Genomic DNA, 41,179 nt, shown 5'->3' with positions numbered 1-41,179 from the left:
TGCATGTATTAGGCACACCGCCGGCGTTCATCCTGAGCCAGGATCAAACTCTCATATAAAATACAAGAACTTGAATAGCTCTAATTCAAATTAATTAAGCGAATTGACTTCGCAAATGCTTTTGCTTCAAATCGTAATGATTGAAGACCCTACACATTTGATTCGTCGAAACTTTGTTCAGTTTTCAAAGGTCTACTTGCTTAGTCGAGTAACTAAGCAACATTAATTATTACATCACTTACTTATTTTGATGTCAATAATAAATTTTAATTAATTTCAAGTAATTAAAATTTATTATTCAAACAAGCAGCTTAAATAATATATCACGTATTCAATAGTTCGTCAATAGTTTTTTAAATTAAAAATAATATTAATTAACTATTCATTTTGTGACAACGGTAATTACTATACAAGCTATTCATCAATAAGTCAACATCTTTTTTATTTTTTCTAAATTTTAAATAAAAAAACATCCATCAACATAAAAGTCCTAACGCCCGCTTCATTTTGAATGTCAAATTCTCATCACAGCTATATAATTAATGTAATTTCTCCTTAAACACCTTTTCATTATTTTGATTGCCGTTCAGGCCAAATTAATACTAACAACACACGTCTTTATGCTGTAAATATTATTTGCTTCCTTACCTGTAGCATCTGAGTTACCCGATATTATGATTATCCCAGTTATGCTAGCAGCCCCAAAATGGAAGATACATTCGTGTAAGTTAAAGTAATAACCATATTAATTGTATCTTTAATAATTATCATCACCAATAACCGTAAAACAAGATAAGCCCCATCTCTCTTACAGTGAGATAGGGCTTATCTTGTTTTATGTTAGTTTACTTCTTCTTGTTCTTTTTCTTCGAACCGTCTTGCTTTTCCTTTTCTGGACGCATTGTTGGAAAGAGGATAACATCACGAATTGACTTTGCATCAGTTAAGAGCATTACTAATCGATCAATCCCAATTCCAAGACCACCTGTAGGAGGCATCCCGTATTCAAGAGCTTCAACATAGTCCAAGTCTACTGGTTCAGCTTCATCGTTACCATTTGCTTTTTCCTTGGCCTGCATTTCAAATCGTTCCTTTTGGTCGATTGGGTCGTTTAATTCACTAAAGGCGTTCGCCAATTCACTACCATCAACGTACAATTCGAACCGGTCAGTCATTTCTGGCTTTTCCTTGTTTCGCTTTGCTAGTGGGGAAACTTCGACTGGATATTCATAAACAAACGTTGGTTGAATTAACGTGTCTTCAACGAACTCTTCAAAGAAAGCGTTTAAAATGTGACCCTTTGTCCAGTAAGTTTTATATTCAACCTTGTGTTCGTCAGCTAGCTTCTTTGCGTCATCATCAGTCATTGATTGATCGCTGAAGTCAATCCCCGTCTTTTCCTTCACAGCATCTACCATAGTGATTCGCTTAAATTCTCCACCAAGATCAATCTCATGTCCCTGGTAGTTAACCTTACCATCATCAGAAACAACCTTTGCTGCTGCCTTAACAATTCCTTCGGTTTCATCCATAACATCATGAAAATCAAAGTAAGCAGCATAGGTTTCCATCGTCGTAAATTCAGGGTTGTGATGTGGATCCATCCCCTCGTTCCGGAAAATTCGACCAAGTTCATATACTCGTTCAAAACCGCCAACGATTAACCGTTTAAGGTACAATTCAGTTGCGATTCGCAAATACATATCAATATCCAAGGCATTGTGGTGGGTAATGAATGGCCGTGCATTAGCTCCACCAGCTTGGGTATTCAAGATTGGCGTTTCAACTTCAGTAAAACCGTGTTCATCCATGTAGTGACGAACTGCTTTGATAATTGCTGTCCGTTGGTGGAAACGTTTGAAGCTTTCTGGATTGGAAATCAAGTCAAGGTAACGCTGACGATAAATCGTCTCTGGATCAGTAACCCCTTCCCACTTGTTTGGTAATGGGCGAAGTGCCTTTGACAGGAAGGTAATCTTATGTGCGCGAACGGTCAATTCACCAGTATCAGTCTTAATAACATCCCCTTCAATCCCAAGGAAGTCACCAATATCAGCACGCTTAAAGACGTGGTATGGTTCGTCTCCAACCATATCTTTTCGAGCATACACTTGGATCTTACCGGTACGGTCAACAAAATCCGCAAAGCCAGCTTTACCACTGCTTCGCTTACGAGTCATCCGACCAGCGATAATCACCTTCTCGCCCTTTTCGTTTAATTCTTCCTTGCTGTATTGGTCATACTTATCATGTAGATCTTGTGCAAGGTGATCACGTTTGAAGCGGCGACCAAATGGTTCAATTCCGGCTTCTTTAAGTTCATTCATCTTTTCGCGACGAACGCGCATTTGATCTAATTCTTGTGACACTTACTTTTTCCTCCTCGTATTAAGCGTGCTGTTTTTGCGCCTTTTTTAATTCACGCTCAGCTGTTTGTTCAGCAAACTGATCAAAAATATCATTCATTTCTTGGCGAGTTTCTGCCTCTACCAAGGCAGCCTTAGTTCGTGCGGAACGTGGAATTCCTTTCAAGTAGTATGTAGAAAGCCCCCGAAATTCGCGAACACCAACATATTCCCCTTTCAAATCAATTAATTGGTTAAGGTGTTCTTTAGCCATCCTAATCTTTTGTTCAGGTGTTGCTTCTGGAAGCAATTCTCCAGTTGCAAGGTAGTGTTCGGTCCGCTTGAGCATCCATGGGTTTCCAAGAGCTGCTCGACCGATCATGGCAGCAGTTGCTCCAGTTTCCTCGATGATCCGTTTAGCATCTTCTGGAGTCCGCACATCACCATTAGCCATAAATGGAATCGATAGATGATCTGCCACTTCTTTTAGTATATTCCAATCAGCGTGTCCCGTATACATCTGTTTTCGAGTTCGTCCGTGCATTGCAATTGCAGCTGCCCCAGCTCGTTCAGCAGCCATGGCATTTTCTACCGCATAAATGTGCTTGTCGTCCCAACCAGTCCGCATTTTAACCGTTACTGGTTTTTTCACCGCATCGGTAACATAGGAAACCATTTCGTAAACTTTATTAGGATCAAGGAGCCAACGTGCACCAGCATCCGTCTTAACGACCTTATTTACCGGGCATCCCATATTAATGTCAATCACATCAGCTGCCGTATGCTCATCAACGTATTTTGCAGCTTGAACTAATGTTTCCTTAGTTCCACCAAAAATTTGGATTCCCATTGGGTGTTCACTTGGGTCAACGTCCATCATATTTAATGTCTTCTTGTTGCGGTACATAATTCCTCGATCAGAGATCATTTCACAAACAACATACCCTGCACCAAATTCCTTACTAATTACCCGGAAAGCAGAGTTGGTAACTCCAGCCATTGGTGCAACAACTACTTGGTTGGCAATTTCGACATCTCCAATATGCCACTTCATTCTTTCACCTCATTATTAAAATTAATGTGAACTGCACTGGCTAAATTCTTCGTTCAATAACCAAATCATGATAGCACATCATCGATTTTTAACCAAATCAATCATCTTTTTTAGTATCGTTTGAATTCATCTTGGTATAAATATCTTTCAATTCCTGTTCATTAAATTCATACTTCTTACCACAAAATTGGCAAACCGCTTCGGCATGATGATCTTCATTAATTATTTTTTCGAGATCCTTTTTAGCAATACTTGCCAAAGCGTTGGCAAACCGTTCTTTACTACAGTCACAACGATATGCAACTGGCATCCGGTCCAGAATCTTTAATTGATCACCAAAAATTCGTTTCAAAATATCTTCAGGTGTATCACCATCACGAAGCATTTCGGAAACTAGTGGTAAATTCTTTAATGTCTTTTCTAGTTTACTAATTTCTTCATCACTTGCGCCAGGAAGAACCTGAATCATAAAACCACCAGCAACCTCAATTGATTCATCAGGATTTACGAATACGGAAAGTCCCATAGCTGATGGGATTTGTTCCGACTGGGCAAGGTAGTAAGTAAAATCTTCACCTAATTCGCCAGAAACCAGGTTAACCTGCCCAGTATATGGTGTTTTGTCTCCCGGGGCCATCTTGGTAACAGAAAGAGTCCCGTGCTTCCCTACAGCCCCAGAAACATCAATTTTTCCCTTATCATTTGCAGGCAGACTAACATGGTTATTTCCCATGTATCCTTTAACCGTTCCTTGTGCTGTTCCGTCCGCAATAATAAAGCCAACTGGACCGTCACCTTGAATTTTCACGGTCATCCCCGCTTCACCTTGAAGACCCGCCGTGGCTAACAAGAGCGTTCCAATCAATGTTCTCCCAAGAGCCGCTGAAGAAGCACTCCAGGTATCATGAATTTCGTGAGCCTTTTCTACTAATTGAGTCGCGTTAACAGCATACGCCCGAAACTTACCATCTTTACTCATACTCTTTACAAGGTAATCTGTTGATTTCATTTTTGTCATCCTTTCATACTTATATGATACAAAAAACAGGTGGAATATGACCAACTTTTGGCTTATTCCCCCTGTTTTTCAATCTAATTATTTATCCTGTCTATCTGAATCATCGGAATGATCATGACTAGGATCGCTAGCCGATGTTGGAGTATCAGCAGCTGAGTCTTCATTTTCATCACTAGCAGAACTACTTGCCTTAAGTTGTTCATGCTTCTCGTCCTCTAACCGTTCCAAAGCACGCTTGGATTCTTCAAAGGTTTGCGCACGAGCTTCTTCATCAGCCGCAGCAATATCCTTATCAGGTAACTTTCCAGTCTTGTAAAGACTAAGAATCTGTTTCTCATCAAGCGTCTCATACTTCAGTAAGGCTTCAGCAATGATCTTATGTTGTTCACGATGAGTCTCAATAATGTGGAGAGCCCGTTCATGACCTTCACGAAGGATCCGCCGTACTTCTTCATCGACTAATGCTGCAGTCTTTTCAGAATAAGGTGATTGATCATAGCCTTGGCCAGTAAATACTTGACCTGAACTTTGCAGTTCAACAGGGCCAATCTTATCACTCATCCCGTACTGAGTAACCATCGCCCGCGCAATTTGGGTTGCTTGTTCAAAGTCATTTGAAGCACCTGAAGATTGAGACTTAAAGATTAACTCTTCGGCCGCACGACCACCCATTAATCCGGCAATCTGTTCTTCAGCATTCTTCTTGGACATCAGCATTTGATCTTCCCGTGGCAGCATAATTGCATAACCACCGGCACGACCACGAGGGACAATCGTAACCTTATGAACCACACGTGCATCATTCAAGACAAGACCAACTATTGTATGTCCAGCTTCGTGATATGCAACTGTTCGTCGTTCTTGCTTTGATTCAACTCGATCGTGCTTAGCTGGACCAGCGATTACCCGATCCTCAGCTTCATCAAGATCAGCCTCATCAATTTGTGTCTTGTTTCGCCGTGCTGCTAATAAGGCAGCTTCATTCAGTAAGTTTGCTAAGTCCGCCCCAACAAACCCTGGAGTTTGCTTAGCAATTTCCTTCAAGTCGACATTATCTGCCAATGGCTTATTCTTGGCGTGAACACGAAGAATGGCTTCACGACCCTTAACATCTGGGCGACCAACTAAAATTTTCCGGTCAAAGCGCCCTGGACGAAGCAATGCCGGATCCAGAACATCAGAACGGTTAGTAGCAGCCATAACAATGACCCCTTCATCGCCTTGGAACCCATCCATTTCAACCAGTAATTGGTTCAATGTCTGTTCACGTTCATCGTGGCCACCACCCATTCCGGCACCACGCCGACGACCAACGGCATCAATTTCATCGATGAAGATGATTGCTGGAGCGGCCTTCTTAGCCTGTTCGAACAAGTCACGAACACGACTAGCACCAACACCAACAAACATCTCAACGAAATCAGAACCAGAAATTGAGAAGAATGGGACTCCAGATTCACCGGCAACAGCCTTAGCAAGTAAGGTCTTCCCAGTGCCCGGAGGTCCCTCCAAAAGAACACCAGATGGGATCTTTGCACCAAGGCGGGTAAACTTCTTCGGATTCTTCAAGAATTCAACAACTTCAACCAGTTCTTGTTTTTCTTCCTCTTCACCAGCAACGTCAGAGAAACGAACTTTGTTTTTCTTGGCATCGGCAGGCTTTGCCTTTGTCTTTCCAAAACTCATTACTCCACGACCGCCACCACCTTGACCAGCTTGGCCCATCATCATGTAGAAGAAGAATATCATGATGACTAATGGTAAGACAGTCAACAGCAAGTTCATCCAAACACTATTAGATTCCTCTGCTCGTGTACTGATTTTAACGTTTTCCCGGTCAGCATATTTTTGTAATTGACTGACGGTTACATCGCTTTGCAATACAGAACTTTGGAAGTGGTTAACTTTACTGTTACGTTGCGTGGTAAGGCCGAAGTTATTAGCAGAGTTATTACCAGCAGATTGTGGCTTACGATAAGTACCTGTAATCTTGTAAACCCCACCATTTGGTTGTAGTTGGAAACTCTTAACCTTGTTACTCTTCAATTCAGAGATAAACTCTGTTTGTGAGACGTTCTTACTTTGTCCATTACTTTGACTTCCACCAAAGAAAAAGTAAGCAATCCCCATAATACATAAGAAAATCACTGCGTAGAAGAGAACGTTATGAGTAAAATTATTGTTTCTCCGATTGTTATTCATAACAACCTCCTATTCTACCAGCAACAATATTGTGGTTACAATTGTAGTGACTATCATAGCATAATTGACAAATATTGACCAGTCAATTAACACACTTAATAGACACCATCCAACAACGCCCAATTCTACATTTTTTAGGCTAATTTTTCCACTGATTTACCAACAATTCAAAAGGACGGAGTATAAGCTAAATATTTAAATCCATTCAAAAAGGCTTCAAAATCTGAAAATCCAAACTCTGAAGCCTTAAAAATAGCCCATTCTATTTAATTAGTCTTTTTCATAAACAGCTGGCTTTAAAATTCCAACATAAGGAAGGTTCCGATAATACCCCTTGTAATCTAGCCCATAACCAACTAAAAACTCATTTGGAACATTAAATCCGACATAATCAGCCTTTACTTCAACTTGACGCCCTTCAGGCTTATCTAATAAGGTGCAAACCTTAACGCTCTTTGCACCACGTTCTTTTAACAGTTCAATTAAGAACTTCAAAGTATGGCCAGTATCAACGATATCTTCCATAATCAGAATTGAACGTCCACGAATATCTGACTTCAAGTCTTGAACCAGTTTTACTTCACCAGTCGAAGAGGTCCCACCGTAGTAACTAGAAACATCGATAAAATCAAGTTTTGCCATAATGTCCATTCGCTTAATCATATCAACAGTAAATAAAACGGCTCCGGTCATTACAGAAATAATCAATGGTCGCTGTTCCCTATATTCAGCGGTTAACTGTTTTGCAAGTTCATCCATCCGACGGTTAATTTCTTCTTCACTGTATAATACTCGTTCAATATCGTTATTCATTCTTTTCTCCTCTTTAAATCACGTATACCAATAACTAGCCGTTGCCATTGGTCAAGGTAATCATCGGGCCGGGTAAACCATCCCCATTTCCGCCCAACGGCCCATACTATATTATTCTTAGCATCAGCAATCACCAACTGCTGATCACGCTCTGATAACGGTACTTTCTGATCAATTAGAACACGACTAATCTTTTGATGACCGCCATTTTTTAACGGTAACCGATCTTGAGACTGCCACCGGCGAATCCTTAATGGCAATTGCTCGGGAGCCAACCACATCTCCTGATAATCAACCGTTTTGCCAAAGAACTGCTTGGTTAGTGCTACTGCAATTTGATAATCGTTTCCAATTGGATACCAACGGCCCAATTTTACCACAGAATTTAGGGAAGTTTGAGCTTTTTGTGGTAATTGATTAACATTTTTCAAAAATAGTTCGGAATAGTTCTTAAATAAGATTAATTTAGGGGTGATTTGACGATTAAATTGGGGCAAATGACGATTATTAATATCTGCAAGCAGCTGTTCAATAAATCCCTGCTTCAAATTAGTCGCCCCAGACCACTCTAACCACTTCAACAGGATTAATCGTTCTTTCGCTAAAGAAAACTGTAATAACTGTTTTAAATTAACGTGTCCCTGTTTATCCTTTATTCTTTGCAATTGCTCTTTTGCAAACTGGTCTTCAAGTTCAACCGCTAATTCTAATTGCTCATGATAACTACTCAGTGAATCAAGAAGGTTAGGATTTTCTGCTTCCAATAGAGGAATGATTCGGTGACGAAAACGATTCCTACTAACAGTTAGTTCATAATTAGTTTCATCCTCATACCATTTTAAATGATTACTAATCGCATATTCACGTAATTGTTGTTTGGTAAAGTCAAGCAATGGCCGCACAAGCTTTCCGTCAACAAAATCCCGCTGTTCTTTCATTCCAATCAACTGGTGTAACTGACCGCCCCGCGTTAATTTCATCAACATTGTTTCAGCTAAATCATTTTTATGGTGAGCAGTGATTAAAACTGACGCTTGTTCTTGTTTCATTACCCGATTGAAAAAGTGATAACGTATTTTTCGAGCTGCTTCCTCAATTCCTGTCGTTGGATGTTCTGCTATTGCCCACTGGTAAACGACTAATCGAAGGTGATGTGTACTACAATAGTGCCGAATAAACTGTTCTTCTTCCTTACTTTGTTTTCTCAGTTGGTGATTTACGTGGGCAACAACTATTTGTGGCCGGACCGTTTCGGGAAGACGTTGTAATAAGGATAGCAACACCATTGAGTCAACTCCCGTTGAAACAGCTACAACCACTCTTTTACCTTTATCAAAAAAGCGACCCTGTTGTAGGTGTCGCTTGAATATATTGTTTAAATTCATCTTAACTCCGACGACCACCACGACCGCCACGCTTACCGTCCGTCTGACGTTTCAATGTTGAAAGCCGTGATTCACTTTCCTTTAAATAACCAGCTAACATCTCATCAAAGTTTTCATGACGCCGTGATTGGTGGTGGCCTGAATTGAATCCACCATGGTAACCATGTTGATTTTGTCGTTCAAAATTATTACTCCGCCGTTCATGACGAAAATTATTATGATGGCGTTCACCACGTCCTTCATCATGATGATGTTCTTCAGCATCTTTCATTGAAAGAGCAATCTTACCATCATCGCCGACCTTAGTAACCTTAACTGTTACCGTATCACCGACTGACAGTACATCATGAATGTCCTTTACATAGTTGTTTGAAATTTGACTAATATGTACTAAACCAGTTTGGTTATCATCCAAATCAACAAAGGCACCGAAATTAGTAATTCCTGAAACCTTACCCGAAACCTTTGCTCCAACTTCAACTGACATGAAATTAATTGATCCTCCTCAAGCCACAATGTTTGCGATAAATGTACGTTGAGTATACCATACTTCAAACCAGAAAAGGTGATAAAACATTAATATGTAAGAAAAAACAGGAACAAATTAATCATGACCCTGTTCCTGTTTTTTGTTACTAATTATCTAAATTATAAACCGTTTCGCCCTTCTTCGTATAATTATACTTTGAGCGGATTATTTGTTGCAGATAATCGGGATTATGTAGCTGCTTTTTCTCTTGTTTAAGATCTTTTCCAATTTCCTTTTGTCGGACTAATTGGGTCTTCGAAGTACGAATACTAGCATTAATCTTCGTCAAAGATCGCTTATTCTGAATAATTTGTAATCCAAGAATCAAGAAAACAATAGTAAAGAAGAGCAGAATCAGTTTACAACGCTTAATACGTGTTCGTCGTACCACCTGTTGATTAACAGTAATCTGTCTAGCATAAGGTGTGTTGATTTGTGAAACTTTGCCAGAACGACTCTTCATTTTTATTGCCTCCCTAATTTGACTTATCACGAGTTAAGTATAGCAGTCTTTGAGGGGAATTGTCTATAAACAATTGAAATTATTAAATATTTTATTAATAATTGTTCATTATTAGTATTAGCCCTAATCAAAATTTTCTGCATAGGTTTCATCAATAATTTTATACATACTTTCTGCTTCGCTCTTCTTGGTTGTTTCAACGATCTGATTAACCTTAACAGTTTCAGTTTTATTACCAAACTTAATCGTTAACGTATCCCCTGCAACAACCTGGCTTGAAGACTTAGCTGGCCGATCATTAATTAGGATTCTTCCTTGATCAGCAATCTCCTTTGCCACCGAACGCCGCTTAATAATTCTTGATACTTTGAGAAATTTATCTAATCGCATGTCATCCTCTTCTTTCTATTTTTTCTGTTCTTGCTTTAAATTACTTAATGCAGTAATGAACTTCAGAAGCTGGTGAAGCCAATCATCAACTGTCATCTTTGGTTGAATCACTAAGCGAACGCTTAGTTGATGATCTTCCTCACCGATCGTTGCCTTAAACTTTGTCTGTGCCAATTCCTTAATGATCTGCGGTGCTGTAATGTTCCGACTCCCTTTTTCAGTAAAGGTAATCATAATTTGGTCCCGTTGCCGCTTAATATTAGCAATCATTGCCAAGTCAGCATGGAGCTTCAATTGACTAATTAAGAGAAGGTTCCCAACTGCTTTCGGATAATCCCCAAACCGATCAATCAAGTCCCCCTGAATATCAAGAAGTTCATCATCATTGGCTGCTGTTCGAATCGTCTTATATAACTCGATCTTCTGTTGTTGATCATTAATATAATCATCAGGCAAGTAGGCTTCAACACCCAGTTCAACCTCAGCATCTGACTTAGCCACCTGCTTCTTCCCCTGCTTTTTGGCAACCGCATCACTCAACATTGAAGAATAGAGATCATACCCAACCGAATCAATAAAGCCGTGCTGTTGTTTTCCTAAAAGATTACCAGCGCCCCGAATAGATAGATCCCGCATCGCAATCTTAAAGCCAGATCCTAATTCAGTAAAATCACGAATTGCTGCTAGACGCTTTTCACCGAGTTCAGTTAGGACCTTATTAGGTTGGTACATAAAGTAAGCATAGGCAACCCGGTTACTCCGGCCGATCCGTCCCCGAATTTGATACAACTGAGCTAATCCCATCCGGTCAGCATTTTCAACAAATAAAGTATTTACGTTAGGAATATCAACCCCAGTTTCGATAATTGAGGTTGTTACCAAAACATCATAGCCGCCCTGAATAAATTCGTATAGAACCGATTCAAGTTCATTTTCACTCATTTGGCCATCTATATAGCCTATCCGTGCTTCAGGAACCAATTGTTGAAGACGGGCAACAGTCTCTTCAATATCCATTACCCGGTTATGAAGATAGTAGACTTGTCCACCACGTTGCATTTCCCTAAGGATCCCATCGCGGATTGCTCCTGCATTTTGTTCCATCACGTAGGTTTGAATTGGATAACGACCAGCAGGTGGTGTTTCGAGAACAGAAAGATCCCGAACCCCTAGCATTGACATATGGAGCGTTCGGGGAATTGGTGTAGCAGTCAAGGTCAACACATCGACATTATTCTTCATTTGTTTCAGTTTTTCCTTATGCTTAACTCCAAAGCGTTGTTCCTCATCAACAATTAACAAGCCGAGATCCTTGAAACGAACATCCTTTGAAAGGATCCGGTGAGTTCCAACAACAACATCTATTGAACCATCAGCTAATCCCTTTTCGGTCTCTTTAAGTTCCTTTCGCGTCTTGAACCGGGACATCAGGGCAATCTCAATTGGAAAGCCTTCAAAACGCTTCTTCATTGTGTCGTAATGTTGCTGAGCTAAAACAGTAGTCGGTACAAGAAAGGCCACTTGCTTACCACCAGTAACGGCCTTAAAGATTGCTCGCAAGGCTACTTCTGTTTTCCCGTAACCGACATCACCTACTAGTAGGCGATCCATTGGTTTAGGTTTCTCCATATCTTCCTTAATTTCAGTAATACTCCGGAGCTGATCCCGAGTTTCAGAATAAGGGAAGTTAGCATCAAACTGTTTTTGCAAATAGTCATCCTTAGGAAAGGCATAACCCTTTTCGGTCTCCCGCTTAGCATAAAGATCAACTAACTCATCAGCAATATCTTCAACCTTAGAGGCAACCCGACGCTTCGTTTTAGCCCATTCATTACCACCAAGTTTGTTAATATGTGGCGTCTTCGATTCAGCCGAAACGTACTTTTGAACCAAATTTAATTGGGTAACCGGAACAAAAATCTGCGCATTATTTCGGTAGTTAATCACCATGTAGTCTTGGTGCACGCCATCGACTTCCATCGTCCGAATACCGCTAAAGATCCCGATCCCGTGGTTAACATGGACAACATAATCTCCTGGCTTGAGGTCTAAGTAGTTCTTAATCCGCTCGGCATTAACTAACTTTTGCGGACTGATCCGTCGCTTCTTTACCTGCTTAAACATTTCCCCTTCAGTAATCACTACTAACCCCATCTGAGGAATTTCAAAGCCGTTTGCTAGGTTAGTGGGGACCAATTGAACAATATTTTGTTGAAGTTGGTTCAATTCGGTTGTGGTGACCTTAATGCCAAAATCATCCATTGTTCGTGCAATCTGGTCGCGACGCTCCTTACTGCTTGCCATTAAAATAACTGTTTGTCCTTGAGCAAGCCACCGTTGCATTTCTGTTTTTAGCAGGGGCATTTGGCCGAAGAACCGCTGCATTGTCCGACTTCCCAGGTCAGTCATTACCTTAAACCGTAATTGGCCCATTCCTTTACGGAAAAGCGCCCAGAAATCCTGAGCATGTTTATCCTGGCTCATGAGTTGACTAACATCATGACCAAGACTTGTCGCCTGGAGAAGTTGTTGGTGTTTAGCCTTATCCTCTAGCCATCCCAACTCCTCCTCACTAATCTCTTTGGCAGTCTGCTTAATTCGCGTCCAATCATCAAAATGAACCACACCGTCGGCAGAAAGGTAATCCAGCAAAGAATGCTTTTGTGGATAAATCAGATCAGTAAAGACCAGCAATTCGTTAGTCAATTGGTGTTGCTTTAAGGCTGTTAATAATGGTTCAAACCGGTTTGCAAGTTGCTCTTGTTCATCTTCACCATCTATCTGTTCTTTTAGTTGGTGATACTGCTTGGTTAATTCTTTTTCCACCCGTGAAAATTCAGTAACCGGAAGGATAAAGTCAGTTGCCGGAAGAATTTCGACTTCCTTCACGTTTTTGATACTTCGTTGCGTACTGGCATCAAAATATCTTAAAGAATCAATTTCAGTATCAAAAAGGTCAACCCGCACTGGCTCATCAGTGTTTAAGGCATAAATATCAATAATCGAGCCGCGGACGGCAAAGTCCCCTGGCCGGAGAACCATTTTTTGTCGCTGGTACCCCATTGAACTCAGTTGTTCCGCTGCTGTTTCAGGATCAATCTCCCCACCAACTTTGAGAGTTAACCGAGCTTGGTCAAATAACTCAGGAGAGACAATATTTCGTCGCAATCCAGCAGTTGAAGCAAGGATAATTGCTGGCTTTTTATTAATCAATGCGTCCAGTGCTTGGACCCGCTGCAAGCGATAATTTGGTGAACTTGTTGCTACTTCGGCAGCAAGGACTTCCTCTACCGGAAATTGGTAAACCTCTTCTTCAGGTAATAAATTTTCCAAATCAGCAGCCAATTCCTGCATATGGAAAAGACTATCGGTAATTACTAATTGTGGCTGGCCAAGTTTCCTTTTTAACGTTGCCAGTAATAAAGTTCGTGCTGAACCGGAAATCCCGGTAATTAGTTGACGGTGATGTTGTTCAATCGCTTTAGCAACTTGTTTGAATTCCTTTGTCCGTGTACAAAAGTCAGTTAATTCCAACTGGATTCCTCCTTTCTGCTTTTTTATGGTTGTATTCAATTACTATGTTCGACCAGCTGAATAGGCTTGCTTGGCTGCGATTTTCTCCATTTCTACCACAACATAGTCAAGAACTGCTCGCCCTAAGCTTCTTCAAGCTAACGACCCCACCTCCGACGACGAGTTCGGCGTTCAGTGGAGAAATCGTTAGTAATTCTAATGCGACATAGCTGAAACCTGCTCGCCCCGACCGCACGCTCGATCTACCACAACATAGTCAAAACGTGCTTCGCCCGAATTTCCTAGAGTTAGCGACCTCCTTCCTAGGCGCAAATCGCCTTCGTCAGGAGAAATCGCTAGCCTTTCGGAAATTCTCTGGTGCGAAAGCACTCTAGTTATATTCGTTCATCAAACTCGCAAAGTCTTTGCCTTTAACCCAGTCTTCAAGGGCGTGTTCAGCGGTGAGGACGGCTTGGTCAAAGTTTGGTCGTTCATCTTTAGTAAATTTGCCAAGAACATGGCTGACGACGGTTCCGTGTTGAGGATGATCAATTCCAACCTTAACCCGGTTAAACTTATTAGTGCCTAAAGCGTTGATAATACTCTTTAGTCCATTATGACCACCTGAAGCACCATGGGTTTTCAAGCGAACCTTACCAACTGGCATATCAAGGTCATCATTAACCACTACTAAATCATCAAGATCAATATCATAGTAGTCAACTAGTGGACCTACAGCTCTTCCTGAATCATTCATAAAGGTTGTGGGTTTAACTAGCATTACTTTTTCACCATCAATCATTCCAGTAACCGCCACTGCCTCTTGTTTAAGGTGAGTAAAGGCCCCTAAATGATAATCTCGTGCTAATTGATCAACTACCATAAAGCCAGTATTATGACGAGTTTCATCGTAGCGTGTTCCGATATTTCCTAAACCAACAATCATCTTCATTATTTATTCGTCCCCCTCTAAGTGAAATGCAAAAAGGCCGCCTTACTTGCAGCCCCGTGCTTATTTATTTCATCTAATTCTGATGTAAAATTATCTGCATGTTATTATACCGTAGCTATGACTAAAACTAAAACGATTCACGTTGATTATCATTCTCGATATTATTACATTAATTATTCTTGATTCTCTCATCTTGTTCTAATATAAGTAAAGATAATGTGTTATGATGTTTTATGCACTAAAACGTTTGTAGTAAAGGAAGAACATTATGATTTTCAGTTCGCTCATTAAAAAGAAAGAAGAACTTACAACACTCCCTGAAAATGCGACCTTACAGGAAGCATTAACAGTTCTTGAAAATACCGGTTACCGGTGTGTCCCTATTTTAGATAAATCAGGAAAAATTTTTCGGGGTAATATCTACAAGATGCATATTTACCGTCATAAGTCACGCAATGGTGATATGACTCTTCCCGTAACTTCGCTTCTTAAAAATTCCACTAAGTTTGTTTCAATTAACGCTGCTTTCTTCTCCGTATTCTTCGCAATTCGCGATTTGCCGTACATCGCTGTTTTAGACGAAAACAACCAATTTTATGGTATCCTCACTCATAATCGTTTACTCCGGATGCTCGCCGCGGGCTGGAATGTTAATAACGGAAGTTACGTCTTAACAGTTGTTGCCCATGACGAACGGGGGGCCTTAATGAATGCCGCTAAAGAAATTACGCGGTTCTGTCAAATTGTTAACGTCATCTCATTAGATCCTGACCATTCGTCAGTAAAACAGGTTCTTTTTACCTTACCAACCGATGTCGATCATGACCGGATGGAACGGATCGTTCGTCGATTAACAAAGAAAGGCTTTGAAGTAACTGAAATTGAAGACTTACATAAAGCATAAAAATACGCAGGAAATCAACCTTCAAAATGGCTAATTTCCTGCGTATTTTTTAATCTAGATTTACCCACGTTTCTGCTGGTTTAGTCTGAGCAAGAATTTTTCCGTGACGGACGTTAGCTAATACTTCAACATGCTTATTTAAGGCATTGTAGAAATCAGGAGCATTTAGCAAAATAAAGTTTGCTGGTTTGCCAACCTCAATTCCATATTTATCAGTAATATGAAGCGTTTTGGCTCCATTATAAGTAACAAACTTAAAGGCATCTTGAAGTTGATGGTAACCCATTAAATGCCCTGCATAAACACCCATCGTTACTGCATCAAGCATATTCCCATTACCAAGTGGGTTCCATGGATCTTGAACATCATCCTCACCAAAGGAAACATTCATCCCCGCCTCGTTTAATTCCTTTACCCGAGTTATTCCCCGCCGTTTTGGATAAGTATCAAATCGACCACCCAAATGGATGTTGACCAATGGATTAGCCACAAAGTTAATCTCACTCATCTTTAACAGACGGAATAACTTATAAGTATAAGCATCGTTGTACGAGCCCATCGCGGTAGTATGACTAGCAGTCACCCGATCCTTCATTCCTCGTTCATAGGCTTCAGTAGCCAAAACTTCAAGGTTACGTGAAGCCGGGTCATCGATTTCATCACAGTGAACATCAACCAGGCGGTCGTAGTGATCAGCCAGCTTCATCAGGAAGTGGACTGATTGCCAACCATACTCGGTGGTAAATTCAAAATGAGGAATCCCACCAACAACGTCGAGTCCTTCCTTAACTGCTTGCTCCATTAATTCACGACCATGAGGGAAGCTAAGAATTCCTTCTTGAGGAAAGGCAACTAATTGCAAATCAATTTGATCTTTTAATTCTTCTCGTAATTCGAGCAATGCCTGAGCAGCAATCAAATGGGGATCAGTTACGTCAACATGGCTCCGAATGTGCTGAATACCATGACCAACCATGTTTTTAATGGTTGCCTTTGCCCGTTTTTTAACATCCTCAATCGAGAGATCCTGCTTTCGTTCACTCCAAATACGGATTCCATCAAATAGTGTCCCCGTTTCGTTCCATTCGGGTTCACCGGCAGTCAAGGTCGCGTCAAGGTGAACGTGGGAATCAACAAATGGTGGTAACATTAATGCTTCATTACCTTCAATTACTTGTTCACCTTCACGTGGCATAATTTCTGTTGCAATTTCAGTAAACCGACCATCAGTAACCCGAACATCTTTTAGTCCTTCTTCGTTATCAACATGAACATCTTTAATTAGCATGACGTGCTCCTTTCCGGTCGTAAATGGCCATCAAAATGTAGTAAAGTAATCCGCTTAAAACCATATCAACAAAAGTTGCGCCGACTGTGTTCACAAAAATTGGCATCTGGTGAACTGCAATAAAGAATGCAACCCCTAAGGCAAAGACGAGGTATGCAATCCAATTAATTCCGTGGTGGTACCAGTACTTACCATTAATTAACCCGAGCTGCTTAACATCATAGTGACGGTGCGCGCGAATGTAGAAGTCAGTGCAAATAATGGCAATTGTTGGTCCCAGAACCATTCCAACGTAATCAAGGAAGGATTCAAAAGTATCCAAGAAACTACCAATAAACATTGGGATGAAAGTTACCACCGTTGCTAGGAGAACCACAATCCATAATGAATACTTCAAACGAAGGCGGATAAAAATATTGGATAAAGCTGAACCAGCAGCAAGGAGGTTAACCGCATTAGCAGTCATTGAAGTCAAGATAATTACCAAGAAGGCAACTACACCAAGACCAAGTTTGCTTGCAATCGTTGATGGATCTGAATTATTTGCATTGTAGACGCCACTTGAGATTGCAATACTAATCGTAGAAATCAAACCAATGAAGGCAAACCATACGACTCCAATCAAGGCTCCCCAAAATGGTGTATGAATTGCATTATTTTTAATTGAAGTAAACCGGGTAAAGTCGGCCCCAGCAGTCACCCAGGCTAAGTTAAAAGCAGCAACATAATCAATCGCTGCCCCTGTAGCCATTCTTGCATTAGCAGGAACGTGCCAATCAATAATTTGGTTCATCGAAACAGTCTTAAAAACAGCAACAGATTCCCAAATCACAAAGATAAAGACAAGGATAATCCCAATTCGTTCAATCAATTGAACTGAACGGGAACCACTTGAAACACTGAGAATGTGAAGGACGCTCATAATTAAGATCCCCACAACCAAGCCCTTATCACCACCGGGCTGTCCCCAAAGTGGCCAATGAAGTAGTTGGTGAAAAAGAAGGCTAACCGATTGAGCAGCAATAAAAGTATTAACTGCCGTCCAACCGATAAACTGGGTAATGTTAACTAATGAGGGCAGATAACTACCACGTTCCCCGAATGATGCTCGGCTAACTGCCATCGTTGAAACACCGGTTTTATAACCGATGTACCCAATCAAACTTAAGAAAACATACGATAAGGCTGATGAAAGAACTAGGACTTTCATCGCTACGACAAATCCACAGGCTGCCAGAACACCCCCAACAAACCACGTTCCGTTATTTGCGTTTGCTCCAACCCAGGTTGCAAACATATCCCACCGGGTTGTTCGCCGACTTTTCATCGGGATGCTTAAGATTGGCGTGTGTTGTTTATCTTCCACAATCGTTCCTCCTAATAAAAAATAGCCTTAAGTCCCGTAAAGAACTCAAGGCTAGCCAATTCGTGTGATCGACTATGGATCACTACTTACTTATTCGGTAGTCTTTCGTAGTCTCACGGGGCTACATTAAAGGACCTCTAGATTACATGAAATTATAGCAGATGGATTATTAATGTCAAGGGATTAATCAATATAAATCCGGTGAACCCGGTTACTAATGTTCGTCATGATTTCGTAATTAATTGTTCCTGCCTGGTCAGCCAGATCGTTGGCAGTAATTTCATTATTTCCCGAACGCCCTAGCAAAACTACCTTTGTGCCTACAGGGTAATGCTTAGGCAGCCGAACCATCATCTGATCCATGCAGACCCGACCAGCAATATCACAAAATTCACCGTCAATTAAGACCTTGTATCCCGTCATGCACCGTGGATAACCATCAGCATAACCAATTGGCAAGGTCGCTAACCACTCATCTTCTTTTGCAGTGTAGGTTGCACCATAACTCACTGATTCACCTGCACGAAGTTTTTTTACAAAACTAATACTAGTAACTAATTGTTCAACCGGTTTCAAATCTAATGTTGGAGTTAATTCTCGACCGGATGGATTTTGCCCATACATAGAAATGCCCATTCTTACGGTATTTGCCGTAATCTTATCGCGGTGCCACATCCCGGTTGCAGAGTTAGCCATGTGAACAAATGGTGGTAATACACCTAAACTATTTACAAACTGTTCCCACTTATTAACCTGCTTATTAAAATAACCATCATCAGCGCTATCCGCCGTTGCAAAGTGAGTGAACATCCCTTCAAATTCGAATTCAGGATACTTACGAAGAAAAGCAACCGCCTCATTAAAGTCATCGACAGTCGTAAAACCAATTCGGCCCATTCCAGAATCGATTCCTAAGTGAACCTTCAATGGTTTTGTCCAATGCTGGATCTGCGCCATTTGGTGGTATGCTTTTAGCCAATCTAAAGAACCAACCGTTAACGACACACCAGCTTCTGCAGCAATATGGGCATTTTTAATTGGCGTTATCCCAAGAACTAAAATCATTGCCGTAATTCCATTATCTCGTAGTTCAAGCGCTTCATCAAGAATCGCAACACAAGCACCAGTTACACCAGCAGCAATTGCTGTTTTTGCTACCGGAACAAGACCATTACCATAAGCATTTGCTTTTACAACCGCTAAAATCCTACTATCTGGGGCTAACCACTTTTTCTGTTCATTAATATTATGTTTAATTGCTCCTAAATCAACGATTAAGTTTGTATCACGTAAACGTCCACTAATCATCTTTTTCCTCCAAAATAATCTCTGTCATGACATTTACCGCAGTATGACTAACCGAAGCATGCACCCTCCCATTAAACGGGGCATGCGTAACAATCGGGGCACCCAGCTGATTATCTACTATTTCAATATCTTGAAAGCCGACTGCGCTACCAATTCCGGTCCCATATGCCTTAGAAAAAGACTCTTTTAATGACCACCGACCGGCTAAATATTCAACAGCTCGTTGACCTCCCATTTTTCCATACTGAGCTCTTTCCGCTGGCGTCAGTATTTTAATAACAAATTGGGGGTGTTTTTGAATCATCTCTTGAATTCGCTCGATCTCAGTAATATCGATCCCAATCCCTTTAATCACTGTCATGACCCCTTATAACTTAAAATTTTGTTTCTTATATTATATTGAATTACCATTTTCGCACAAACAAATAATAATTCGCAAGATTACATTATTTTACTTTGAACCTTAACGCAAATTATCTATAATAAGTAGGTGTGAAAATTTAATTATAAATATCTTAAATTTTTGCGTTAATAATTAACTAATCTACCATAGCGAGCTAAAATCACTATGTTACAATTGCTTTTTATAAGCGAAAGGAGCGATTCGTAATCTTTAGTAAAAGTATTAAGAATCATCCCGCACTAACATTCATCTTAAAAACGGTATTCTACTTTATCGTTATTCTCCTGTTAATCTATTTATATGGTTATTATGGAGCAGGTCAAGAACCGTTCATTTACAATGAATTCTAATGTGGAGGAAATAGAATTGAATACAAATATCGTTACTGTCTTTGACCAAGTCGCCAAGGATAATTCAACGCGGGTTGCTTATGATGAAATGGGGAAACAAACAAGCTACGGTGAGTTAAAAGTTAATACCGATAGTTTGGCTGCTTGGCTTACTAACCAAGGCCTAACCCCAAAGAGTCCAGTTCTTGTTTTTGGTGACCACCAAGTTGAAATGGTCACCAGTTTCTTAGCTGCACTGAAGATGGGACACCCTTACATTCCAGTTTCAGCTGATTCCGCTATTCCGCGGATCCAATCGATTTTAGATACAGCTAAGCCAGAATTAATTATCGCTGTTGATGATTTTCCAAGTGATAAACTTAACTTCGATGCTCAAGTAGTTTCTAAAGAACAACTCGCCAGCATATTGGCAGAAAAACAAGAATTTAGCCTAAAGAATCCAGTTTCCGAAAATGAATTGGCTTACGTCCTCTTCACGTCGGGGACAACTGGCTCTCCTAAAGGAGTGGAAGTTAGCCATGATAATTTCAAGACCTTTGTTGACTGGGTTCTTGATACGGACTTTGATATTCCAGAACATGCCAACTTCCTTGGCCAACCACCGTACTCATTTGACTTATCTAATATGTACTGGTTGCCGGCCCTATTGAATGGCGGAACCATCAAAGCGCTTCCCCACTCAGTAGTCGAAAACTTTGGGCAGATGTTTACTGCACTACCAGCTTTAGATTTAAATGTTTTCGTTGGGACACCTTCATTTGCGGATATGTTAATGTTAAGTCCTGCATTTAATGAAGATAAAATGCCAAACTTGAGTATTTTTATGTTTTGTGGTGAGGAGCTAACTGTTAAAACTGCTAAGGCACTTCAACAACGATTCCCTCACGCACGGATTTTCAACACTTATGGTCCGACTGAAACAACAGTGGCAATTTCTGGAATTGAAATTACACCAGAAATCATTGCTAATAACGATCGACTTCCGGTTGGTTACGCTAAACCAGGAGTAGAACTTTCTATCTGGAATGGTGATAAGCAATTAACTGAACCAGGTCAAGAAGGTGAAATCATTATTAGTGGAAATAGTGTAGCTCGTGGTTACATGAACAATCCCGAAAAAACTGCTAAATCCTTCTTTAAGCTTGATGGCGTTCCTGCTTACCGAACTGGGGATGCCGGAACACTTGATGCAGATGGTCTTCTTCACCATAAGGGGCGGATGGATTTTCAAATTAAACTACACGGATTTCGGGTTGAACTTGATGAAGTCCGGGCAAGTCTTGAGAAGAGCCCACTAATCAAACAAGCGGTTGCTGCACCAAAATACAATAAGAATGGTCAAGTTGCTCACCTGATTGCTTACGTAATCCCTAAAGAAGAAGTTAAAGATCAGGAACAACTAACCAAAGAAATTCGGGCAAGTCTTAAGGGATTGATCATGCCTTACATGATGCCCACCCAGTTTATTTACCGGGATTCATTCCCTATGTCTGCAAATGGCAAGATTGCAGTTAAACAATTAATCAAAGAGGCTAACCAATGATTAATTGGCTTTCAAGTTTACCTAATTTCACTGCTTACGGGACACCTAATTACTTTATTTACTTATTGCTTGCCTTACTCCCGTTAGGCATTGGTCTTTATTTTGGCAAACGATTCCAGTGGTACGAAGCACTAATTAGTTTTATCTTTATCTTTCTAATGTTTGATGGGGCCAGTTGGCAACAGTTATTCTCACTAATTGCGTATGTAATATATCAAACGTGTTTAGTGATGTACTACCACCATTACAGAAAGACAAAGAATTCAGCAGGTATCTTTTACCTGTTCTCATTTCTTTCTCTGATTCCAATTATTGTTGTTAAATTATCTCCAGCAATGGTTGGTCATAACTCACTTCTGGGTTTTCTTGGGATCAGTTATCTTACATTCAGGGCTGTCGGAACAATTATCGAAACCCGGGATGGGATGGTAAAGGAGATTACTCCTTGGCACTTTATCCGCTTTATGCTTTTCATGCCAACAATTACTTCTGGGCCAATTGATCGTTACCGGCGTTTTTCTAAGGATTATCAAGAAGTACCTGAACGATCTGATTACCTAAAACTAGTTGAAAAAGGTGTCTTTTACCTATTTCTCGGTTTTCTTTATAAATTTGTAATTGCCTACTTCTTCGGTCAACGATTCTACCCACACTTTGAACAAGCAGCAATGGGCGATGGTTTTCTTTCCTGGAATATGCTTGGTGTGATGTACACTTATGGTTTTTACCTCTTCTTTGACTTTGCGGGATACTCCCTCTTTGCGGTTGCCATCAGTTACTTTATGGGTGTTAAGACGCCAATGAACTTTAAGCAACCATTTAAGTCGAAGAACATCAAGGAATTTTGGAATCGGTGGCACATTAGTTTATCGTTTTGGTTTCGTGATTACATCTTTATGCGGTTTGTCTTTATGGCAACAAAAAAGCGATGGTTCAAGAACCGGAATACGTTGTCAGCTACCGCCTACATGCTTAATATGTTAACAATGGGGTTCTGGCACGGAATTACATGGTATTATATTCTATATGGTTTCCTTCATGGACTTGCGCTTGTCATTAATGACTGGTGGTTACGCTATAAACGAAAACACCTTAAAAAGATGCCGCATAACAAGTTCACAGAATGCGTTGCCATTTTCGTAACATTTAACTTTGTAATGTTTACGTTCTTACTTTTTAGTGGTTACCTTAATACTTACTTCTTTGGGTAACCCTCATTTATTTAGGAGGATTTTAACAATGAAAGACGATATTATTAACATTTTAGCTGACGCAACTGGTCGAGACACAAGTGACTTTAGCGACACTAGCGAAGATCTTTTTGCTGATGGTTTATTAGACTCAATGGCTACAGTTAGCGTTCTTTTGGCACTTCAAGATCAATTTAATATCCAAGTACCAGTTTCTGAATTTGACCGGGGCCAGTGGAGCTCTGTTGATAAGATGGCTGATCGTGTAAAGGAGCTACAAAATGACTAATCGCAAGCGGCTGTGGTATATCTTTGGCCCAGTTATTCTTGCCTTTGTTCTGATTTTAATTCTTTTTACAATGCCGCTTGGTAGTCACTATTCAGCTAAAACTGAACAACGAGCTGCCGCATCACTTAGTCCCGTAATTTTTAAAAACCAGAAAATTAAGCAACAAGCACTTTCCAATAAAAATACTCGTTACGTTCCCTTCTTTGGTTCAAGTGAATTACGACGTTTTGATAATTTTCATCCGTCAATTATGGCGGCCCGTTATCATAATTACACCCCTTTCCTTCTAGGGCAACGTGGGGCACAATCACTCCCGCAATTTTTTAACATCACCACTATGGAGGACCAATTAAGAGACAAAAAAGCTGTCTATATTATTTCGCCTCAATGGTTTGTTAAGAGTGGGATTTTACCTCCCGCATTTAAATACTATAATGGTGAATTAGCTGATCTTACTTGGTTAAAAAAGGCTAATCCAAAATCACCTTACGATCGCTATGTTGCAAAGCGATTACTCCAAATGATTGGGAATAATGGTACGGTGGCTGATAATGCTGCTAAAATTGCTCAAGGAAAGCCATTAAGTGGTTGGGATAGAACAGTTCTTAACTTTCGTTTAACCTTACTTCAACATCAGGATGTACTCTTCTCTGGTTTACAGTTGGATAATAACTATGACCGTTTTATTAAGCCAAAAGTAAATAAACTTCCGGCAAAATACAATGAAGGTCAGCTTCACAAGATGGCGATTGATCAGGCTGCTAAGGATACTGATAATAACAGGTTCCACGTTAAGAATTCTTTCTATACAAAAAACGTTAAACCTCACTTAAAGAAATTAGAGAACTCTCAGCGTCACTTTAACTACAACCAATCACCGGAATATGGTGATTTACAAGTTGTGTTAAACCAATTCAAGAATAACAATACAAGCGTAATGTTTGTTATTCCACCCGTTAACGGTCGTTGGGAAGCATATACCGGCATGGACATGCAGATGTATTACCGTACTGTTAATAAAATTAAGTTCCAACTTCAACAACAAGGTTTTAATAACATCCTTGATCTTTCCCATGATGGGAATAACCCATATTTCATGGAAGATACTATCCACATTGGTTATGCTGGTTGGGTTAAATTCGATAGTGCAACAAGTAAGTTTATTGAACATCAGCAACCACAACCACGCTACCGGTTGAGTAACAAATTCTTAACCCAAAAATGGGCTAACTTAATTCCAACTCAACAAAATCTTAACCAATTTAAGGTTCAAGAATTAGGTAAATAAGGTATAAATAAAAAGACGTTAACGTCCAATTTCTGGACGTTAACGTCTTTTTATTATGCCCCCTATTCTTCCTTCCGATGACGAATATTGAAAGAATGGCGACTAGAATGACTTTTGCCGTGGTTGTCGTTACGGTGTGAACGTCGACCACTATTATTTCTTTTTCGATGATTGTAATTATTATGGCGACGATCACGTGGACCACGGTAACCATGTCCAGAGCGACCATTACGATGGCTTCGTCGTGGTAATGGTCGCTCTGGGGTAATCTTAACTGGAACATCATTTGCTGGTTCTTTTGTCATTTCATTCAAAAGAGCAGCAACAAGATCGGTTGCATTATGGGTAGATAATAACTTATCAGCCGCTTCCTGGTAACGTTCCGTAGAGTCCTGAGCAATTAATTTATCGATATCATTAAAGGCACTTGCTACCTGCCCCTTAAAGGCCTCTTCAGCAGTTGGTGGCTTCAAAGGAAGCATCCGTACGCGAGTTAATTTCTCAATCTCACGCAAGTAATCCATTTCGTTTGGTGTTACAAAAGTTAAAGAAACACCATGATGTCCGGCACGCCCTGTCCGACCAATCCGGTGGACATAACTATCAGGATCAGAAGGAATATCATAGTTATAAACATGAGTAACTCCTGAAATATCTAGTCCCCGCGCCGCAACATCTGTAGCAACTAAAATATCAAGGTCACCACGCTTAAATTGCTTCATAATCTTAGTCCGGCGTTCTTGGCTTAGGTCACCATGAATTCCCGCAGCATTGTAACCACGGGCAACCAGTCCACGGGATAATTCATCAACTCGCCGCTTTGTCCGACCAAAAACAATTGTTAAGTCAGGGTCTTGAACATCAATCAAACGAGTCATAATATTAAACTTCTCGTAATCACGGGCCCGAACATAATATTGATCAACAAGATCGGTAGTTAATTCCTTGGCCTTAATCCGTACCGTTGTTGGATTGGTCATAAACTTAACACCAATCTTCTTAATTTCTGGTGGCATTGTTGCAGAAAAGAGCAGTGTTTGACGGTTAGCAGGCGTTTGACTAATAATTGCTTCAATATCATCCAGGAATCCCATGTTAAGCATTTCGTCAGCTTCATCCAGAACTAATGTCTTAATATGATCTAACTTAACCGTATGTCGATTTAAGTGATCGCGAAGTCGACCTGGGGTCCCAACCAGGATTTGTGGATGTTGCTTTAAACTACGAATTTGTCGACGAATATCTGCTCCACCGTAAACTACCTGAACGCGAACATGCTTATCCTTTCCTAAGCGGAATAATTCTTCTTGCGTTTGAATTGCTAATTCACGAGTTGGTGAAATAATAATCGCTTGGATATTTGGATTATCCGTATCAACATGCTCGATAATTGGTAACCCAAACGCCGCGGTTTTTCCTGTTCCAGTTTGCGCCTGACCAATTACATCTTGGCCCTTCAATACCATTGGAATGGTTTGTTCCTGAATCGGTGTCGCTTCTTCGTAACCACTACGTTTGATTGCCTTTAATAAACTATCTGACAATCCTAATTCACTAAACTTCAAATACGTTCCTCCTAAAAATTACCAGCCGACTAAACAAGCTCTGTCTGTCGGCTGGTCTTGCAATTTATTTTGCTGTTAATTTTGCTAAAACTTTTTCTAAATGGATTCCGTGGCTAGCCTTCAATAACACAAGGTCTTCAGTATTAATGGTTGCTTGTAAATCTGTAACTAATCGATCAAGTTCATCCGTCGAATAATGATGAATCGCTGAAGCAGGATAACCATCATTCTCCAGTTCATTTTGAAGGTTCTTCATTTCGGGCCCAACAAGGTAAAGCTCTTCAATCTTGTTAGCATCAATGTTTTCAGCCAAACTAGCGTGAAGTCGTACCGAAGCATCTCCTAATTCAAGCATATCACCTAATACAGCGATCCGCTTCCCGCTCGTTGGTAATTCCTCAACTGTCTTTAAAACTTGCTTAGCAGCAGTTGGATTTGAGTTATAAACATCACTTAAAATATGCTCACCCTGAGCACCTTCAACCCATTCTGCACGGTTCTCAGTTAATTCAACATTCTTCAATGCCTTTTTAATATGAACCGGTGTAATATGAAGTTGTTTGCCGACGGCGATTGCCGCTAATGCGTTATTAACATTATATTCACCAACCATGGGAATCGTAAATTCTTCGTCTGGCCATTCATTAACCTTAAAATCAATTGACGCTTCATGCTGCTTAACACTAGTTGCGTAGAAATCATCTGTTAGTTGACGACCAAACGTAACCTTATGTTGTTCAACATCAGCTGCTCGTTCTTGAAGAAGTGGTTCATCACCATTAAAAATAAAGGTGCCGTCTTCTTTCAAGCCGTGCGTAATTTCCATCTTAGCATCAGCAATCTTACCACGCGTTCTGAAGAATTCAATATGAGCCTCACCAATCATTGTAATAACTGCAAAGTCCGGTGAAACTAGCTTACTCAGGAAATCAAGTTGTCCAGGACGATCCATCCCCATTTCAACAACGACAACTTCAGTGCTAGATTCCATATTCAATAAGGTTACTGGCACACCAATTTCATTATTAAAGTTAGCGTGAGTTTTAGTAACGTTTAACTGCGTACTAAGGATGGAAGCTGTCATATCCTTAGTCGTTGTCTTACCATTACTTCCAGTAATCGCAACAACGATTGGATTAATTTTGTGCAAGTAGTATTTGCTTAGTTCTTGTAACGCTTCAAGCGGATCATCAACAACTAGAATTGGTTGATCATCTGCTACTGTTACATCATGATCACTCGCCCATAGAGTGGCAACTGCGCCGTTGGCAAAAGCACTTTTAACATATTGGTGACCATCTTGGGTCCCTTGAAGTGGAATAAATAATGCTCCGGAATTGAGTTGTCGACTGTCAAAAGCCACACTCGTAATTTCAACATCTTTCCATTGTTCAATATTGTTTTCTGCGCCGATTGCCTTCGCAATTTCGGCCAATTTCATTTTCATGGAAAAGCTCCCTCTATCTCCTATATCTAAGTCTAGCTTTTTAATTATATCACGTCACGAATAGATTAAAAAGCAGCACGATAATAAAGTCACCAGATGCTGAATCATGGTAAACAGATTAGCTTCTGGTGACTATTAGATTTAATCTATTAAGTTAACAGTTACATTTCTTCCAACCGCTTAATCCGGTCCTCAAGCGGCGGGTGGGTATCAAAGAGGTGGGCAATCCGTTTATGATGCCTGTTAAGCTCAGGATCGCTAATATATAATGATGAACTACTTGGCGCTACATCTTTCATCGGCTGTGCATTTTGTAATTTCTCTAATGCACTGATAAGGCCCTGAGGATTTCGCGTTAATTCTACAGAACCAGCATCTGCTAAATATTCACGATTTCGCGATAATGCCATTTGAGCAATCGAAGCTGCTAAAGGCGCCAAGATAATCAGGAAGATTGAACCCATTATGGTCAAAATACCTACTGTACCATTATCATCGTCATTAGAGCGTCTCCCTCCAAACCACCAAAAGTTACCCGCAAAGTTAACCAGGGCTGTAATTGCAGAGGCTAATGCTAAGGCAATAGTCTGAAGACGAATATCATAGTTCCGAACGTGGCTTATTTCATGCCCTATAACTCCTTCAAGTTCTTCCCGATTCATAATTTGAAGTAGTCCAGTAGTTGCAGCAACGGCTGAATGCTGGGGATCGTTACCAGTTGCAAAGGCATTGGGACTTGGATCATTAATAATGAACACTCGTGGCATTGGCACTTGAGCAACCATCGCCATATCCTCGACCACATGCCATAATTCTGGAGCTTCATGGGCCGAATGAATCTCATGTGCATTGTTCATACTCATCACTACTTCAGTCGATTGGCTAATCATTACTGACATGTAGATAGCTACCAAGACTCCTGCAATAATAATTCCACCAACAGTAGTTCCAGCAAAAAGGTAGCCAATTGCTGCACCGATTAACGCAACAAGGATAAAGAATCCGGTTAATACTAAGATCGTTTTCCGCTTATTTCTTGCGATTTGTTGATACAACATTCTTTATCACCTAATCATCAAATGAAACCTTAGGAACTACCTTTGTTTCTTTAGGGACTTGAAGGTAGTCCATTTGCTTAAAGTGGTGAATCTTAGCAATGATGTTACTAGGAAATGATTGAATCTTAGCATCCAAGTTGGCAACGGTTGAATTATATAATTGCCGAGAATAAGCAATCTTATTTTCAGTATTACTTAATTCTTCCATCAATGATTGATACTGGGTACTAGCCTTTAAATTAGGGTAGTTTTCCGCAACTGCAAATAGTGACCGTAATGTTCCCGTTAATTCATTCGAAACTGCCATTTTTTGTGCTCGATCACTATAAGGAATAGTTTCCAACTGACTCCGAAGTTGAGTAACCTTTTCTAAAGTACTTGCTTCATATTTACTGTACCCCTTAACCGTTGATACAAGGTTAGGAATTAAGTCATTCCGTCGTTGAAGCTGAACATCAATTTGGCTCCAAGATTCTTGAGCGTGAGTTCGTAATTGGACCAAGCCATTATATAAACCAGCATACAGTGCAATTAACAATATAATAATTACAATCACAATCATCATCACCATCATATTCTTTTCCTCCTCTTTTAACTTATTATTTCAGTATCAACTATAATACCAAATCAATGGCTACTGGGCGATAACTAAGTCACTAATTTAGCAAAATATTAGCAAATTCGGTATGATAGAGAAAATTATCAATGAGGTGGTTAAAATGAAGATTCTCTTTGTTTGTCTCGGTAATATTTGTCGTTCTCCAATGGCAGAAGCAATGTTTCGCCAAATGGTTGAAGAAAAGAATTTAGGTAATCAAATTGAAATTGACTCTGCAGCAACCAGTAATGAAGAAGAAGGTAACTCACCACATCCCGGTGCACAAAAAATAATGCGCCACCATCATCTAGATCCAGCTGGCCTTATTTCACGGCCGATTACCAAAAATGATTTTGATTCTGCAGACTACATTATCTGCATGGATGACATGAATAAACGAAACCTCTTACAGATGGCACCAGTAAATGATCGCCATAAAATCTACCAAGTATATGACATTGTCCCAGGTAAAGTTGGAACCATTATCCCTGATCCTTGGTATACTCACCGCTTTGAAGATACATATCAAAATCTTGCAGAAGCACTTCCCTATTGGTTAACTAAATTAAGTAATGAAGTTCGAGCTTAGTAAATTTTCATCAAATTCCACTAATTTGTTGTGGTATAGTATAGTTACGATTATTGGAAAGTGAGGCCCTCAATATGGCAAAGTATGTTGTAGAATTAAGTGAAGAAGATTACCAAATGATTAAGGACTGCCATTCAAAGAACCCTTCTTTAATGAAGGCAATGGATGAAGCTAAAAAGGTAGAAAAGTAATTTAACGTAATCCTTATTAAAAATGCAAGAAGGGCTCCAGAGTTCGAATACCGAACTTTGGAGCCCTCCTATGTTTATGAATTTCTTCCAGTAGTGTACTTACTGCTAAAGTTATGCTGGACTTGTTGTGGAGCCTTATTAAAGGGCATCTTCTTAACATAGCTCCCCCGGACCATTAACCGGTGAGCTCCTGTTTCATCACACGTAATCAAGGTAATAATCTTATTCTTAGTATTATTAACTACTTCAACCTCTGATGGATCAATAATTTTCCGTTCATAAATCTTATACTTATAAACATTCTTCAAATCAGTAATATAGATTTTCTGACCGACCTTAGACTTAGAGTACAGTGGTGAAAAAAGAACCTTACTACCATTAGCCATGTTATGACCAGCTAACGCATAGTTACCCTCACCCATCTTCATATTGGGCCGCATTGTTCCGGCCGCCAAAGCTAACGTTGTGTTGTCGACCCCATTAGCAATTGGAATCGTCAGGTCAATTGCTGGAACAGTAATTTCACCAATAATATTAATCGGCTGTTTTTTCGCTCGTGCTTTTGCCACTGTTTGGAGGCTCAAATCTTGAGCATCATTATAGTCATAATTAGCACTACTTTGCTTAGCTTGATTCTTTTGAATTGCTTGCCTAGTAATTTGTGGGCGATAACTTTCTGTTAAGTAGTACTTAATCTGTTGGTTAAAAATCAAGACCAACGCAATTAGTAGGAGAATGACTACCGCAGTCCAGCGAAGCCAACCGCGAGTTCTTCTTTTTTGTTGTTTCACCTTTAGAATTTCCTTTCATTTAGTAAGCTAGCAATAGTATAACCCGTTTTTATTCTTTTGAACAGTTTAGCGATCATCGTTATTCTGACTAGCTCCTCGCCGATTAACCGGATTATTAGGATTTTTACCGTCAAGGAGATACTGCTCAATAATTTTCACAATTTGTTTATTCTGTGGAAGACTAGAATGTTGTGCTTCATCTCCAGTCACGGTCATCGTTGTATAATGAGCAACACGCTTTTGAAAGATATATTTACCAGCTTGAACACTTTCCTCAGGGACTAGACCATCTGAATCATAATTTTCCGTGCCGGCAATTGAAAAAACATTTAGTTTCTTCGGAAGCTTATCCCGATATTTAATTAGCTCCGTAAACATCTGCGTTGGCGTATTAATTGACTTTTCCGCAAAATTATACGGTGTTCCCAAGGTCATCAAACTCTTAATCTTAATTTGGTCATCATACTCTGAATAATAATGTTCTAACCAGTATGTCCAAATTAAACCACCATTTGAATGACCAAACGCCTTAAAATTATTGAAATAGTACTGGTTAGTTAGTTCACTAAATGCCTCGTTTAACATTGATGCTTGCTTTTTAATGTTAGAAAGACCATCTTTATTATTTTCAAAACTAATAATAATAAATGGTTCGTTATCGTTTCGCGTAACTGTTCCGTTATAAGTGATCTTTCCATTATTATAGACTTCCATCTTTAGAACACTATGTTTCTTTTCAGTATTCTTATTAAGAATCCGAATTAACTGATTAAATCGTTCCTTAGTTGCAGAACTACCAGGAACCATAATCACCGGTGACATTCGTGATTTTTCTTGCAGTGCTAAATATTTGTTACTGTGTTTCATCCAAATATAGGTCGGTAATGCAATTAAAATCAACACAATTATCAGCGAAATTAAAATTTGACGACTTTTCTTGCGTGGATTTTCCTCAATTTTGAGCATAATAATCCACCTCCGAAGGGTCTAAATACAATTTTTGTTCAAAGTGATCAATAATTTTAACAAATGGAATAAAGCACCAAACATCTAAGACGAATAAGGCCAACGTAAAGAGCAATACGAGCCAATTACCGTTACTGGCAATGAAACTGATTAGCGGTCCTGGTGTCCCAATTAAAACCGGATATGGTGTCGGTGGAATCAAATGAATCGCAATTGCTCCAGCTGCAATCACAATATTCACAACTGGAAGTAATAAAATTGGAAACAAGTAAAGAGGGTTCATAATAATTGGGAGCCCAATCATTGCAGCGTATTCTGAATTAAAGAGAGTGGGGAGTAATGTCCACCGAGCTACCTGGTGTTGTCCCTGACTCCGTGAAGAAATAATAATGGCAACAGTTAAAGCAAGCAACAATCCGTTGCCGCCAAAACTTGCAAAAGAGTTATATAAGGAACCACCAAAGAATGGATGAGGAATATTCCATGCTGAACCATGGCGAAGTGCATAGCTAAGATTGCTAGCAAATGGTCCCCCACTTAAAATCATTCCTGAATTAGTCACAGAACCTAAACCGAGCCAATCAAAAGTCGTTATTAACATTTTTCCAGCAATTGTAAGTAAAATCCCCTGGTTATTTTGACCAACCGAAACCATCTGCGAATAAACATTTCGTAGGACATTACTCAGCCAACCAAAATTCAAGATATAGGTGAAAATCATTGCTAAAATAACTGACATTACTAATGGCTTCATCGCATATAATGAACGCTCACGAACACTAATAATCTGATTAGTCCCTTGAAAATTACGTTCAACCCCTAGCCAATGATATATCTGCCCAATCGCATAACCAACGATCAAGGCAATTAATAGACTCTGGGTTCCTAAAAGACGCCAATTAAAATTAGTTGCCCGGTCGATCGCAACGTGGCCATAATCAAACGCAATGATCAGCATTACTATAATTCCCGTTACTCCGGCTAATTGGGAATCCCGATGATAAATTCTTGCGGTATATTTAGCCGCCGCATATGCTACCAATATCCCAAAAAGGTTAAAGATAATCTTATCAATTCCAATAAAAGCAGACTGTAATCCAATCATCAACCAATCAGGAACCCAATCACCAAAGTAAGCGATGTTATAAAATAAACCATTTTGACTGAGAAAAGTTCGGTAGATCATTTGCGAGAATGATCCTAATAAGGCAAAGGGAAATAGCATTGATAGTGTTTGACGAACTACCCGAAAAAACGAGTATTCGTTTAACCTCATTATTGCCCCTATTACACGTCGAAGCATAAATCATCATTCCTTTTGAAAAACTAATTTCATTATACATAACCTTAGGTGTTTGCCTACACCAATTTAAATAAAAAAGACGCTGGGAAATCCCAACGTCTTTTTTGAACAAATAAAGTTAGTCTTACTTGAGACCGTACTTCTTGTTGAACTTGTCCACAGCACCATCTGCTTGAGTAAACTTTTGCTTACCAGTGTAGAATGGGTGTGAATCAGAAGTAACTTCAACCCGTACCAATGGGTATTCATTACCGTCTTCCCACTTGACAGTTTCACTTGAGGTTACAGTAGAACCAGAAAGAAACTTGTAGCCAGTAGAAGCATCTTGGAATACTACTGGATGATAATCTGGATGAATTCCTTGTTTCATAATTTATTACGCTCCTTTGCCATGAATCATTGCCTGAAACATAGATAATCAACCCTATCAGGATAACATGAATTAATTATCGATGCAATAGACTAATTAAATTTTTACTGAGCTATCGTCTTCGATAGAAACTTGTGCTCCCAAACGGTTTAACTTCCACACAATTCGGTCATAGCCCCGAAGAATATTACCAGCATTATTAATAATGGTTGTTCCTTCAGCCATTAACCCAGCAATTGTTAACGAAGCACCGGCACGAATTTCACCGGCACTTACTTCAGCACCATGAAGGTGATCAGTATGTTTAACCACAATCATTCCGTCATGGGCTTCAATATTCATTCCCATCTTTTGTAATTCCGGAATATGCTTAACCCGCTTTGGATAGATCGTATCAACAATTGTACTATCCCCATCAGCAAGCGACATTAGTGGTGTAAGTGGTTGCTGTAAATCCGTCGCAAATCCCGGAAATGGCATTGTCTTAACATGGATTGCCTTTAAATGTTTAACTCGAGGAACATAAATCTTATCGCTATCGATTTGGAGGTCAACCCCCATTTCAATCATCTTACTGGTAAATGACTCCAAATGTTCTGGAATCACGTTATGCACCATCACACCATCACCAACAGCGGCTGCCATTGCTAAATAAGTTCCAGATTCGATTCGATCTGCAATGATTGTATGGGTATTCATTGATTGTAATGTATCAACGCCAGTAATCCGAATTGTATCCGTCCCAGCACCACGAATTTGTGCACCCATATTATTTAAAAATGTTGCTAAATCAATAATTTCCGGTTCTTTTGCGGCATTTTCAATCACAGTTGTTCCCTTAGCGCGAACTGAAGCCAAAATTGTATTAATCGTTGCCCCAACAGATACCATATCTAAGAAAATTCGCGTTCCGTGAAGGCCGTTTGGTGCATCAAGGTGAACGGTTCCATTATTTTCACTAACAGAGGCCCCTAATGCCTTAAAAGCTTTCAAATGTTGATCGATCGGCCGCGGTCCAATATTGTCGCCACCAGGAAAGGTTAGCGTTGCCCGATGGAACCGTCCCAAAAGAGCACCCATAAAGTAATAAGAAGCCCGTAAACTTTTAATTGCTTTGCTTGGAAGTTCAGCTTCAATGATCTGGGTCGGATCGATTTCCAAAAACCCATGCGTAAATGATGATTTAACATTCATCGATTCCAAAATGATCATTAAGTTGTGAACATCCAAGATATCTGGAACAGTATCAAATTCAACTGGAGTATCAGCTAGAATTGCTGCTGGGATCAAAGCAACCGTACTGTTCTTGGCACCACCGATCGTAACTTCACCCGAGAGTCGGTTTCCTCCTTGAATGATCATTCTTTTCATGTCCGTGTTTCCTCACTTAAAACTTCTATAATTTTATAATAATTTTAATTTAATTTTAACTAAATATTGACAGTTTCTCAATCAAAACAGTCAGTAACAATAATAATTAAAAATTTAACAAATTACAACCTTTTGTAGACAATCTTAAATAATTTTGAATAGCTATTTTTATAAAAAACTCCCAAGATAAATGGGAATTCTCACTTACCTTGAGAGTACTTAAAAACTAATTATTCTTATTTTCAACGGCCGCTTTAACAAAGGCCTTGAATAATCCTTCTGGATGGTTTGGTCGTGACTTGAATTCTGGATGATATTGTGCACCTACAAAGAACTTTTTGTCTGGTAATTCAACCACTTCAACTAGGTTTCGATCTGGATTAACACCAGAAACAACTAAACCATTGTCTTCCATCTCTTGACGGTAATCATTATTGAATTCATAACGGTGACGATGCCGTTGACTAATCATCTTTTGATTATCGTAAGCAGCTGCTGCAACTGTACCTGGTTTTAACTTACATGGGTAAGCACCTAAGCGTTGGGTTCCTCCCATGTCTTCAACATCTTCCTGGTCTGACATTAAATCAATGATGTTGTGCTTAGTGTTTGGATCGAATTCAGTTGAATTAGCATCCTTGTAACCAAGAACATCCCGGGCGTATTCGATACATGCTGTTTGCATCCCAAGACAAATCCCCAAATAAGGAACATCGTTTTCACGAGCATACTTAATTGCGGTAATCATCCCTTCAATTCCCCGACTTCCGAAACCACCGGGAACAAGGATCCCATCATAATTCTTAAGGGTATTAACCACATTATCTTCGTTGATGTTTTCAGCATTGAAGTGATCAATTTCAACCTTAGCATCAACCGGGTACCCCGCATGACGAAGAGCTTCGTTAACCGAAATGTAAGCATCTTGTAAGTCAGTGTACTTACCTACCATGGCAATCTTAACAGTCTTCTTCAGATCGTTTTCAATGTGATTAACCATGTTAGTCCATTCACGCATATCAGCAACTGGGCAATCAAGCTCGAAGTGATCTACCACTAATTGATCCATCCCTTGTTTTTGTAAGTTCAACGGAATCTCGTAAAGAGTATTAACATCCATTGATTCAATAACGGCCTTGGGATCAACATCACAGAACAAGGCAATCTTAGTCCGCATTTCATCAGTGATTGGCTTTTCAGTCCGAACTACCAGAATATTAGGTTGGATACCCAAACCACGTAATTCACGAACACTGTGTTGGGTTGGCTTAGTTTTCATTTCACCTGCGGCCCGAAGGTATGGGACTAATGTGGTGTGAATATATAAGACATTGTCATCGCCAACTTCTTCTTTCATTTGACGAATTGCTTCCATAAATGGTTGAGATTCGATATCCCCAACTGTCCCACCAATTTCGGTAATAACGACTTCAGCATCAGTACTTTCACCAGCACGCTTAATCTTATCCTTAATAGCGTTAGTAATGTGAGGGATAACTTGTACGGTCCGTCCTAAGTAATCACCCCGCCGTTCCTTACGCAATACTTCAGAATAAATTTTACCAGTAGTAACGTTTGAGTACTTGTTTAAGTCGTTATCAATAAAACGTTCATAATGACCTAAATCCAAATCAGTTTCGGTACCATCATCGGTAACAAAAACTTCCCCGTGTTGATATGGACTCATGGTTCCTGGATCAACGTTAATATAAGGGTCAAATTTTTGAATAGCAACCTTTAAGCCACGGTTCTTTAATAGGCGACCAAGGGAAGCAGCAACAATCCCCTTACCTAGTGATGATACAACTCCACCAGTTACAAAAATGTATTTAGTCATCGTGTAATTTTCTCCTTTTGTTTTTTTAATGGGGTTAATAAACAGAAAAGACTCCCCATTTCCACTGAAACAGGGAGCCAACATTTTAACGAACGATTACCTGTGTCTCACAGGCGCCCAAGAAAGATAATACAGGCTCGCCACTAGATAGTCAAGAACAAAATATTAAAAATTATTCTTCATCATCGTCGTCATCGTCATGTAATTCAGATAATTGACCTTCGATGCCGTCATCAAGTCCATCATCACTGTAATCATCATCGTCATCGTCGTCATCATCATAATCTGTGTTGTCGTCATCATCTTGATCGTCAAGATCTTCATCTTCAGGATCGTCATTATCATAATCGATCACGTCATCATCAGAATTAGAATCAGCTAAGAAGGCATTAACCTTTCGACGTTTCTTCTTTGGACGATCGTCCTCTTCTTCGTCTTCATTTTCACCAACGGTTGCCTCGTCGATTGATTCATATGGGTACCATGCACGTAGACCCCAAGTGTTATCACCGAGGGAGATAAAACTGCCGTCGATGTTCAAATCAGTGTAAAACTGTGAAAGTCGTTCACGAATCTCTTCATCACTCTTACCAAGGTATTGTTGAACTTCGTTAGTTAAATCAACAAATGCCATTGCTTCGCCGTGGTGTGCGAGAATAGCGTGGGCAACTTCGATCATTGAAAGTTCTGATTTGTCTTGGCCGTCAAAAATCTTTAAATCCAAATTGGTGCACATCCCTTCAAAAGTCTAAACTACAGTATACAATGCTATGCAGCAAATTGCAATTGAACTTGGTAAGTTCCGATCAATTGATCGTTTGCAGTTAGCTGGTATTCCAAATCAATTGATCCATTAACATTTTTGGGATCAAATTCTACTTCTAGACGGTTTGTTGTGACCATCATTCCAATGATTCCATATTCTGTCCGGTAATGAGTTTTAGTTGGTTCGACTAATTGAAATTTAAAATTTGTTTCATGAACCCCGCTTCGTCTTAAATGGAGCTGTTCTGTCCCCAAACGAAATTGAACAGGAGTAATAGTTCCGTCTTGGTGTTCTTGGTAACGGAGGTAATACTTTCCGTTTAATTCAACGAATTGACCTTCTTCATCAAAGTGATATTGATCCCGTTGACCATCTTGCTCCATCGTGGTCGTTAACTGGACATGAACTGGTACTGAACGTTTGATACTTAGGACCTCCTTATAACTTCTTGTCTCGATTATAACTGTTTTTTGTTTCTGAATGTTATTATTCTACCTAGTTTAGTATAATGAAAATATTGAATAATGCTAGTGATTATAGAAAAGAAGAATTAGTTATGATTAACATCGCAAATCAACATGTTGAAATTTTTTGTCAACCACTAAAGCCAGAGAATAACCTGAGTTCATTTACGTATACAAATGCACTGCTACAAGTAAGTGAGCAACTCATATCCCCCGTTCTTCATTTTTGGACTCTAGAAAACACGGTAATTTTAGGGTTAAAAGATCAACGGATTCCCCACCTCCCAACCGCATTAAACTATCTTTCGGCCAAGGGAATCCACTACTTTATCCGCAACTCAGGTGGTCTTGCAGTTGCAAGTGATTCCGGTATTCTCAACTTCTCAATCTTTCTTCCTTGGCATATCATTGGTAGGGAACTAAAGATTGATGAAGCCTATCAAGTAATGACCGATGTAGTCAGTGTAGCTTTTCCAGAAATTACAGTTAAGACTGGTGAAATCACTCATTCATATTGTCCAGGAACATTTGATTTAAGTGTCAATGGTCAAAAGATCGGTGGAATGTCCCAACGTCGAAACAAGTCAGGTGTAGTTATCATGCTTTACTTGAGTATCAACGGACCTCAAACATTACGAGGAGAAATAATCAGAAACTTCTATTCTAAAGGACTTCAAGAAGAAGAAAACAGGTGGCATTTTCCTGATATCTGGCCGACTGCCATGACCACCATTGAGGAGTTAATCGGGGGATCCTTAAGCCTTAATGATGCCAAGCAACGTTTACTGAACGTCTTTATTGATCGTGGCAATCAACAATTACGACAAGTAATGTGGTCAGATAACTTTATCCAATACCTTGGACAAGAATCTACAACAATCAATCGCCTTCAAGAACGCCTTCAAAGAGAGGAGTAAGTAAATGTCCTTTCAGGATGAACAATTAGCTAAAGAAAAGGTCTTCCGTGATCCGATTCATGGACAAATTATCGTTGATAACCAGATTCTACTCGACTTGATTAATACTCCTGAATTCCAACGATTACGCCGAATTAAACAGCTAGGAACCTCGTCTCTAACTTTTCATGGAGCTGAACATTCTCGCTTTGGCCATTGTCTGGGCGTCTATGAGATTACCCGGCGAATGTGCAATCGATTCCAAAGAAATTATCCCACCAAGAAATCTGGAGACGGTCTTTGGGATGATCGTGAGCGTCCAGTTGCTCTATGCGCTGCTCTTTTACACGACCTTGGTCACGGACCATATTCTCACACGTTTGAACATATATTCCATACCAACCATGAAGCAATTACCCGGGAAATTATTACTAATCCTTCAACTAATGTAAATCAGATCCTTAGTAGAGTTTCACCAACCTTTCCTGAAGAAGTTGCTAGTGTAATTGATCATACCTACCGTAATCCCCAAGTTGTCCAGATGATCTCTAGCCAAGTTGATGCCGACCGGATGGACTATCTCCAGCGCGATTCTTACTATACCGGAACTAATTACGGAAAGTTTGACTTAGACCGGGTACTATTAATGATGCGACCAATTAGGAGCGGAATTGCCTTTGATATTTCAGGGATGCATGCAGTTGAAGACTATATTATTAGTCGCCTGCAAATGTACCTACAAATCTACTTCCACCCTGTTTCAAGATCAATGGAAGTGATCCTCGACCACCTTTTAAAACGGGCTAATTATATTTACCAACATCCAAGTGAGTTTGAGCCTGAATTTACCCCCTACATGTTAATGCCATTTTTCAATAACCACTTTAACCTAGATGACTATCTGGCACTTGATGATGGTGTTTTGACGACGTACTTTAATCACTGGACTCATTCTCAAGATGAAATTTTAAACGATCTTGCTAGAAGATTTCTTAATCGTCGGCCGTTAAAGTCCGCCCTATATGATGAAAAATCTAAACCACTCTTACCAAAATTACGGAAGTTAATCCAGACTGCCGGTTTTAATAGTGACTACTATACCGCTGTCAACGATAGTTTTAAGCTTCCTTATGACACCTATAACCCGCAAAATTCAAATCCCCAAACCCAAATTGAATTGATCCAACCCAACGGTAATTTAATTGAGCTATCCCAAGTTAGTACGCTTGTAGCTAGTGTTTCGGGTAAAGAGGCCGGGGATCAGCGGTTCTTCTTTCCAAAAGAAATGCTTAATGAACACCAGGATATTGAAATCTTTGAACCAATTTACGAAGAATTTCAAAGTTATATTCAAAATAACCATATTATTAATTCAAAGGAGCATAAATAATGGCAATCAAACTAGTAGCAATCGATATTGATGCAACATTAATTAATGATCAACGACAAATCACACTAAAAACTAAGAGGGCCCTCGAAGCGGCAAGACAACAAGGAGTTAAAATTGTCCTTTGTACCGGCCGTCCAATGACTGGTGTTGACGCCTACCTTACAGAGCTCGGCTTAAACCATCAAGACGACGAATACGTCATTAGTTTCAATGGGGCCCTTGCTCAATCCACCAACGAACGAGTTATGGTTAACTATACATTAACTTTCGATGACTATATTGACTGGCAAGCATTCTGTACAAAGAATGACGTCAAATCTCAATTTGAATCTCGAAACTATATCTATACAACAAACCGCGATCTTAGTCCATGGACAATCCACGAGTCTGATTTAGTAAGTATGCCTGTTCGCATTCGGTCACTTGATGAACTAGCTCATATGCAGGATCAATATGTAATAGCTAAAGGAATGATGCTTGGTGATAAAGAGAAACTAGATCAAATTCAAAATAAATTTATTAAAAGGTTCGGGAATCGGTTTACAGTGATCCGCAGTGAAAATTTCTATTTAGAAATTGTTAATCATCGGGCAAGTAAAGGAAGTACTCTTAAAGCATTAAGTGATGAACTCGGAATTAAACAAGATGAAGTAATGGCATTGGGAAATGCTCAAAATGATAATTCAATGATTAAATATGCCGAAATTGGCGTTGCAATGGGAAATGCAATTCCAGAAACAAAAGCGGTTGCTGACGTTATTACTGATACTAATAATAATGACGGTGTTGGTAAGGCAATTGAAAAATACGTCTTACGTTAATTTAATTGATTACTGAATAAGGCTCCAGGCTTGGAATTTCCAAACTGAAGTGCCATAGAAAAGTTAGACATTTTATTAAATCTTAATTAATGGATTGATTCCGATATTCGACCGGAGTCAATCCTTTCTTATTCAATGAAATTCGCTCGTAATTAAACCAAGA

38 protein-coding genes are annotated in these 41,179 nt (G+C 39.7%); 10 read left to right on the top strand and 28 right to left on the bottom strand.

Annotated elements, in window-relative coordinates:
• Window positions 1-845: 845 nt before the first annotated feature.
• The 11 genes from lysS to pth form a co-directional block, all read right to left on the bottom strand.
• Window positions 846-2,369 carry a lysine--tRNA ligase gene (gene lysS, locus H5R64_RS00210; protein ID WP_182582465.1) on the bottom strand — a complete coding sequence of 508 codons (1,524 nt, stop codon included), beginning with the start codon at window positions 2,367-2,369 and terminating at the stop codon, window positions 846-848.
• Between the two features lie 19 nt (window positions 2,370-2,388).
• On the bottom strand, window positions 2,389-3,399 hold the full coding sequence (gene dusB / locus H5R64_RS00205) for a tRNA dihydrouridine synthase DusB (RefSeq protein WP_182582463.1): 1,011 nt from the start codon (window positions 3,397-3,399) through the stop codon (window positions 2,389-2,391).
• A 97-nt stretch (window positions 3,400-3,496) separates the two neighbouring features.
• Window positions 3,497-4,408: an Hsp33 family molecular chaperone HslO gene (gene hslO, locus H5R64_RS00200; protein WP_182581434.1), complete on the bottom strand. Its 912-nt coding sequence runs from the start codon at window positions 4,406-4,408 to the stop codon at window positions 3,497-3,499.
• A gap of 87 nt (window positions 4,409-4,495) precedes the next feature.
• Complete coding sequence (ftsH, locus tag H5R64_RS00195) at window positions 4,496-6,619, bottom strand: ATP-dependent zinc metalloprotease FtsH (protein WP_182582461.1); 2,124 nt, start codon at window positions 6,617-6,619, stop codon at window positions 4,496-4,498.
• A gap of 270 nt (window positions 6,620-6,889) precedes the next feature.
• Window positions 6,890-7,432, bottom strand: a complete 543-nt coding sequence (gene hpt, locus H5R64_RS00190) for a hypoxanthine phosphoribosyltransferase (protein WP_182581436.1) — start codon at window positions 7,430-7,432, stop codon at window positions 6,890-6,892.
• Window positions 7,429-8,817, bottom strand: coding sequence for a tRNA lysidine(34) synthetase TilS (gene tilS, locus H5R64_RS00185; RefSeq protein ID WP_182582459.1), 1,389 nt, complete (start codon window positions 8,815-8,817; stop codon window positions 7,429-7,431). Before tilS ends, hpt begins: the two co-directional genes overlap by 4 nt.
• Before the next feature lies 1 nt (window position 8,818).
• A complete protein-coding gene (locus H5R64_RS00180) occupies window positions 8,819-9,304 on the bottom strand; it encodes a S1 domain-containing RNA-binding protein (RefSeq protein ID WP_182581438.1) in 486 nt (161 codons plus the stop codon).
• A 148-nt stretch (window positions 9,305-9,452) separates the two neighbouring features.
• Window positions 9,453-9,809 carry an FtsB family cell division protein gene (locus H5R64_RS00175; protein ID WP_182581439.1) on the bottom strand — a complete coding sequence of 119 codons (357 nt, stop codon included), beginning with the start codon at window positions 9,807-9,809 and terminating at the stop codon, window positions 9,453-9,455.
• A gap of 123 nt (window positions 9,810-9,932) precedes the next feature.
• On the bottom strand, window positions 9,933-10,199 hold the full coding sequence (locus H5R64_RS00170) for an RNA-binding S4 domain-containing protein (protein WP_182581440.1): 267 nt from the start codon (window positions 10,197-10,199) through the stop codon (window positions 9,933-9,935).
• A gap of 15 nt (window positions 10,200-10,214) precedes the next feature.
• Window positions 10,215-13,733: a transcription-repair coupling factor gene (gene mfd, locus H5R64_RS00165; RefSeq protein ID WP_182582457.1), complete on the bottom strand. Its 3,519-nt coding sequence runs from the start codon at window positions 13,731-13,733 to the stop codon at window positions 10,215-10,217.
• A 370-nt stretch (window positions 13,734-14,103) separates the two neighbouring features.
• On the bottom strand, window positions 14,104-14,664 hold the full coding sequence (gene pth / locus H5R64_RS00160; RefSeq protein WP_182581442.1) for an aminoacyl-tRNA hydrolase: 561 nt from the start codon (window positions 14,662-14,664) through the stop codon (window positions 14,104-14,106).
• A 268-nt stretch (window positions 14,665-14,932) separates the two neighbouring features.
• On the opposite strand from pth, the gene cbpA reads away from it, so the two are divergent.
• Window positions 14,933-15,568, top strand: a complete 636-nt coding sequence (cbpA, locus tag H5R64_RS00155) for a cyclic di-AMP binding protein CbpA (protein ID WP_182581443.1) — start codon at window positions 14,933-14,935, stop codon at window positions 15,566-15,568.
• Window positions 15,569-15,617: 49 nt separating this feature from the next.
• Here the strand turns inward: cbpA and codA are convergent, their stop codons facing one another.
• From codA to acpS, 4 genes are all read right to left on the bottom strand, one after another.
• Entirely contained in the window at window positions 15,618-16,856 is a 1,239-nt protein-coding gene (codA, locus tag H5R64_RS00150; RefSeq protein WP_182582455.1) for a cytosine deaminase, read from the bottom strand.
• Window positions 16,846-18,222: a cytosine permease gene (locus H5R64_RS00145; RefSeq protein ID WP_182582453.1), complete on the bottom strand. Its 1,377-nt coding sequence runs from the start codon at window positions 18,220-18,222 to the stop codon at window positions 16,846-16,848. Before H5R64_RS00145 ends, codA begins: the two co-directional genes overlap by 11 nt.
• A 183-nt stretch (window positions 18,223-18,405) precedes the next feature.
• Window positions 18,406-19,530 carry an alanine racemase gene (alr, locus tag H5R64_RS00140; RefSeq protein ID WP_182581446.1) on the bottom strand — a complete coding sequence of 375 codons (1,125 nt, stop codon included), beginning with the start codon at window positions 19,528-19,530 and terminating at the stop codon, window positions 18,406-18,408.
• Window positions 19,523-19,885: a holo-ACP synthase gene (acpS, locus tag H5R64_RS00135; RefSeq protein WP_182581545.1), complete on the bottom strand. Its 363-nt coding sequence runs from the start codon at window positions 19,883-19,885 to the stop codon at window positions 19,523-19,525. Before acpS ends, alr begins: the two co-directional genes overlap by 8 nt.
• Window positions 19,886-20,139: 254 nt before the next feature.
• On the opposite strand from acpS, the gene H5R64_RS00130 reads away from it, so the two are divergent.
• The 5 genes from H5R64_RS00130 to dltD are packed head-to-tail and all read left to right on the top strand — an operon-like array spanning window position 20,140 to window position 24,593.
• Complete coding sequence (locus tag H5R64_RS00130) at window positions 20,140-20,283, top strand: teichoic acid D-Ala incorporation-associated protein DltX (protein WP_081446198.1); 144 nt, start codon at window positions 20,140-20,142, stop codon at window positions 20,281-20,283.
• Between the two features lie 16 nt (window positions 20,284-20,299).
• A complete protein-coding gene (dltA, locus tag H5R64_RS00125) occupies window positions 20,300-21,826 on the top strand; it encodes a D-alanine--poly(phosphoribitol) ligase subunit DltA (RefSeq protein ID WP_182581447.1) in 1,527 nt (508 codons plus the stop codon).
• The gene (gene dltB, locus H5R64_RS00120) at window positions 21,823-23,037 is read left to right on the top strand and encodes a D-alanyl-lipoteichoic acid biosynthesis protein DltB (RefSeq protein WP_182582451.1); all 1,215 of its coding nucleotides are present in this window, start codon (window positions 21,823-21,825) and stop codon (window positions 23,035-23,037) included. The genes dltA and dltB overlap by 4 nt, the downstream gene beginning before the upstream one ends.
• 28 nt (window positions 23,038-23,065) lie before the next feature.
• Entirely contained in the window at window positions 23,066-23,305 is a 240-nt protein-coding gene (dltC, locus tag H5R64_RS00115) for a D-alanine--poly(phosphoribitol) ligase subunit DltC (protein ID WP_182582449.1), read from the top strand.
• Complete coding sequence (gene dltD / locus H5R64_RS00110) at window positions 23,298-24,593, top strand: D-alanyl-lipoteichoic acid biosynthesis protein DltD (protein WP_182582447.1); 1,296 nt, start codon at window positions 23,298-23,300, stop codon at window positions 24,591-24,593. Before dltC ends, dltD begins: the two co-directional genes overlap by 8 nt.
• Window positions 24,594-24,655: 62 nt before the next feature.
• Here the strand turns inward: dltD and H5R64_RS00105 are convergent, their stop codons facing one another.
• From H5R64_RS00105 to H5R64_RS00090, 4 genes are all read right to left on the bottom strand, one after another.
• Window positions 24,656-26,158 (bottom strand): DEAD/DEAH box helicase, encoded by a 1,503-nt coding sequence (locus H5R64_RS00105; RefSeq protein WP_182581451.1) that lies wholly within the window; start codon window positions 26,156-26,158, stop codon window positions 24,656-24,658.
• Window positions 26,159-26,222: 64 nt separating this feature from the next.
• The gene (locus tag H5R64_RS00100) at window positions 26,223-27,605 is read right to left on the bottom strand and encodes a UDP-N-acetylmuramoyl-tripeptide--D-alanyl-D-alanine ligase (RefSeq protein ID WP_182581452.1); all 1,383 of its coding nucleotides are present in this window, start codon (window positions 27,603-27,605) and stop codon (window positions 26,223-26,225) included.
• 161 nt (window positions 27,606-27,766) lie between these two features.
• Window positions 27,767-28,663 carry a zinc metalloprotease HtpX gene (gene htpX / locus H5R64_RS00095; protein ID WP_182582445.1) on the bottom strand — a complete coding sequence of 299 codons (897 nt, stop codon included), beginning with the start codon at window positions 28,661-28,663 and terminating at the stop codon, window positions 27,767-27,769.
• Window positions 28,664-28,673: 10 nt separating this feature from the next.
• The gene (locus H5R64_RS00090; protein ID WP_182582470.1) at window positions 28,674-29,234 is read right to left on the bottom strand and encodes a LemA family protein; all 561 of its coding nucleotides are present in this window, start codon (window positions 29,232-29,234) and stop codon (window positions 28,674-28,676) included.
• Between the two features lie 148 nt (window positions 29,235-29,382).
• Between H5R64_RS00090 and H5R64_RS00085 the strand changes: the two genes are divergently transcribed.
• Window positions 29,383-29,850, top strand: coding sequence for a low molecular weight protein-tyrosine-phosphatase (locus H5R64_RS00085; protein ID WP_182581454.1), 468 nt, complete (start codon window positions 29,383-29,385; stop codon window positions 29,848-29,850).
• 265 nt (window positions 29,851-30,115) lie between these two features.
• On the opposite strand, the gene H5R64_RS00080 is transcribed toward H5R64_RS00085, so the two are convergent.
• The 8 genes from H5R64_RS00080 to H5R64_RS00045 form a co-directional block, all read right to left on the bottom strand.
• A complete protein-coding gene (locus H5R64_RS00080; protein ID WP_182582443.1) occupies window positions 30,116-30,832 on the bottom strand; it encodes a class A sortase in 717 nt (238 codons plus the stop codon).
• Window positions 30,833-30,898: 66 nt separating this feature from the next.
• Complete coding sequence (locus tag H5R64_RS00075; protein ID WP_182581456.1) at window positions 30,899-31,798, bottom strand: alpha/beta hydrolase; 900 nt, start codon at window positions 31,796-31,798, stop codon at window positions 30,899-30,901.
• Window positions 31,785-33,074 (bottom strand): PTS sugar transporter subunit IIC, encoded by a 1,290-nt coding sequence (locus H5R64_RS00070; protein ID WP_182582441.1) that lies wholly within the window; start codon window positions 33,072-33,074, stop codon window positions 31,785-31,787. Before H5R64_RS00070 ends, H5R64_RS00075 begins: the two co-directional genes overlap by 14 nt.
• A 151-nt stretch (window positions 33,075-33,225) precedes the next feature.
• Window positions 33,226-33,471, bottom strand: a complete 246-nt coding sequence (locus H5R64_RS00065; RefSeq protein ID WP_182582439.1) for a type B 50S ribosomal protein L31 — start codon at window positions 33,469-33,471, stop codon at window positions 33,226-33,228.
• 96 nt (window positions 33,472-33,567) lie between these two features.
• Window positions 33,568-34,842, bottom strand: a complete 1,275-nt coding sequence (locus H5R64_RS00060; RefSeq protein WP_182581459.1) for a UDP-N-acetylglucosamine 1-carboxyvinyltransferase — start codon at window positions 34,840-34,842, stop codon at window positions 33,568-33,570.
• A 226-nt stretch (window positions 34,843-35,068) separates the two neighbouring features.
• Window positions 35,069-36,679 (bottom strand): CTP synthase, encoded by a 1,611-nt coding sequence (locus tag H5R64_RS00055; RefSeq protein WP_182582437.1) that lies wholly within the window; start codon window positions 36,677-36,679, stop codon window positions 35,069-35,071.
• Window positions 36,680-36,851: 172 nt separating this feature from the next.
• Window positions 36,852-37,403 (bottom strand): DNA-directed RNA polymerase subunit delta, encoded by a 552-nt coding sequence (rpoE, locus tag H5R64_RS00050; RefSeq protein WP_182581461.1) that lies wholly within the window; start codon window positions 37,401-37,403, stop codon window positions 36,852-36,854.
• A gap of 44 nt (window positions 37,404-37,447) precedes the next feature.
• Window positions 37,448-37,870, bottom strand: a complete 423-nt coding sequence (locus tag H5R64_RS00045; RefSeq protein WP_182581547.1) for a DUF1934 domain-containing protein — start codon at window positions 37,868-37,870, stop codon at window positions 37,448-37,450.
• Between the two features lie 131 nt (window positions 37,871-38,001).
• Here H5R64_RS00045 and H5R64_RS00040 point away from each other — a divergent pair, with 131 nt between their 5' ends.
• The 3 genes from H5R64_RS00040 to yidA are packed head-to-tail and all read left to right on the top strand — an operon-like array spanning window position 38,002 to window position 41,016.
• Entirely contained in the window at window positions 38,002-38,826 is an 825-nt protein-coding gene (locus tag H5R64_RS00040; protein WP_182582435.1) for a lipoate--protein ligase family protein, read from the top strand.
• A 4-nt stretch (window positions 38,827-38,830) separates the two neighbouring features.
• Window positions 38,831-40,195, top strand: a complete 1,365-nt coding sequence (locus H5R64_RS00035) for an HD domain-containing protein (protein ID WP_182581463.1) — start codon at window positions 38,831-38,833, stop codon at window positions 40,193-40,195.
• Window positions 40,195-41,016 (top strand): sugar-phosphatase, encoded by an 822-nt coding sequence (gene yidA / locus H5R64_RS00030; protein WP_182582433.1) that lies wholly within the window; start codon window positions 40,195-40,197, stop codon window positions 41,014-41,016. Before H5R64_RS00035 ends, yidA begins: the two co-directional genes overlap by 1 nt.
• 82 nt (window positions 41,017-41,098) lie before the next feature.
• Here yidA and H5R64_RS08670 read toward each other — a convergent pair.
• A partial coding sequence (locus tag H5R64_RS08670) for an IS3 family transposase (RefSeq protein ID WP_182582467.1) occupies window positions 41,099-41,179 on the bottom strand: 81 nt, incomplete at its 5' end.

This window comes from Limosilactobacillus fastidiosus, from assembly GCF_014145505.1.
Lineage (GTDB): Bacteria > Bacillota > Bacilli > Lactobacillales > Lactobacillaceae > Limosilactobacillus > Limosilactobacillus fastidiosus.
Note: the sequence above shows the minus strand (reverse complement) of the source record. Positions and strands in the feature narration are given on the sequence as shown.

What these genes read in the sequence shown, in the direction of transcription:
- dusB (WP_182582463.1), bottom strand. Translation starts at nt 3,399, where the DNA reads ATGAAGTGGCATATTGGAGATGTCGAAATTGCCAACCAAGTAGTTGTT.
- hslO (WP_182581434.1), bottom strand. Translation starts at nt 4,408, where the DNA reads ATGAAATCAACAGATTACCTTGTAAAGAGTATGAGTAAAGATGGTAAG.
- ftsH (WP_182582461.1), bottom strand. Translation starts at nt 6,619, where the DNA reads ATGAATAACAATCGGAGAAACAATAATTTTACTCATAACGTTCTCTTC.
- hpt (WP_182581436.1), bottom strand. Translation starts at nt 7,432, where the DNA reads ATGAATAACGATATTGAACGAGTATTATACAGTGAAGAAGAAATTAAC.
- tilS (WP_182582459.1), bottom strand. Translation starts at nt 8,817, where the DNA reads ATGAATTTAAACAATATATTCAAGCGACACCTACAACAGGGTCGCTTT.
- H5R64_RS00180 (WP_182581438.1), bottom strand. Translation starts at nt 9,304, where the DNA reads ATGTCAGTTGAAGTTGGAGCAAAGGTTTCGGGTAAGGTTTCAGGAATT.
- H5R64_RS00175 (WP_182581439.1), bottom strand. Translation starts at nt 9,809, where the DNA reads ATGAAGAGTCGTTCTGGCAAAGTTTCACAAATCAACACACCTTATGCT.
- H5R64_RS00170 (WP_182581440.1), bottom strand. Translation starts at nt 10,199, where the DNA reads ATGCGATTAGATAAATTTCTCAAAGTATCAAGAATTATTAAGCGGCGT.
- pth (WP_182581442.1), bottom strand. Translation starts at nt 14,664, where the DNA reads ATGAAGATGATTGTTGGTTTAGGAAATATCGGAACACGCTACGATGAA.
- cbpA (WP_182581443.1), top strand. Translation starts at nt 14,933, where the DNA reads ATGATTTTCAGTTCGCTCATTAAAAAGAAAGAAGAACTTACAACACTC.
- codA (WP_182582455.1), bottom strand. Translation starts at nt 16,856, where the DNA reads ATGCTAATTAAAGATGTTCATGTTGATAACGAAGAAGGACTAAAAGAT.
- alr (WP_182581446.1), bottom strand. Translation starts at nt 19,530, where the DNA reads ATGATTAGTGGACGTTTACGTGATACAAACTTAATCGTTGATTTAGGA.
- dltB (WP_182582451.1), top strand. Translation starts at nt 21,823, where the DNA reads ATGATTAATTGGCTTTCAAGTTTACCTAATTTCACTGCTTACGGGACA.
- dltC (WP_182582449.1), top strand. Translation starts at nt 23,066, where the DNA reads ATGAAAGACGATATTATTAACATTTTAGCTGACGCAACTGGTCGAGAC.
- dltD (WP_182582447.1), top strand. Translation starts at nt 23,298, where the DNA reads ATGACTAATCGCAAGCGGCTGTGGTATATCTTTGGCCCAGTTATTCTT.
- H5R64_RS00100 (WP_182581452.1), bottom strand. Translation starts at nt 27,605, where the DNA reads ATGAAAATGAAATTGGCCGAAATTGCGAAGGCAATCGGCGCAGAAAAC.
- htpX (WP_182582445.1), bottom strand. Translation starts at nt 28,663, where the DNA reads ATGTTGTATCAACAAATCGCAAGAAATAAGCGGAAAACGATCTTAGTA.
- H5R64_RS00090 (WP_182582470.1), bottom strand. Translation starts at nt 29,234, where the DNA reads ATGGTGATGATGATTGTGATTGTAATTATTATATTGTTAATTGCACTG.
- H5R64_RS00085 (WP_182581454.1), top strand. Translation starts at nt 29,383, where the DNA reads ATGAAGATTCTCTTTGTTTGTCTCGGTAATATTTGTCGTTCTCCAATG.
- H5R64_RS00075 (WP_182581456.1), bottom strand. Translation starts at nt 31,798, where the DNA reads ATGCTCAAAATTGAGGAAAATCCACGCAAGAAAAGTCGTCAAATTTTA.
- H5R64_RS00070 (WP_182582441.1), bottom strand. Translation starts at nt 33,074, where the DNA reads ATGAGGTTAAACGAATACTCGTTTTTTCGGGTAGTTCGTCAAACACTA.
- H5R64_RS00065 (WP_182582439.1), bottom strand. Translation starts at nt 33,471, where the DNA reads ATGAAACAAGGAATTCATCCAGATTATCATCCAGTAGTATTCCAAGAT.
- H5R64_RS00060 (WP_182581459.1), bottom strand. Translation starts at nt 34,842, where the DNA reads ATGAAAAGAATGATCATTCAAGGAGGAAACCGACTCTCGGGTGAAGTT.
- H5R64_RS00055 (WP_182582437.1), bottom strand. Translation starts at nt 36,679, where the DNA reads ATGACTAAATACATTTTTGTAACTGGTGGAGTTGTATCATCACTAGGT.
- H5R64_RS00040 (WP_182582435.1), top strand. Translation starts at nt 38,002, where the DNA reads ATGATTAACATCGCAAATCAACATGTTGAAATTTTTTGTCAACCACTA.
- H5R64_RS00035 (WP_182581463.1), top strand. Translation starts at nt 38,831, where the DNA reads ATGTCCTTTCAGGATGAACAATTAGCTAAAGAAAAGGTCTTCCGTGAT.
- yidA (WP_182582433.1), top strand. Translation starts at nt 40,195, where the DNA reads ATGGCAATCAAACTAGTAGCAATCGATATTGATGCAACATTAATTAAT.